35 protein-coding genes are annotated in these 44,076 nt (G+C 59.4%); 25 read left to right on the forward strand and 10 right to left on the reverse strand.

Going from position 1 to position 44,076, the window contains the following annotated elements; all coding sequences use genetic code 11:
- The first annotated feature begins 263 nt into the window (after positions 1-263).
- On the forward strand, positions 264-2,156 hold the full coding sequence (gene mrdA / locus ACIOZM_RS23960) for a penicillin-binding protein 2 (RefSeq protein ID WP_401218107.1): 1,893 nt from the start codon (positions 264-266) through the stop codon (positions 2,154-2,156).
- Between the two features lie 12 nt (positions 2,157-2,168).
- Here mrdA and ACIOZM_RS23965 read toward each other — a convergent pair whose 3' ends face one another.
- Positions 2,169-3,128 carry a LysR family transcriptional regulator gene (locus tag ACIOZM_RS23965; protein WP_401218109.1) on the reverse strand — a complete coding sequence of 320 codons (960 nt, stop codon included), beginning with the start codon at positions 3,126-3,128 and terminating at the stop codon, positions 2,169-2,171.
- A 155-nt stretch (positions 3,129-3,283) separates the two neighbouring features.
- Here ACIOZM_RS23965 and ACIOZM_RS23970 point away from each other — a divergent pair, with 155 nt between their 5' ends.
- From ACIOZM_RS23970 to ACIOZM_RS23980, 3 genes are read left to right on the forward strand one after another with little or no spacing between them, the layout of a single operon-like run.
- Complete coding sequence (locus ACIOZM_RS23970; RefSeq protein ID WP_401218111.1) at positions 3,284-4,585, forward strand: MFS transporter; 1,302 nt, start codon at positions 3,284-3,286, stop codon at positions 4,583-4,585.
- Positions 4,582-5,337, forward strand: coding sequence for a class II aldolase/adducin family protein (locus tag ACIOZM_RS23975; protein WP_401218114.1), 756 nt, complete (start codon positions 4,582-4,584; stop codon positions 5,335-5,337). Before ACIOZM_RS23970 ends, ACIOZM_RS23975 begins: the two co-directional genes overlap by 4 nt.
- Complete coding sequence (locus ACIOZM_RS23980; RefSeq protein WP_401218116.1) at positions 5,334-6,263, forward strand: 2-hydroxyacid dehydrogenase; 930 nt, start codon at positions 5,334-5,336, stop codon at positions 6,261-6,263. The genes ACIOZM_RS23975 and ACIOZM_RS23980 overlap by 4 nt, the downstream gene beginning before the upstream one ends.
- Here ACIOZM_RS23980 and ACIOZM_RS23985 read toward each other — a convergent pair.
- Entirely contained in the window at positions 6,257-7,192 is a 936-nt protein-coding gene (locus ACIOZM_RS23985) for a LysR family transcriptional regulator (RefSeq protein WP_401218119.1), read from the reverse strand. The genes ACIOZM_RS23980 and ACIOZM_RS23985 overlap by 7 nt on opposite strands.
- Positions 7,193-7,362: 170 nt before the next feature.
- On the opposite strand from ACIOZM_RS23985, the gene ACIOZM_RS23990 reads away from it, so the two are divergent.
- From ACIOZM_RS23990 to ACIOZM_RS24020, 7 genes are all read left to right on the forward strand, one after another.
- A complete protein-coding gene (locus ACIOZM_RS23990) occupies positions 7,363-8,673 on the forward strand; it encodes an MFS transporter (protein ID WP_401218121.1) in 1,311 nt (436 codons plus the stop codon).
- 23 nt (positions 8,674-8,696) lie between these two features.
- Entirely contained in the window at positions 8,697-9,926 is a 1,230-nt protein-coding gene (locus ACIOZM_RS23995; protein ID WP_401218124.1) for a Zn-dependent hydrolase, read from the forward strand.
- A gap of 139 nt (positions 9,927-10,065) precedes the next feature.
- Positions 10,066-11,091: a histone deacetylase family protein gene (locus tag ACIOZM_RS24000; RefSeq protein ID WP_401218127.1), complete on the forward strand. Its 1,026-nt coding sequence runs from the start codon at positions 10,066-10,068 to the stop codon at positions 11,089-11,091.
- Positions 11,092-11,340: 249 nt separating this feature from the next.
- The gene (locus ACIOZM_RS24005) at positions 11,341-13,245 is read left to right on the forward strand and encodes a sigma-54-dependent Fis family transcriptional regulator (protein ID WP_401218130.1); all 1,905 of its coding nucleotides are present in this window, start codon (positions 11,341-11,343) and stop codon (positions 13,243-13,245) included.
- A complete protein-coding gene (locus ACIOZM_RS24010; protein ID WP_401218132.1) occupies positions 13,245-14,963 on the forward strand; it encodes an ABC transporter ATP-binding protein in 1,719 nt (572 codons plus the stop codon). The genes ACIOZM_RS24005 and ACIOZM_RS24010 overlap by 1 nt, the downstream gene beginning before the upstream one ends.
- Complete coding sequence (locus tag ACIOZM_RS24015; protein WP_401218135.1) at positions 14,953-15,630, forward strand: S8 family serine peptidase; 678 nt, start codon at positions 14,953-14,955, stop codon at positions 15,628-15,630. The genes ACIOZM_RS24010 and ACIOZM_RS24015 overlap by 11 nt, the downstream gene beginning before the upstream one ends.
- A complete protein-coding gene (locus ACIOZM_RS24020; protein WP_401218137.1) occupies positions 15,627-16,922 on the forward strand; it encodes an FAD-dependent monooxygenase in 1,296 nt (431 codons plus the stop codon). Before ACIOZM_RS24015 ends, ACIOZM_RS24020 begins: the two co-directional genes overlap by 4 nt.
- A gap of 136 nt (positions 16,923-17,058) precedes the next feature.
- Here ACIOZM_RS24020 and ACIOZM_RS24025 read toward each other — a convergent pair whose 3' ends face one another.
- The gene (locus ACIOZM_RS24025) at positions 17,059-18,549 is read right to left on the reverse strand and encodes an aldehyde dehydrogenase family protein (RefSeq protein ID WP_401218140.1); all 1,491 of its coding nucleotides are present in this window, start codon (positions 18,547-18,549) and stop codon (positions 17,059-17,061) included.
- Positions 18,550-18,960: 411 nt separating this feature from the next.
- Between ACIOZM_RS24025 and ACIOZM_RS24030 the strand changes: the two genes are divergently transcribed.
- The 5 genes from ACIOZM_RS24030 (at position 18,961) to peaD (ending at position 24,240) form a co-directional block, all read left to right on the forward strand.
- Positions 18,961-19,161, forward strand: coding sequence for a hypothetical protein (locus ACIOZM_RS24030; RefSeq protein ID WP_401218143.1), 201 nt, complete (start codon positions 18,961-18,963; stop codon positions 19,159-19,161).
- 517 nt (positions 19,162-19,678) lie between these two features.
- Entirely contained in the window at positions 19,679-21,259 is a 1,581-nt protein-coding gene (gene peaA, locus ACIOZM_RS24035; RefSeq protein WP_401218146.1) for a quinohemoprotein amine dehydrogenase subunit alpha, read from the forward strand.
- Positions 21,260-21,341: 82 nt separating this feature from the next.
- Complete coding sequence (gene peaB / locus ACIOZM_RS24040) at positions 21,342-22,772, forward strand: quinohemoprotein amine dehydrogenase maturation protein (RefSeq protein ID WP_401218148.1); 1,431 nt, start codon at positions 21,342-21,344, stop codon at positions 22,770-22,772.
- 1 nt (position 22,773) lies between these two features.
- On the forward strand, positions 22,774-23,097 hold the full coding sequence (gene qhpC / locus ACIOZM_RS24045; protein WP_008016081.1) for a quinohemoprotein amine dehydrogenase subunit gamma: 324 nt from the start codon (positions 22,774-22,776) through the stop codon (positions 23,095-23,097).
- A 24-nt stretch (positions 23,098-23,121) separates the two neighbouring features.
- Complete coding sequence (gene peaD / locus ACIOZM_RS24050) at positions 23,122-24,240, forward strand: quinohemoprotein amine dehydrogenase subunit beta (protein WP_401218151.1); 1,119 nt, start codon at positions 23,122-23,124, stop codon at positions 24,238-24,240.
- Between the two features lie 121 nt (positions 24,241-24,361).
- Here the strand turns inward: peaD and ACIOZM_RS24055 are convergent, their stop codons facing one another.
- Together ACIOZM_RS24055 and ACIOZM_RS24060 are read right to left on the reverse strand one after the other, a co-directional pair.
- Positions 24,362-24,766, reverse strand: coding sequence for a lysozyme inhibitor LprI family protein (locus ACIOZM_RS24055; RefSeq protein WP_401218154.1), 405 nt, complete (start codon positions 24,764-24,766; stop codon positions 24,362-24,364).
- Between the two features lie 53 nt (positions 24,767-24,819).
- Positions 24,820-25,740: an ADP-ribosylglycohydrolase family protein gene (locus ACIOZM_RS24060; RefSeq protein ID WP_401218157.1), complete on the reverse strand. Its 921-nt coding sequence runs from the start codon at positions 25,738-25,740 to the stop codon at positions 24,820-24,822.
- Between the two features lie 186 nt (positions 25,741-25,926).
- Between ACIOZM_RS24060 and ACIOZM_RS24065 the strand changes: the two genes are divergently transcribed.
- Positions 25,927-26,415 carry an SRPBCC family protein gene (locus ACIOZM_RS24065; protein ID WP_401218159.1) on the forward strand — a complete coding sequence of 163 codons (489 nt, stop codon included), beginning with the start codon at positions 25,927-25,929 and terminating at the stop codon, positions 26,413-26,415.
- 8 nt (positions 26,416-26,423) lie between these two features.
- Positions 26,424-27,233 (forward strand): aminoglycoside phosphotransferase family protein, encoded by an 810-nt coding sequence (locus ACIOZM_RS24070; RefSeq protein ID WP_401218162.1) that lies wholly within the window; start codon positions 26,424-26,426, stop codon positions 27,231-27,233.
- 295 nt (positions 27,234-27,528) lie between these two features.
- On the opposite strand, the gene acnA is transcribed toward ACIOZM_RS24070, so the two are convergent.
- Positions 27,529-30,270: an aconitate hydratase AcnA gene (gene acnA, locus ACIOZM_RS24075; RefSeq protein ID WP_401218165.1), complete on the reverse strand. Its 2,742-nt coding sequence runs from the start codon at positions 30,268-30,270 to the stop codon at positions 27,529-27,531.
- A 223-nt stretch (positions 30,271-30,493) separates the two neighbouring features.
- Between acnA and rlmM the strand changes: the two genes are divergently transcribed.
- A complete protein-coding gene (rlmM, locus tag ACIOZM_RS24080) occupies positions 30,494-31,567 on the forward strand; it encodes a 23S rRNA (cytidine(2498)-2'-O)-methyltransferase RlmM (RefSeq protein ID WP_401218168.1) in 1,074 nt (357 codons plus the stop codon).
- A gap of 178 nt (positions 31,568-31,745) precedes the next feature.
- Positions 31,746-31,997 (forward strand): sulfurtransferase TusA, encoded by a 252-nt coding sequence (tusA, locus tag ACIOZM_RS24085; RefSeq protein ID WP_025111044.1) that lies wholly within the window; start codon positions 31,746-31,748, stop codon positions 31,995-31,997.
- A gap of 136 nt (positions 31,998-32,133) precedes the next feature.
- Here the strand turns inward: tusA and ACIOZM_RS24090 are convergent, their stop codons facing one another.
- A complete protein-coding gene (locus ACIOZM_RS24090) occupies positions 32,134-33,540 on the reverse strand; it encodes an MATE family efflux transporter (RefSeq protein ID WP_401218171.1) in 1,407 nt (468 codons plus the stop codon).
- A 159-nt stretch (positions 33,541-33,699) separates the two neighbouring features.
- Between ACIOZM_RS24090 and pdxB the strand changes: the two genes are divergently transcribed.
- Positions 33,700-34,842, forward strand: coding sequence for a 4-phosphoerythronate dehydrogenase PdxB (gene pdxB, locus ACIOZM_RS24095; RefSeq protein ID WP_401218173.1), 1,143 nt, complete (start codon positions 33,700-33,702; stop codon positions 34,840-34,842).
- Between the two features lie 161 nt (positions 34,843-35,003).
- Here the strand turns inward: pdxB and ACIOZM_RS24100 are convergent, their stop codons facing one another.
- Positions 35,004-35,183 (reverse strand): PA1571 family protein, encoded by a 180-nt coding sequence (locus ACIOZM_RS24100; RefSeq protein ID WP_064588443.1) that lies wholly within the window; start codon positions 35,181-35,183, stop codon positions 35,004-35,006.
- A gap of 257 nt (positions 35,184-35,440) precedes the next feature.
- Here ACIOZM_RS24100 and ACIOZM_RS24105 point away from each other — a divergent pair, with 257 nt between their 5' ends.
- Together ACIOZM_RS24105 and ACIOZM_RS24110 are read left to right on the forward strand one after the other, a co-directional pair.
- Complete coding sequence (locus ACIOZM_RS24105; protein ID WP_401218176.1) at positions 35,441-37,225, forward strand: ABC transporter transmembrane domain-containing protein; 1,785 nt, start codon at positions 35,441-35,443, stop codon at positions 37,223-37,225.
- Between the two features lie 57 nt (positions 37,226-37,282).
- On the forward strand, positions 37,283-38,308 hold the full coding sequence (locus ACIOZM_RS24110; RefSeq protein ID WP_401218178.1) for a Fic family protein: 1,026 nt from the start codon (positions 37,283-37,285) through the stop codon (positions 38,306-38,308).
- Positions 38,309-38,390: 82 nt separating this feature from the next.
- On the opposite strand, the gene ACIOZM_RS24115 is transcribed toward ACIOZM_RS24110, so the two are convergent.
- The gene (locus tag ACIOZM_RS24115) at positions 38,391-40,319 is read right to left on the reverse strand and encodes a transglycosylase SLT domain-containing protein (protein ID WP_401218180.1); all 1,929 of its coding nucleotides are present in this window, start codon (positions 40,317-40,319) and stop codon (positions 38,391-38,393) included.
- Between the two features lie 214 nt (positions 40,320-40,533).
- Here ACIOZM_RS24115 and ACIOZM_RS24120 point away from each other — a divergent pair, with 214 nt between their 5' ends.
- Entirely contained in the window at positions 40,534-42,450 is a 1,917-nt protein-coding gene (locus tag ACIOZM_RS24120) for an ATP-binding cassette domain-containing protein (RefSeq protein WP_401218183.1), read from the forward strand.
- Positions 42,451-42,584: 134 nt separating this feature from the next.
- On the opposite strand, the gene ACIOZM_RS24125 is transcribed toward ACIOZM_RS24120, so the two are convergent.
- On the reverse strand, positions 42,585-43,022 hold the full coding sequence (locus ACIOZM_RS24125; protein WP_401218186.1) for a universal stress protein: 438 nt from the start codon (positions 43,020-43,022) through the stop codon (positions 42,585-42,587).
- A 103-nt stretch (positions 43,023-43,125) separates the two neighbouring features.
- Here ACIOZM_RS24125 and ACIOZM_RS24130 point away from each other — a divergent pair, with 103 nt between their 5' ends.
- Complete coding sequence (locus ACIOZM_RS24130) at positions 43,126-43,563, forward strand: hypothetical protein (protein WP_401218189.1); 438 nt, start codon at positions 43,126-43,128, stop codon at positions 43,561-43,563.
- Positions 43,564-44,076 lie beyond the last annotated feature (513 nt).

Here is a 44,076-nt window from a genome sequence, read left to right on the forward strand (position 1 = left end):
CCATGTGAGAGTAGGTCATCGTCAAGATTAAATTCCGAAACCCCAATTGCGAAAGCAGTTGGGGTTTTGTTTTGCCTGCGAGAAAGTTCCTGGCAAGCCGATTTCGATCTAAACGTCGACCCCAGCCGTCGCCAGGACTGCCATTCGGGAAAATCGCGCTGAAGTGACCGCTCGGTTTTTGGTATGGTGCAGCTCGTTTTTTAACGGATTGATGACATGCCCACGGATCGGCACACATTCTTTGTTAAAGAGTTGTTGTAGAAATGCCAGAACCAATCCCGATCAAGGATCACGAAAAAGAGACGCGGCTGGTCAACAAGAGGTTGATCGCCTGCGCCTTGTTCGTTTTCGCCGTCAGCTGTGCGCTGGTGGTGCGCATGTACATCCTGCAAGTGGTGGAGTTCGACTACCACTCGACCATCTCCGAGAACAACCGCGTTCACGTCTTGCCGATCCCGCCGACGCGTGGGCTGATCTATGATCGCAACGGAATATTGCTCGCCGATAATCGCCCCAGCTACAACCTGATCATCACCCGCGAGCGCGCCACCGACGTCAATCAGGAACTGGACGAGGTCGTTAACCTCCTGCACCTGCCCGCTGAAGATCGTACGGTGTTCGACAAAGCCATGAAGCAGTCGCGTCACCCCTTTGTGCCGGTGACGCTGTTCTATGAGCTGACTGAAGAACAGATCGCAGTACTGGCGGTCAACGAGTTCCGTCTACCGGGCCTCGATGTTGAGCCACAATTTGTCCGTCACTACCCACTCGGCCCGCACTTTGCCCATTCGATTGGCTATGTCGGCCGTATCAACGAAAAAGAATCCAAGACCCTCGACTCCGTGGAGTACCGCGGCACCCAATCCGTAGGCAAGACCGGTATCGAGCGTTTCTACGAGCCTCAACTGCACGGCCATGTTGGTTATGAGGAAGTCGAAACCAACGCCCAGGGCAGGGTACTGCGGGTTCTGAAACACACCGATCCGGTGCCAGGGAAAAACATCGTCCTGAGCCTCGACGTCAAACTGCAAGAAGCTGCCGAGGCGGCTCTGGGTGATCGTCGCGGTTCAGTAGTGGCCCTCGATCCATCCACCGGTGAAGTGCTGGCCATGGTCAGTAACCCGAGTTTCGACCCGAATCTGTTCGTGACCGGTATCAGCTCCAAGGAATACTCGGCACTGCGCGACTCTATCGACCGGCCACTGTTCAACCGTGTTCTACGCGGTCTGTACGCACCGGGTTCGACGATCAAGCCGGAAGTGGCAATTGCCGGTCTCGACAGCGGCGTGGTCACGCCACAAACCCGGGTCTTCGATCCGGGGTATTACCAATTGCCGGACTTCGATCACAAGTACCGCAACTGGAACCACAGCGGCGATGGCTGGGTAGATATGGACGCAGCGATCATGCGTTCCAACGACACCTACTTCTACGATCTGGCCCACAAACTCGGTATCGACCGCCTGCACGACTACATGGCGATGTTCGGCCTCGGCGAAAAGGTTTCGCTGGATATGTTCGAAGAATCCTCCGGTCTGATGCCGTCTCAAGCCTGGAAGCGCGCCACGCGCCGTCAGGCATGGTTCCCGGGCGAAACGGTAATCCTCGGTATCGGTCAGGGCTACATGCAGGTGACGCCGCTGCAACTGGCTCAAGCGACCGCATTGATCGCCAACAAGGGCGTGTGGAATCGTCCGCACCTGGCGAAGACTGTCGACGGTGTAGCGCCGGTAGACGAGCATCCGATACCGAACATTCTGTTGAAGAATCCGCATGACTGGGAACAGGTCAACCACGGCATGCAGATGGTGATGCACGATGCCCGTGGTATTGCGCGGGCGGCAGCGGTGGGTGCTCAATACCGCATCGCTGGCAAGAGCGGTACCGCACAAGTGGTAGCGATCAAGCAGGGCGAACGCTACAACCGCGCGAAAACCCTTGAACGCCACCGCGACAACGCCTTGTTCGTCGGCTTCGCCCCGGCGGAGCATCCGAAGATCGTGATTTCGGTGATGATTGAGAACGGTGAAGCGGGTGGTCGTGTGGCAGGCCCGGTAGTGCGGCAGATCATGGATGCCTGGTTACTCGATCAGGACGGCCACCTCAAGCCTGAATATGCGACCCCGACCAAGGCGCCGGGCGATCCGCACGTCTGACCGGCAACAGCTTCACAGCACAGGCTCACGCAAGCTGAGCATGTGCTGGAAGCTGTCGAGGAACACCGTTTCAGCCTGAGTCATCTTCTGCTCGCGATTCCACAGCAGTTGAATATCGAAATCCACCACGCCGTCCTCCGGCGGCAAACGCCACAACAGACCCTGCTCGACATCGCGCCGCACCAGATGCGTCGGCAAACAGCCGATACCGAATCCTGCACAGATCAACCGGTAAATTTCTTCGAAACTGGTGGAAGACGCGACGATCTTGCCGGTGAATCCCTGCTGGTCGCGAAACAGCGTCAATGGCGACAGGTTGCCACCCAGTTGATCGCTGGTGAAGCTGACGAAGTTTTCTGCCGCCAGCTCTTGAAGCGTCAGATTCTGTTGTCCGAAAAGTCGATGACGCTGTCCGCAAAAGTACGCATAAGTCTCGCGAAACAATACCCGCTGCTCCAGTCGCGGTTGTGGCAAACGACACAGCCCAACCCCCACCGTGGCGGTTTTTTGCAGCAATGAACTGATGATGTTCGAGCTGCCCATCACCTCGACTTCCAGCTCGATTTTCGGATGAGTTTCATGGAAGTCAGCGAGGAACTCGTCGTAATGCCGCGCCTGCACGCCGCTGACGGTAAGGATACGGATCTTGCCGACCACATCGTCATGGCGGTTCTCGACCACCGTGCCCAACCGTGAGATATCGCCGTAGATGTCCACGGCAATACGCAGCACCTCTTCGCCGGTTTCGGTCAGCTCAAAACGCCGTCCGCTGCGCGCGATCAACACACAATCCAATTGTTCTTCGAGGCGTTTCAACGCCTGGCTGACTGCCGACTGCGTGATGTGCAGGCGTGCGGCGGCGCGGCTCATGCTGCCTTCCTGACCGATCACCAGATAGGTGCGCAGCAGGTTCCAGTCCAGCCGGTCATTGAGAAAACGCCGGCCGACCCACGGGTTGGAAGTGGAAGTCACGAAAACTCCAGGTAGTAGCAGCGCTAATAGTTAGCTTAAGTTTTTGAAAATTGACTAATCCTGTCACGGAAGCGATAAAGCCCACAAGCGCCACAGAGCGTGACCGTCAGCCGCCTCGACACCTGCCCAAAACTATAAATACACAGGGTTCTTGCATGCACACCACCGCTCAGCCGCGTCGCGCCGCGGCCGCTGCCTTCATTGGCACGACCATCGAGTTTTACGACTTCTACATCTACGCCACAGCCGCCGCACTGGTGCTCGGCCAAGTGTTCTTTCCCAGCAGCGATCCGGTGACCAGCACCATGGCCGCATTCGGCAGTTTCGCCGTTGGTTTCATTGCACGGCCAATGGCGGGCATGGTCTTCGGTCATCTGGGTGATCGCCTCGGACGCAAGAAAATGCTTCTGGTGACCATGGCGCTGATGGGACTCGCCACCGCCGGCATCGGTCTGCTGCCGAGTTACGCCAGCGTCGGAATCTGGGCGCCGATTGGTTTGATTGTGCTGCGCTTGATCCAGGGTATTTCCGTTGGTGGCGAATGGGGTGGGGCAGTGCTGATGGCCAGCGAACACGCGCCGGCCAAGCGCAAAACGTTTTACGCATCCTTCGCGCAACTCGGTAGCCCGGCAGGTTTGTTACTGGCGTTGATCGCGTTCCGTCTGGTGACGTCACTGGAGCCGGAAGAGTTTCTCGCCTGGGGTTGGCGTCTGCCGTTTCTCGCCAGCGGTGTGCTGATGATGGTCGGGCTGATGATCCGTTCTGGCGTACACGAATCGCCGGAGTTCGCCAAAGTCCGGGACAACAACGAAACCGCGCAATACCCGGTGAAAGACGTGATTCGTCAATGCTGGCGGCAGATCCTGTTCGCCGCTGCCGCAGTCACTATTGGCTCGGCGGGGTTCTTCTTCACCAACACCTTCATGATCACTTACGTCACCCAATATCAGGGCATTCCCCGGGCGACGATTCTCGATTGCCTGTTTCTGGTAACGATCATTCAACTGCTCTCGCAACCGCTGTCGGCACTGCTCGCCGAGCGTATCGGTGAAGGCCGGTTTCTGATGTTCGTCGCGTTGTTGTGCATCGTCACGCCGTACCCGATGTTCCTGCTGGTCGGCACGCAGAACATCGTGCTGATGACTCTCGGCATCGCCCTCGCCGTGGTCATTCTCTCGGCCTTGTACGCAGTGATTGCCGGTTACATGACCCAGGCGTTCCCGGTGCACCTGCGCTACTCGGGAATCTCTATCGCTTATCAGTTGAGCTGCGCGCTGGCCGGTGGCACTACGCCGCTGATCGGCACGCTGCTCGCCAGTAAATTCTCCGGGCAATGGCTGCCGCTGGCGGTGTTCTTCAGCCTGCTGTCTGCCGTGTCGTTGATCGGGGTGTGCGGCCTCGCTCGCCTGCGCGCCAACCCGGTCGTCCTTCATTCCAGTAAAGAGGTGTATTCGTGAGTAAACCCACCCACATCGATCCGATCGAATGGCAAGCCCGCTGTGAACTCGCAGCGCTGTATCGCTTGATCGCGCACTTTCGCATGACCGACCTGATCGACACCCACATCACTCTGCGCATTCCAGGCCCGGAGCATCACTTTCTGATCAACCGTTACGGGGTGATTTTCGACCGCATGCGCGCCTCGGATCTGGTGCGCATCGATCAGGACGGCAACATCGTCGATCCCGAATACGCCGGGCATCGGGTCAACGCCGCAGGTTTCGTGATTCACTCGGCGATCCACATGGCGCGGGAAGATCTTAACTGCGTGATCCACACCCATACAGCCGCTGGCATGGCGGTCGCAGCGCAGAAACACGGGCTATTGCCGATCAGTCAGCACGCCCTGAAGTTCTACGGGAAACTTGCTTATCACACCTACGAAGGCATCGCCTTGTCGCTGGATGAGCGCGACCGTTTGATCGCCGATCTCGGCCCGCATCGGGCGATGATTTTGCGCAATCACGGCTTGTTGGTCGGCGGTTCTGGCGTCGCTCAGGCATTTCAGGAAATCCATTTTCTCGAGCGCGCCTGTCAGGCTCAGGTCGCGGCATTGGCCGGTGGTTCGGAGCTGCATTTTCCATCACCGGAAATCTGCGCGCACACCGCCGAACAGTTTGACCGCGATGAGCAGGACAACATCATCGACCTGGCCTGGGGGGCCGCTTTGACCTTGATCGAATCCCAGCGCGAGTCCTACCTTTCATGAACACCGTTGCTCTGTTGTCCCGCGACACACTGTTGCTCAAGCAATTGCAGGAAGCGTTCGCTCGCAGCGCGCCGCATCTCACAGCGGTACTGGCCGAAGACCCGCAAGCAAAAAATGCGCAGGTCGCCGCCTGCTGGTTTCCATTGCCGGGCAGCCTTGCCAAGTTGTCCAATCTGCAAGTGATTCACTCGGTGGCGGCGGGGATCGATCATCTGGAGCACGATCCATCGTGCCCGGATCTGCCAGTGTGCCGGGTGGTCGATCCCGGCCACCGGCAGGGCATGACCGAGTACGTGCGCTGGGCGGTGATTCACTATCATCGCGGCTTCGATCAAGTGCTGGCGCAGCAACGACAGCAGCACTGGGAGCGACCGCTGCAACGTCCGGCCAGCCAGTTCAGAATCGGTGTGATGGGTCTCGGTTCGCTGGGGAGTGCGATTGCGCTGGATCTGGCCGCCGCCGGTTACGCGGTACGTGGCTGGGCGCGCAGCAGCAAGGATTTGCCCGGCGTGCAAACTTTCGCAGGTGCCGAAAGCTTCAATGGTTTTCTGGACGGTGTGGAGTTGCTGATCAACCTGTTGCCGCTGACCGATGAAACCCGGGGCATCCTCAATCAGCAGACCTTCGAGCGGTTGGCCAACGGTGCCGCATTGGTCAATGTCGGACGCGGCGCACACCTCAATATCGAGGATCTGCAACAGGCCCTGAAACGAGGAAAACTGCGCGGTGCGATGCTCGATGTGTTCGAGCAGGAACCGCTGCCCGCCGAGCATCCATTATGGAAAACCCCGGGCGTCACCATCACTCCACACATGGCTTCGGCAGCGTCCCACGATTGCATCGCCGAGCAGATTGCCGAGAACTTTCGGCGACTCAATAGCGGCGAACCATTGCTTAACAGCGCAGATAGGCGGCTCGGTTACTGATCCGCCAGACAGGCCTGCAAGCGTTCGATGAACAGCGTTTCGGCGCGGCTCATGCGCTGATCGCGGTTCCACAGCAAATGGATATCGACATCGGCAATCCCTTCGTGCGGCGGCAGGCGCCAGAGCAATCCGGCTTCGACGTCTGCCGCGACCACATGCTCCGGCAGACAGCCGATACCGAACCCGGCAATCACCAGTCGGCGCACTTCTTCGAGGCTCGGCGATGACGCAACAATGCGTCCGCTGAAGCCTTGTTGATCACGAAAAATCGTCAGCGGCGAAAGCATGCCGCCGATCTGGTCGCTGGTGAAACTGACGAAATTCTCGCGTTGCAAATCGCCTTCGCTGACGTCTTCGCGACCAAACAACGCATGATGCTTGCCACAGAAAAACGCATAGCGCTGGCGCAGGAACAGGCGCTGCTCCAGACGCGGTTGCGGCCGTCGATTGAGGCTCAAGCCAAGGGTCGCGGTTTTCTCCTGCAAGGCGCTGACGATGTCCGAACTGCGCATCACATCGACCTCCAGATCCACCCGTGGATACTGGCGGTGAAAGTCAGCGAGGAAGTCGTCGAAGCGCTCGGAAAATATCCGGCTGATGATCAGCAGGCGCACCTTGCCGATCACCTCGTCTGCCGGTTGCTCCAGCAGGCTGCTGACCTGCGACATCTGCCCGTAGATTTCACCGGCCAGTTCGAAGATCTGTTCGCCGACTTCGGTCAGGGCAAAGCGCGGCCCCCGGCGAGCGATCAATTGCCGACCCAACTGTTCCTCCAGACGCTTGAGCGCTTGGCTCACCGCCGGTTGCGTCAGGTGCAGACGCGCAGCGGCGCGGCTGATGCTCAGTTCCTGGCCGATCACTCGGAAGGTGCGTAACAGGTTCCAATCGAGGCGGTCATTCAGCAGTCGTTGTACATCACGTTCGGCCATGGCGGCTCTGGATTCCTTGATTATAAGTCTGCGTAATAGTCGGAATAATAAATAGAAAATTGACTAATCATAGCCCCAAGACGATAAATCACCCCCAGACAGGCACCTTCAGAGTGCCGCGGATTTAGCGTTTTCCTCCTGCCAAAAACAAATCAAAAGGAGCCCGACCCATGAAGCCCCACGCTTCGAATCAGCCGCGCCGTGCGGCCGCCGCTGCCTTCATCGGCACCATGATCGAGTGGTACGATTTTTACATCTACGCCACTGCCGCTGCGCTGGTGTTCGGCGCACTGTTTTTCCCCTCCGATGATCCACTGTTCAGCACCATGGCTGCGTTCGGTACGTTCGCCGTGGGCTTCTTTGCGCGGCCGTTGGGCGGGATCATATTTGGCCACATCGGTGACCGGATCGGCCGCAAGAAATCGCTGATCATCACGCTGTTGATGATGGGCGTGGTCACGGTGTGCATTGGTCTGCTGCCGACTTACGCACAGATCGGCGCTGCCGCCCCGGTGTTGTTGATTGTGTTGCGCGTGGTCCAGGGTATCGCCGTCGGCGGCGAGTGGGGCGGCGCGGTATTGATGGCCGGCGAGCATGCGCCGAAGGGCCGGCGCAATTTCTTTGCATCGTTCGCTCAGCTCGGTAGCCCGGCAGGTTTGATCCTTTCGCTGCTGGCGTTCAGTGCCGTAACACGTCTGCCAGAAGAAGACTTGATGAGCTGGGGCTGGCGTCTGCCGTTCCTCGCCAGTGCGCTGTTGCTGGTGGTTGGTCTGGCGATTCGTCTGGGGGTGAATGAGTCGCCGGAATTCCTCGCCAGCCGTGAGCAAGCGAGTAAAGAGACGCGCAAAGAACAGGCGCCGGTGATGGAAGTTCTGCGTACTGCGTGGCGTCCGCTGCTGCTGTGCATCGGCGCCAACACGCTGGGGATCGCCGGGGTGTATTTCACCAATACCTTCATGATCGCCTACACCACGCAACAACTGGCGCTGCCACGCTCGCTGATTCTGGAATGCCTGTTCTTCGTCGCGATCATCCAGTTCTGCGTTCAGCCGCTGGCGGCGTGGACGGCGGAGAAGATCGGCGCTACGCGGTTTCTGTGTCTGATGTCGCTGCTGGCGATGGCCTCGCCATACCCGATGTTTGTGCTGGTGAGTTCGGCGCAGGCTCCGCTGATCATCCTCGGCATCGCCCTGGCGGTGGTGTGCATGGCTTCGTTCTATGCGGTGATTGCCGGTTACGTCAGCGGCATGTTCGAGACCCGCGTGCGTTACACGGCGATCTCGCTGGCCTATCAGATTTGCGGCGCGGTGGCGGGTGGTCTGACGCCGCTGGTGGGCACCTTGCTCGCGCATAAATTCAGCGGGCAGTGGTGGCCGTTGGCGGTGTTCTACAGCCTGATCGCCGCAGTTTCGCTGATCTGCGTGCTGTCCCTCGCTCGTCGCCATGCCAGCGCCCATCGCGCAGAAATGGCTGAGGCCTGATCCCGAATTCCAGGAGAAATCTCATGTTGAAAATTAATGGCGAACGCCTGTGGGCAAGCCTGATGGCGATGGCCGAAATCGGCGCGACGGCTCGCGGCGGCAGTTGCCGTCTGGCGTTGAGCGATGAAGACATGGCAGGCCGCGAACTGTTTGCCCACTGGTGCCGTGAGGCGGGCATGAGCCTGAGCGTCGATGCCATTGGCAACCTGTTCGCCCGCCGCCCCGGCACTGACCCGGACGCCGCGCCGGTGATGATGGGCAGCCACCTCGACACCCAACCTGAGGGCGGTCGATTCGACGGTGTCTACGGCGTACTCGCCGGGCTCGAAGTGGTGCGTTGCCTCAACGATCAGAAGATCAAAACCCGCAAACCGCTGGAAGTCGCGGTGTGGACCAACGAGGAGGGCGCACGCTTCACCCCGGCGATGTTCGGCTCGGCGGTGTTTACCGGAATCATGGATCTGGAGGCTGCGTTGGCCGTGCGTGATGCCAATGGCATCAGCGTTGCCGAAGAATTGCAGCGCCTCGGTTACGCGGGTGATCGGCCATTGGGCGGCGCGGTGGATGCGTATTTCGAAGCGCACATCGAGCAAGGTCCGATCCTCGAAGACAATGCGAAAAGCATTGGTGTGGTGACGGGTGGCCAAGCGATTCGCTGGCTCGATGTGCGCGTCGAAGGCATGGCAGCGCATGCCGGCACCACGCCGATGCCGCTGCGCAAAGACGCGTTGTATGGCGTGGCAAGGATGATTCAGGCGATTGAAACGCTGGCCACCGATTTTGCGCCGCAAGGTCTGACCACTGTCGGCGAATTGAGCATCAACAAATCGTCGCGCAACACCATTCCAGGGTTGGTGAATTTCACTGTCGATCTACGGCATCACCGTGACAACGCCATCGCCGAGATGGAACAGCAAGTGCGCATGCGCTTGCAGGCGATTGCCGATGAACGCGGTTTGAACCTGACCATAACTCCGCACTGGATCAGCCCGGCGACACCGTTCGACGCCGAGTGCGTGGCGGCGGTGCAAGAGGCGGTGGACGCGCTGGGCTACGCTCAGCAATCGATTGTCAGCGGTGCCGGGCATGACGCGATTCTGCTCGCACGTTATTGCCCTACGGCGATGGTGTTCATCCCGTGTGTCGGTGGCCTGAGCCATAACGAAGCCGAAGACGTGTTGCCCGAGGATGTGCGACAAGGCACCGACGTGCTGCTCAACGCCGTCCTAGCCCGCGCCGAAATATCCGAATAAAGCCCCAACCCCCTGTGGGAGCTAGCCTGCTAGCGATAGCGGTATGTCATCCAATATTTTCGGTGACTGACTGGACGCAATCGCTAGCAGGCTAGCTCCTACAGTTGAACGCATTCGTTGACTGACAGGAATTCATCCCATGCGCAGTTTTTTCCATCCCGAACAATTGCTCCACCATCCACGCAGTTACTACTCCCGTGGCCAGATGCGCACACCGCAAGAAGTCCCTGAACGTGCACAGCGCCTGGTTCAAGCTGCTCACAATCTGGGTTTCAGCGTCGAGCAACCAACCGACGCCGGTCTCGCCCCCTTGCTGGCGGTACACGGCGCGCCATACCTGACCTTCCTCCAGGAAGCTCACGCACACTGGAAGGAAATCCCTGAAGACTGGGGCGACGAAGTCATGTCGAACATCTTCGTTCGCGAACCGAATGCCCTGCGCGGCATCCTCGCGCAAGCCGCGCGTTATCTGGCGGATGGCAGTTGCCCGGTGGGTGAGCAGACCTGGCGCTCGGCCTATTGGTCGGCGCAAAGCGCAGTGGCTGGCGCCCGGGCGTTGATTGATGGTGAGCCGGCGGCGTATGCCCTGTGCCGTCCGCCGGGTCACCATGCCCGCGCCGAAGCGGCTGGTGGATTCTGCTACGTGAACAACGCGGCAGTGGCAGCGCAGGTGCTGCGCGACAAGTTCGACAAAGTCGCAGTGCTCGACACCGATATGCACCACGGTCAAGGCATTCAGGAGATTTTCTACGACCGTGATGACGTGCTGTACGTCTCGGTGCATGGCGATCCAACCAACTTCTACCCGGGCGTGGCCGGGTTTGCCGACGAGCGTGGCGCGGGTGCGGGGGAGGGCTTCAATCTCAATCTGCCGATGGCGCATGGTGCGAGCGAGGCGGATTTTCTTGGTCAACTGGAAGTGGCACTGACAGCGGTGCGCGAGTTCGGCGCCGAGGTGTTGGTGCTGTCGTTGGGCTTCGATATTTATGAGCTGGACCCGCAGAGCAAAGTCGCGGTCACCCGTGAAGGTTTTGCTGCGCTGGGCGAGCGGATTCGCAGCCTTGGCTTGCCGTGCCTGATTGTGCAGGAGGGCGGTTATCACCTGGAAAGTCTTGAAGACAATGCGCGGGCGTTTTTTGTAAATGGCGAGGTTTGGCAGGTCTGAGATTGGTGTGATCTGACAGGACGCCATCGCTGGCAAGCCAGCTCCCACAGGCATCGCAGTTGAATACAAAATTTGTGCTCAACGCTGAACCCTGTGGGAGCTGGCTTGCCAGCGATAAACGATGACGCGATCCACATGAAGGAACACAAGCGCCCTACGGTGCTTGCCATCGCCCTGACGTTAACGTAAAGATTGGCGCCAGGGCGCTGAAATAATAAAAGCGCAAAGCGGACCGCTCCGGAGCGCTTGATGACTTTAATAAAAACAACCGATCCCAAGTCTCACCCTGAAGCCCGGCTCGCCCGGGAGAAGCTGCATCTGGAAGGCCAGGTGCCTGATGGCGTGTTGCGTGCAGAGATCGATGCTTCGTGGCGCCGCAGTCTGAGCCACGGCGTGCACTTCAATGGCAAACATGAGCTGGCGCTGGAATCGAGCGCCAGTCTTGAGGTGTTGCTGGCAAGCAATCGCCTGCTGATTGACGCCGCGATCCCGGCCATCGATTACCTCGCCGAACGCCAGGGCAAGGAAGGCCTGATCATCCTCGCCAACGCCGACGCGACGATTCTCGCAGTCGAAGGCCGCGCTGACCGACTCAAGGGCAGTGGCCTGCAAGACATCACCCTCGGCGCCTGCTGGAGCGAGGCCGCTCGCGGCACCAATGCACTCGGCACTGCGCTGGTCGAAGCCCGGCCAACCCTGATCGACTGCGGCGAACATTACCTCGACCGTCTCACCGATTTCTCCTGCACTTCGGTGCCTATCTATTGCCCGCAGGGCGACATTCTCGGGGTTCTCGACCTGACTCGCGAAGGCCCGCTCGGCCGTGTGCATGACAGCACCGCGTTGCTGAGCATGGCGGTCAGCCAGATCGAGAGTCGGGTGTTCAACAACAGTTTCCCTGATCAGATCGTGCTGGCGTTCCACAGTCGTCGGCAGTACCTCGAATCGCCGTGGCAAGGCTTGATCGCCGTCAGCCTCGGCGGGCAGATTCTCGCGGTCAGCGCGCAGGCCTGTCAGTTGTTGCGGGCCGAACGTTCGGCGCTGGTCGGCAGGCGTTGTGAGGAGTTTCTCGGAGTCGATGGCGTGCAACTGCTGACCCGTCTGCAGCAGGGCGGCATCGGCAGTCTACAAACCGCCAAGGGCGAATTTTTCTACAAAACCCTGCGTGCCCCGGCGCGTTCAGTCAACCTCGGCGGACCACCTCGCAGCGTGGCGAAAGCCGCCAAAGCGCAACCGGATCTCGACGCGCTGGCCGGCAGCAATGCCCGTTACGCCCGAGCGCTGCGCATGGCCCGCCAAGGTCTGGCCAACGAATTGCCGGTGTTGCTGCTCGGCGAAACCGGCACCGGTAAAGAAGTTATCGCCCGTGCCCTGCACATGGCTGGCAGCCGTTGCGACAAACCGTTTGTGGCGGTGAATTGCGCGGCGATTCCTGAAGGCCTGATCGAGTCGGAACTGTTCGGCTACCGCGAAGGGGCGTTCACCGGATCGCGCCGTGGCGGCATGATCGGGCGCCTGCAACAGGCCCACGGCGGCATGCTGTTCCTCGATGAAATCGGCGACATGCCGCTGGCCCTTCAGGCACGTCTGCTGCGGGTGTTGCAGGATCGCAAAGTGGCGCCGCTCGGCGCGGGGGAAGAGCAAGACATCGACGTCGCGCTGATCTGCGCCACTCACCGCGATCTCAAGACACTGGTTGCCGACAAACAATTTCGCGAAGACCTGTTCTACCGGGTCAACGGCATCAGCGTAATGCTCCCCGCCTTGCGCGAGCGTGATGATTTCGCCGCGCTGGTCGCCCGTCTGCTGGAAAAACTCGATGCGCCGAAGGTGAAGTTGCATGACGACCTCAATCGACTGCTCGGCGGCTATCACTGGCCGGGCAACATTCGCCAGTTGGAAATGGTCTTGCGTACCGCGCTGGCTATCCGTGAGCCGGGCGAGACTGTGCTGACCCTCGACCATTTGCCCGACAGCATGCTCGACGAACTGACCGACACCGACAAACCGCAGTCCGGGAGCATTCGCGAGAATGAACTGGAGATGATCCGCCAGTCCCTCGACACTCATCAGGGCAACGTCTCGGCCGCCGCCGACGCCTTGGGTATCAGCCGCGCGACGCTGTATCGCAAACTCAAACAGTTGCGCTGCTGATGCAGCGCCTCATCGTTAAGCTGATCGACAGCCAGAACCCTGCCGCGCTGCAAGCGGCATTGCGCTGGCTCTACGGTTTTGTGCGTCCGCAGCGGCTGGCGATTGCCGGTCTGCTTGGGCTGTCGGTGTGTGCGTCGTTGCTGGTGCTGGTGCAACCGTGGCTGATCAAACTGCTGATCGACGATGGCTTGCTGGCGCGAAATTTTCCGATGCTGGTGCTGATTGCGGTGCTGATGATCATCGCCGGATTGCTCGGTACCGTGTTGTCGGGGATCAACCGTTATCTGCACACGCGACTGTCCGGGCGGATTCTGTTTGCCCTGCGTGATGATCTATATCGGCATCTGCAAACCCTGTCGCCGAGTTTCTACGGACAGCGGCGGATCGGCGATCTGATGTCACGACTCGATGGTGATGTGGCGGAAATCCAGCGCTTTGCCGTCGACTCATTGTTCTCCGCGGTCTCCAGCGTGATCGGGCTGGTGGTGGCGATTGCAATGCTCCTCACTCTGTCGTGGAAACTGTCACTGCTGGCGCTGGTGTTGATCCCGCTCGACGTGTTGTGGCTGCGCTGGATGCGGCGCAAAGTCGAACGCGATGTGCGGCAATTGCGCGAGCGTTCGGCGGACATGTCTTCGTTCATGGTCGAGACTTTGCCGGTGATGAAGTTCATTCAAGCGGCCGGTCAGCAGCAGCGTGAAGCGCGGCGCCTGCAGAGTCTGGGGCAGGGCTACATGAATCAGTTGCTGCGCCTGCAAGTCACCGAGTTTTTCACTCAAGCGGTGCCGGGGACGCTGACTTCGCTGTCCCGTGCCTGTGCGTTTTTGATCGGCGGTTATTGGGTGGTGCAGGGCACCTGGCAACTCGGCGCATTGATCGCGTTTTCCACTTATCTGGGCATGGCGGTCGGGCCGGTGCAGAGCCTGCTCGGGTTGTACGTGGCGATTCAACGGATGACCGTCAGCCTTGGCCGGGTCATGGAGTTGCGCGGCGAGGAACCCACCGTACGTTCGCCCCAAACGCCACGGCCATTGCCGGACTCGGGAGAGTTGCGATTCGATAACGTGCACTTCAGCCATCCGGGGCGTCCGAGTACGTTGAACGGGATCGAGGCGACCATTGCGTATGGTTTGAAAGTGGCGCTCAGCGGTGGCTCCGGCGTCGGCAAATCGACGCTGATCGATCTGCTGCAACGCCATCACGATCCTCAGTCCGGGCGGGTGTTGTTGGGTGAGGTGGATCTGCGTGAACTGGACCTGTTCGAACTGCGCCGACGGATTGCCGTGGTCAGTCAGGACATCGTGCTGTTTCGCGGCAGCCTCGCCGATAACCTCGCTTACGCGGTACCGGAGGCGAGCCGCGAGGCTATCGCCGAAGTGGCGCGGCTGGCGCAACTCGACAGCTTGATCGCATCGTTGCCGGAAGGTCTCGACAGCCCGCTGGGCGAGCGCGGCCAGCAGTTGTCCGGCGGGCAAAAACAGCGGATCGCGATTGCCCGCGCATTGTTGCAGGACCCATTGATTCTGGTGCTCGACGAAGCCACTTCGGCTGTCGACGAAGCCACCGAGCGTGAAGTGATCGAAGCCATTGACCGCTTGTTTGCCGGGCGTACGCGCATCCTGATCAGCCATCGACCGTCGACACTGGCCGATGCCGACCTGCGTTTTGAATTGCTCGACGGCGTGCTGACGTCCAAAGCGGTGTTGCATGAAGCCTGAGCTGCGCATCGGCGTGGTCGACAGCGGACACTCGGCGGCGCAGCGGGTGCAAGTGCTCGTGGGCCAGCGTTTCTCGTTGCTGGAGGATGGTCTGGCCCGAGGCGACCTGCGCGACGATCCGCTGGGGCATGGCAGCGCAGTGATCGAGGCGATCAGTCATCGCGCGCCGGCAGCGCAGATCTGTGTGGCTCAGGTGTTCGATCAGCGAGGCGTCACCAGCGCGTTGCAGATCGCCACGGCGATTGACTGGCTGGTGACGCAGGACGTGCGGCTGATCAATCTGAGCCTCGGCTTGCGTCAGGATCGCAGCCTGTTGCGCGAGGCCTGTGCGGCGGCGGTGGCGCGCGGTGTTTTGCTCTGCGCATCGAGCCCGGCGCAGGGTGCGGCGGTGTATCCGGCGAGTTATCCGCAGGTGTTGCGGGTGACCGGCGATGCCCGTTGCACCGAGTCGCAGTGGTCGTGGCTCGACAGTGCGCAGGCCGATTTTGCCGCGTGCGTGCATGGCACCTATCCGGGTCAATCCGGGGCCAGCCTCGGGTGTGCGGCGCTGAGCGGGCATATCGCTGGATTTCTGCTTGAACATCCTCGCGCCGGCAATGCCGAGGTCATCGAATGGCTGAGGCTCAACGCCCGCTATCGCGGGCCTGAGCGGCGTGTCGGGCCATGAAGCCTATTCTGATTCTTGGTGCTGGCCCGGCGGGCGCTGCGGTGGCGTTGGGGTTGCGACGGCTGGGTTACGCGGTGACGCTGATCAGCGACTGGCGAAGATTTGCCGCACTCGAAGGCGTGTCGCAACGGGTGCTGGAGGCACTACGCGGTGCGGGTCTGCATCAGGCGCTGGCGGACGCAACGTTGCCGTCACAACGCCAGGTGGCGTGGAACGCGCAACAGCACGCGCAGAACATCGAATTTCTTTTGGATCGACCGACCTTTGATCGCGGCCTGCGTGAGGATATGCGCCTGGCCGGTGTCCAATTGATCGAGGGGCGAGTGTTGAGTGTGCAGTCCTCGGCGAGCGGCCATCGGGTCGAACTGGACGGCGGCGATACGTTGCTCGCGGACTTTCTGGTCGAGGCTCGTGGGCGTCAGGCACCGTCACCCGGCAAAGGCCTGCGCGGGCCCGAGACCGTCAGCCTGCTCAATCGCTGGCAAGGTGCGCCGGGCGTGACGGCCAGTGCTGTGGAGAGTCTTGAGGATGGTTGGGCGTGGATGGCGCGTCGAGCTGACGGCCAGTGTTATTGGCAGTGGACGGTTGACGTGGCCAGCGCCGATTTACCGGGCAAGGCGCAGTTGCTGGATTACTGTCTTGAGCGCCGCCAGTCCTCGGATTTTGCCCGGGCATTCTTTGCTGATTCACCCTCCATTGACCCGCAACTGCATGCGCGCAGCAGCACGGCGATTTTGCCGGCGCAGGTGTGTGGCGATAACTGGATTCGTGTCGGTGATGCGGCGATGGCGGTAGACCCGTTGTCAGGCAACGGGATTTTTCAGTCGCTGTCTTCGGCGTTGCAAGCGCCGGTGGTGATCAACACGTTGCTGCGCAAACCAGAGCGTGCGGCGCTGGCGCAGCGCTTTCATCAGCAACGGGTCGAGCAATTGTTTTTGCGTTTTGCGCGGATTGGCCGGGATTTTTATGCCGATGAGCAGCGTTGGGCCGGGCAACCATTCTGGCAGGCGCGCAGGCAGTGGCCGGATACGCAAGTGGCGCATGCGACGGCGGATTTCTCGGCGTTGCGGATCGAGCGAATGCCGGTGTTGCGTGACGGGTTTGTTGATGAGGCAGACGTGGTGATTACGGCGGATCAGCCGCTGGGGATCTGGCATGTGCAGGGGGGTGAGGTGGCGCCGTTGGTGCGGCGGCTGGTTAATGAACCTGCCGACTCAGTGTTGGCCGGGTTAACGGTAGAGCAGGGGCGGATGGTTCGCGGTTGGTTGCTGGGGCAGGGCTTCAAGCCCTGAGTTTTGTTGTGTCAGAGCTGGCCTCATCGCTGGCAAGCCAGCTCCCACAGGATCAGTGGTGTACATGAATTTTGTATACGACACAGACACTGTGGGAGCTGGCTTGCCAGCGATGGGGCCTTGAAGAACGCTGCAATTACAACTTGATCAGCACCGACTTCAACTCGGTGTAATGTTCAATCGCCGCATACCCCATCTCGCGCCCGACCCCGGACATCTTGTATCCGCCAAACGGCAACGCCGGGTCCAGTGCGCTGTGGCAATTGACCCATACCGAGCCTGACTTGATTCGCGGAATCATCCTGTGCACCGCTGCCAGATCATTCGACCAGATGCTGGCGCCCAAGCCGTATGGGCTGTCATTGGCCATGCGCAAGGCATCCGCCTCATCATCGAACTGAATCGCCACCAGCACCGGGCCGAAAATCTCTTCCTGCACCAATGAGTGCTGCTGATCGACATCGACAATCACCGTCGGTTTGACGAAGAACCCCGGCCCGAACTGCTCGCCACCGCAAGCGATGGTCGCGCCGCTTTCCCGGCCCATTTCGATGTAGTTGTAGACTCGCTCCTGCTGGCGCGCAGAAATCAGCGGCCCCATGTCCACGCTCGGGTCGAGACCGTTGCCGAGTTTCATGGCGTTGGCGATGTCGCTGATGTCCGCGACAACATTATCGAAATGCTTGCGCTGCACATACAGCCGCGAACCGGCGCAGCAGACCTGGCCTTGATTGAAGAAAATCGCGCTGGCCGCACCCGCCGCAGCGGTTTTCAGGTCGGCGTCCCCCATGACGATGGTCGGGGATTTGCCGCCCAGTTCCAGGGTGACGCGGGTCATCGAATCCATGGCGATCTTGCCGATTTGTTTGCCGACGGCGGTGGAGCCGGTGAAGGTCAGTTTGTCGACAAGCGGGTTGTGCGTCAGCGCCGAACCTGCGGTGATCCCGGTACCGGTGACCACGTTAAATACGCCCTCTGGGTAACCCGCCTCCAGCACCAGTTCAGCCAGTTTCAGCGCGGTCAGCGGGGTTTCATCGGCAGGTTTCAGCACCACGGTACAGCCAGTGGCCAGCGCCGGGCCGAGTTTCCAGCAGGCCAGCAGCAACGGGAAGTTCCAGGCAACGATGGCGCCGACCACACCGACGGCTTCGCGACGAATGAAACTGTGGAACTGATCGCCAGGCATCAGTGGCAACGACACCTCAACGCTCGAACCTTCGATCTTGGTCGCCCAACCGGCCATATAGCGCAGGAAATCGATCGCCAGTTGCACGTCCATCACCTGCGCCACCGCCGCGCTTTTGCCGTTGTTCAGGCATTCCAGTTGCGCCAGCAGTTCGGCGTCGCGCTGCATCAGATCAGCGAGTTTCCACAACAGATTCTGTCGCTCACGCGGACGGGTGCGGCTCCAGGCCGAATCATCGAACGCCTGACGTGCTGCGAGTACAGCACGGTCGACATCTTCCGGCGTGGCCCGGGGCACGACGCACAACACTTCACCGGTGGCGGGGTTGTGCAGGGGCATGGTCTGGCCATCAGAGGCCTCGACCCAATCGCCACCGATAAGCATGCGCGGCGCACGCTGGATGAATGCCGAAGTGGCGGGAAGCAGATACGGAAGGGACATGGCGAAGCCTCTTGTTGTTCGTTGTCGTTCAGAGGGCTTTCGCAATGGCTGTGCCAAATGCGTCAAGTTAGCTTGCAGCCGTGTTGCACGGGCATGTGGGGGGAGTTCTGCGGAGTGCAGAGCGGGAGATTTGTCGCAAAAAGCGACAGACCATGAGATGCAAGATACGGATCGGAGTAGGCCTGGCAGGCACTGGACGAAATGGTGGCAGAACTGCTGTAGGAAAAGTCGCTGGTCTGCCGGAATACAGCGGCTGGTAGATAAAAGAGGTTCGAGCTAAGTTCCGTTACCAGCAGCGTATCGAGAGCGGGTACGCGGTATATGGAGCCGAGGTCCGATGGACTTGTCGTTGCCGGTTTTCAGCTTTACCTGCCATGGAATAGGCCGGTACGGGTCTTCACAAGGATGTCGATGAACAACTCAACCATTCGCTGGATAACTAACTTGATGATGAGCATTGGTACTGGATTCATGGTGACAGGGGCTGCCGCATTCGTAATCGGCGACACGAGGGATGCCGATACCATCCGGATAAGTGCTGCAATGATTGCCAGCAGCTTTTTCGTTATCGCTGCCTCTTTTACCGTTGCCGTGCACGAGGAAAAATCATGACTTTTCTGATGATTATGGGGCTATGGTCATTTGGCATTGTTTTGCTTATCGCCTTTGCGCTTTACCGGGCGTATCGGATCGAAACCACGTTGCGTATTACCAGAGCATTGGCGGCCAAAGCGAACGTACATGAGGAATGCTCAATAGTTTGCGAATCATGTGGCCGATACCTGGTTCACCCGCAAAACTCCGTTCGCTAGACCCAGGCAATATTCCTGTCACGCAGCCAACGTGGCGAGGGCACCGGTTCCCGCTGTACTGCCCAGCCACTACGCTTGTCTCACACTGCAACAGTTGTCGCGAAATTGGACGCCGGTCGACTTCGCTGTCATCGCTGTAACGCAGTGGTCTTCACGTAAATGCTTGATTGAAAAGCTTATCCGCAAGCTGGCACGCTCCGTGTATTGCTCATGGCAGACGTTTCTCTTGCCTCCGTCTGCGGTGCGCCGCCGACGGCAGAAACCATAAAAACGATAAGCGACAACAATAAGAAAGCACCGTGCGAGGTTCGACGTTGATGAAGAGAAGACTCCGATCAGGCATGAGCGCCAGTCTGCTGGCGGTGGCCGCTTGCATGGCCCTGCATGCACCGCAAAGCCTGGCAGCCCGCGACGCCCAGACCATCCTCAAGGAAACCTGTCAGGGCTGTCACACCCCCGAAGCCGATAACGCCCTGAGCCGCATCAGCCACCAGCGCAAAACGCCGGAAGGCTGGCTGATGAGCATCGCCCGGATGCAAACCATGCACGGTTTGCAGATCAGCGATGACGACCGCCGCACTCTGGTCAAATATCTGGCCGACACTCAAGGCCTGGCGCCGAGTGAAACCGACGGTGTGCGTTATGCGCTTGAACGCCGTTTGAACACGGTCGAGCAGTTCGATGAAAAAACCAGTCAGATGTGCGGACGCTGCCACTCCGGTGCGCGGGTTGCGCTGCAACGGCGTCCGGCGCAGGAATGGGAGCGCTTGGTGAACTTCCACCTCGGCCAGTGGCCGTCGCTGGAGTATCAGGCGCTGGCGCGGGATCGTGACTGGTTCGACATTGCCCGCAAAGACATGGTGCCACTGCTGGCCAAGCGTTATCCGCTGGACAACCCTGCATGGCAGCAGTGGCTGAAAGTCGCGCCCAAAGCCCAGGCACTGGCGGGCGACTGGAGCTTCAGCGGTCACCTGCCGGGCAAGGGCGAACTGGCCGGTGTGATGAGCGTGACGGCGGCTGACGGCGATACCTTCAAGATCAGCGTCAAAGGCCAATATGCCGATGGCAGTCCGTTCAATGGCGACGGCAGCGCGATCCTATACAGCGGTTACGAATGGCGCGGCAATGTGACTGTCGATGGCGTGACCATGCGTCAGGTGTTCGCTGTGCAAGGCGCGGCGATGCAGGGCCGGATGTTCGACGCCGATCACGATGAGCGCGGTCTGGATTTCGTCGCTGCCAAGCAAGGTTCGCAACGTTTGCTGGCGGTGCAGCCGGGTTATGTGAAGGTCGGCAGCGAGACCGAAGTGACCCTGATCGGCAGCGGTCTGAGCGGCAAACCGGACTTCGGCAAAGGCGTGGAAGTACTCGAAATAACCGAGCAGAACGCCGAGCGGATCAAGGTCAAAGTCAAAGCCGCAGCCAATGCACAACCGGGTCTGCGCACGGTCAGCGTCGGTAGCCTCAAAGGTCCGAGCCTGTCGGTGTACAGCAAGATTGCCTCGGTCAAAGTCGTGCCGGAATTCTCGGTGGCGCGGATCGGCGAGGGCGGTGGTTCGACGCCGAAAGTCCAGGGTCGTTTCGACGCCGAAGCCTGGGGCAAGGGCGCCGATGGCAAGCCGTATCGTATCGGTGTGTTCCCGGCGCAATGGAAGGTCGAAGCCTTCGACGAGCGCGCCAAAGAGGATGAGGACGTCAAGTTCGCCGGCACCATGCAGGCCGACGCGGGCGTGTTCACGCCGGGCGATGCCGGGCCGAATCCGGCGCGCAAAATGTCTACCAACAATGCCGGCAATCTCAAGGTGATCGCCGCCGTCGACGACGCAGGAAAATCCCTGACCGGCGAAGGCCACATGATCGTCACCGTGCAACGCTGGAACAATCCACCCATTCCTTGAGTTGTCCTGAGGCTTATCGATTCAGACACTTTTCGGAATGACCGCAAGTCCCGCCAAGCGGGGCCTGCACAGGAGGTTTGCAATGGGCGCTATCTTGAATCTGGTCGAACGCAATCTGCACGAAGTGCTGGTCGATGCCGACCGCATGTTGTTCCACATTCCGAGCAGTTCGCTGTTCGCCAGCGATGAGCTGACCGGCACCATCATTGATACGTTGCGCGGCCCCGGCTGCTCTTCGGAAGACTTGATCCAGCGCCTCGCCGCACGGTTCAACGGTGAGGAAATCACCGAAACCCTGCGCGAATTGATGTCGCTGGAACTGGTCAGCGACGGCTCGCCGCTGACCCCGGACATCGCCGTCAAACGGGTGGAGCGCACGGCGATCAATACCGTGGTACTCAACGTCAATACCGGTTGCAACCTGAGCTGCACGTATTGCTACAAGGAAGACCTCGACAAGCCATCGGCCGGCAAAAAGATGGACGTCGAAACCGCCGTCGCCTCGGTGGAAATGCTCCTGCGTGAATCACCCGATGAAGAGCGCTTCACCGTGGTGTTTTTCGGCGGCGAACCGCTGAGCAATCGCAAACTGATCGAGTACATGGTCGACTATTGCGAGAAGCGATTTCTCGAGGCCGGCAAGTTCGTCGAATTCGTCATGACCACCAACGCCACGCTACTCACCGAAGACACCGTGGACTACCTGAATGCCCACCGCTTCGGGCTGTCGGTAAGTATCGACGGGCCGAAAACCGTGCACGACCGCAACCGCATCACCGTGGGCGGGCAGGGTACTTATGACGTGGTGCGGCGCAAGGCCGAGATGCTGCTGTCGCGCTACAACAGCCGTCCGGTCGGTGCGCGGGTGACCCTGACCACTGGGGTCACCGATGTCGAAACCATCTGGGATCATTTGTTCAACGAGCTGGGTTTTGCCGAAGTCGGATTTGCTCCGGTGACCTCGGGCGATATCAGCAGTTTCAACCTCAGCAGCGAAGAGCTGATCGAAGTGTTCGCCAGCATGAAACGCCTCGGCCGGCGCTATCTGGAGGCCGCGCTGGAACATCGCAACATTGGTTTCTCCAACCTGCACCAGTTGATCACCGACATCCACGAGGGCCACAAGAAGGCGCTGCCGTGCGGCGCCGGATTGAAGATGCTGGCGGTCGATCACAAGGGTGAACTGAACCTGTGCCACCGCTTCACCGGCTCATCGCTGCCGACCTTCGGCAACGTGCACAGCGGCGTCAAGCAAGTGGAGCTGAACGACTTTCTGTCCCAGCGTCTGGATCGCACCAACACTGGTTGCGAGGACTGTCAGATCCGCAACCTGTGCTCCGGCGGCTGCTACCACGAGAGCTACGCCCGCTATGGCGATCCGACCCACCCGACTTACCACTATTGCGAACTGATGCGTGACTGGGTCGACTTCGGCATCGAGGTCTACACCCGGATCATGGCCAACAACCCTGCGTTCATCAGCAGTTACATCACTCCGCGCAAGGCTCACTGATATGAAACATCTCAAGGCAATCAATAACAAAGCGTTGAAGCTCGATCAGGCCGCGGATGAAAACCGCATCGAGGAAGTGGTGGCGATGAGTTCGGTGGCGGGGTGCGCTTCGACCACCGACCCCGGCTGGGAAATCGACGCATTTGGCGGGGTGTCGTCGCTGTGCCAGCCGATGGAGGCGGATCTGTATGGTTGCTCCGACCCGTGCTGGTGGCCGGCGCAGGTGCCGGACATGATGAGCACCTATCCGGACTGGAACAAGGATGCCCAGGCGTCCAACGACAACTGGCGCAACCTCGGCACTGTCTTCCCGAAAGACAAGTGATCGGACTATCAGAAGGATTCCAGCATGCTTCGTATCAAAGCCTGCGGCCTGGCCGCGTTCGCCGCGCTGAGCGTTTGCTCGTTCAGTGTTCTGGCCGATGAAAACACTGCGTTGCAAGACGGTCACGAATACATGGTGACCACCAATTATCCGAACAATCTGCACGTTCTCGATCTGGCCACCGATAGCCTGTACAAGACCTGCAAGATGCCCGACGCCTTTGGCCCCGGCACCGTGCAGCTGTCGCCGGATCGCAAGACCGCCTATGTGCTGAACAATCATTACGCTGACGTTTACGGTGTCGAACTCGACAGCTGTAAACAGGTATTCCACGCCAGCATCACCCAGCAACCGGGCGAGAAGGCGCGTTCGATGTTTGCTTTCACCGTCAGCCATGACGGCAAAGAGCTGTACACCATCGCCAACCCGACGCTGATGCTCAACGACCATTACGAGGTCAAACAGCCGCGCCTCGATGTCTACGCCACTGACGCCGGGATGAACGCCAAACCCGTGCGCAGTTTCCCTGCGCCACGGCAGTTGACGATCATGCAGAGCGGCGACGACGGCACGCTGTATGTGGCGGGGCCCGATGTCTACAAGGTTGACGTGAAGACCGGCAAGTTCGACGTACTGATCGCCAGTCGCCACTGGAAACGCCCGAATTACAGCGCCCCGGACGTGCTCTATGTGTGGAATCAGCAGACCTTCCGCCACGACTTCTCGCTGCTGTATACCACCGCCAAATTCAAGGACAAGAAGCAGGACCCGACCAGTGCGGAGTACCTGTATGGCCTGTTCAGCATCGACCTGAAAACCGGCAAGACCGAAACCACCGACTTCGGCCCACTGACTGAAATCTACTTCAGCGGCATGCGTTCGCCGAAAGACCCGAACCTGATGTTCGGTGTGCTCAATCGGCTGGCGAAGTACGACATCAAACAGAAGAAGTTGATTCAGGCGGCGACGCTGGACCATTCCTATTACTGCATTTCGTTCAACAAGGATGGCAGCAAGATTTACCTGGCCGGGACCTTCAATGACGTGGCGATTTTTGATCCCGAGACGATGAAGCAGACGGGGAGTATCAAATTGCCTGGGGGGGATATGGCGATTACTACGGCGCAGATTTTTGTGCGGTAAGTTGTGGCGTCTGAACTGACCCCATCGCGAGCAGGCTCAATCCTACATTGGTTTTGTGTCGATCACAAATCCCCTGTAGGAGTGAGCCTGCTCGCGATGGGGCCTTTGAATACCCTGAAAATCAGGCCCCAGGCACCGGGCAGCTCATGTCACCTTCTTCACACTTCAAATACTCCTTCAGCGCATCGACCCTCACTTTGGTCACCCCCGTCAGGCAATTACTGTAAATCAGCGGATAAACACTCCCGCCCGATACGCCGGACGCAGAAAACTTGCACTCCGCATCACGAAAACCGATCCATGCCCGCTGCGCGCTCACCAGCAGCTTCTTCGCGTCGGCGTTGTCCTTCAATCGACCGCTGATCTGCTGATACACCTTGTTCAGCTCCTTGTCGGCTGCCTTGAAATCTTGCCCGGCGCACTGATTCATCGTCGCCTGATCGTTGGCATTGGCGCAGTCCACGGCGGCGTGGGCGAGGGAGGTGAACAGCAGCGGCGTCAGGGCCAGAAGCATACGAAGGGACATGAGGTTCTCGCTGTATTAATGGACGTGCCGAACAGTGTAGCGGTCCCCTGCGCCTATTCGGATACTTGTCGCCTGGACGCTTCCAGCAAGCGATCTGCGGTTGCCGCAATTTCCTCGCCGTCATGCAACATTTCCAGCCAGTGGGCAGGAATGGCCCGAACGCCATAGTAGGCCCCTGCCAACTGACCAACGATAGCCGCAGTGGTGTCGGCGTCGTCGCCCAGGTTGGCCGCTTGCAGAATTGCCGATGTGAAATTGTCTGTGTGATGAAAGCACCAAAGCGCGGCTTCCAGCGACTCGACGCAATATCCGCTGCCGCGAATTTCGCCTACCGATTTATCGAGGTATTGCCCTCGCGCAATCGCTTCGACTTTAGCTTGGCTGTAGGTAGAAAGAGGCAAGCTGCGCAGTTCTGTTTTGGTGGCACCCAGCAGGGCGTTAGTGATCAGGCTGGCAAACAATTGGCAGCATTCGATGGCTTCAGGAGCGGCGTGGGTTGTCCGCGAGCTGTCGGCAGCAAATTTCTGGACTTGTCGCGTGTCAGGAAAGTAGAACAACGCCACCGGTGCCAGTCGCATCAGTGAACCATTGCCGGCCGTGAGCGGGTCGGTCGATCCGGCAAAAGGCTCACCGGTTTGTTGGTATTGCGCCAAGGCCTGACTGACCGTCGTGCCAATATCGAAACACTCACCGGTCGAGCTGAGGTATCCCCATTTCCACCAGTTGAGGTAGCGACCCATCTGATCAGCGGCATCGAAGCCGTTTTTGTTCAGCAGACTTTCCGCCAGACACAACGCCATTGAAGTGTCGTCGGTCCACTGCCCGGGCTTGAGATGAAAAGGACCTCCACCGATCATATCGGTCAATGGCTGGAATGATCCCCGTGGCTTGAACTCGAGCGTTGTGCCGACTGCGTCGCCGCAAGCCAGTCCGAGCAAGGCACCGCGGTAACGTTCGGATAAGGATGGCTGCATGATTCGTCCCTGTTTCGTCCAGATTCGCGGAAAAAGGTAACAGTTTCATCGCATGCACGGTGCTTGAAATTGTCGGGTTGCCGGTCAGTAAATGCCGCCGGATGTTTCCTGTCAGATCCGCTTTGATACAACTTCAGGTTGGACATGTGGTCATACAAGCCTACTGTTCAGAACAGGAGGTGACGTATGAAACCAGTACCTAACAGTTTCGAACGAAAAATCATGCTCAAGGCGACACGCTCCCATGTTTGGCGTGCATTGGTCGATGCCGAGGCGTTCGGCCAGTGGTTTGGTGTGGCGCTGGAGGATCGGCGGTTTATCGCTGGCGAGTGGACGCAGGGGCAGGTTACCTATCCCGGTTATGAACATGTGTTGTGGAATGTGCTGGTCGAACGGGTCGAGCCGCAGCAGCTGTTTTCGTTTCGCTGGCACCCGTATGCGGTCAATCCGAAAATCGACTACTCCCAGGAACCGACCACACTGGTCAAGTTCGAGCTGGAGGACTTCAACGGCGAAACCTTGCTCAAGGTCTCCGAATCCGGTTTTGCGCATATTCCCGATGTGCGTCAGAAGGAGGCCTATCACATGGACAGCCGTGGCTGGGAGGAGCAATTGAGCAGACTGGAAAATTATCTCGTTGAAAGCGCCAAGGCGCGTGAGCGGGACAAGGATTGATTGAATTGATGTTTGAACCCTGGTTGCAACGCTGGTCGCTGGAGCCCGACGGTGCGCCGATCCTGACGCCCGGCAGTCGATTGTTACCGGTTCGTTATAACGGCGAACCGGCCATGCTCAAGGTCGCGGTGGATGACGACGAGAAGTTCGGCAATCTGCTGATGACCTGGTGGGACGGTGACGGCGCCGCGCGGGTGTTGGCTCAACATGCGGACGGCTTGCTGCTGGAGCGGGCGATCCGCCAGCGTTCGCTGATGCACATGGCGCTCAACGGTGAAGACGATGAGGCCACGCGGATCATGTGTACGGCGCTGGCGCGATTACATGCACCGCGCTCGACACCGCCACCGCCATTGGTGGAGCTGGCACCATGGTTCGCCTCGTTGCGACGGGCTGCCGCGCAACATGGCGGGCCTTATGCCCGCAGCTTGCTGACCGCTGAAGCATTACTTGCTGCCCCGCAAGACCTGGTGGTGTTGCATGGCGACATGCACCATGACAACGTCCTCGATTTCGGTCCGCGTGGCTGGCTGGCCATCGACCCGAAGCGGGTGCGCGGCGAGCGTGGTCACGACTACGCAAACCTGATCTGCAATCCCGAACTGCCTACGGGAACCGATCCGGAGCGTTTTCGCCGGCAGGTCGAGGTGATCATCGAAGCGTCCGGGCTTGAGCGCCGGAGATTACTGCAATGGGTGTTGGCGTTTGCCGGATTGTCGGCGGCGTGGTTTCTGGAGGCTGACCAGCGGCCACAGGCGCTCAGACAGCTGAAAGTCGCGGATCTCGCAGCCTCGGAGCTCGACTCCCTACACAACTAAGGGTTTTCGGAAGGCGCGCTATGGCGAATGTCTTACACGCCATGGTAGCTATGTCGACTATTGCCGATGCGGTTCCATCGGTAATCTAGCCACATCAACTGAAGCACAGGGAGTGTTTCAGGATCACGGATGATCGACCATTTGCAAGGATCGCTGCCGACAGGGAGTCGATATTGGTCTTGGGAAAAACCCGCTTCGGCGGGTTTTTTTTCGCCTATGGAAAAGTACGAGAGGCTTCGTCGCCGGTCTACTGTGGTGAGGGAGCAAGCTCCCTCACCACAGACTATTCAACAGATCACGAGGCGATCAACTGGCGCAGGACGTAATGCAGAATCCCGCCAGACTTGAAGTACTCGACCTCGTTCAAGGTATCGATGCGGCACAGCACTTCGATTTTCTCCTGACGCCCGTCTTCACGGGTGATCACCAGCGTCAGGTTCATCCGTGGCGTCAGTTCGGCGCCGGTCAGGCCCTGAATATCGAAGGTTTCCTTGCCGGTCAGGTTGAGTGTCTTGCGGTTCTGATCCAGCTTGAACTGCAACGGCAATACGCCCATGCCCACCAGATTCGAACGGTGAATCCGCTCGAAACTCTCGGCAATCACTGCTTTGACGCCAAGCAGATTGGTGCCCTTGGCCGCCCAGTCGCGGCTGGAGCCGGTGCCGTATTCCTGACCTGCAATCACCACCAACGGTGTACCCGACGCTTGATACTTCATCGCCGCATCGTAGATCGCCAGTTTTTCGCCGGTCGGAATGTAGATGGTGTTGCCACCTTCCTCACCGCCGAGCATTTCGTTACGAATACGGATGTTGGCGAAGGTGCCGCGCATCATCACTTCATGGTTGCCGCGACGTGAACCGTAGGAGTTGAAATCCCTTGGCTCCACGCCTTTTTCGCGCAAGTAATGTCCGGCCGGGCTGTCAGCCTTGATGTTGCCGGCGGGGGAGATGTGGTCGGTGGTCACCGAATCGCCCAGCAGCGCCAAAACCCGCGCGCCTTCGACATCCGTAATCACAGGCAGTGGGCCGGAAATATCGTCGAAAAACGGTGGATGCTGGATATAGGTCGAATCGTCCTGCCACACATAAGTTGCAGCCTGCGGCACTTCGATGGCTTGCCACTGTTCATCACCGGCAAACACTTCGGCGTATTCCTTGTGGAACATCGCGGTGTTGACTTGGGCTACCGCGTCGGCGATTTCCTTGCTGCTCGGCCAGATGTCGCGCAGATACACCGGATTGCCTTGTTGGTCGTTGCCCAGTGGTTCACTGCTGATGTCACTGCGCACGCTACCGGCCAATGCATACGCGACCACCAGTGGTGGCGAGGCCAGCCAGTTGGTTTTGACCAGCGGGTGCACGCGTCCCTCGAAGTTGCGGTTGCCGGACAGCACCGACGCTACGGTCAGATCGGCTTTGGTGATGGCTTTTTCAATCGGCTCCGGCAATGGCCCGGAGTTGCCGATGCAAGTGGTGCAGCCGTAGCCGACCAGCGAGAAACCGAGTTGATCGAGGTATTGCGTCAGCCCCGCAGCCTTGTAGTAGTCGGTGACCACTTTCGAACCCGGTGCCAGCGAACTTTTCACCCACGGTTTGCGGGTCAGGCCTTTCTCGACAGCTTTTTTCGCCAGCAGTCCGGCAGCCATCATCACGCTCGGGTTGGACGTGTTGGTGCAAGAGGTGATCGCGGCAATCACCACGGCGCCGTTTTTCAGGCGATAGGTATGGCCTTCGGACTCATAGTCGGCTTCACCGACCAGATCGGCATTGCCCACTGCGACACCGCCGCCACCCTCGCTTTCCAGCCTGCCTTCTTCCTTGCTGGTGGGTTTGAATGACAAATCGAGGAAGTCGCTGAAGGCTTGCGCGACATTCGGCAGCGAAACCCGGTCTTGCGGGCGTTTAGGCCCGGCGAGACTGGCTTCGACGCTGCCCATGTCCAGCGCCAGGCTATCGGTGAACACCGGTTCCTGACCGGGCAGACGCCACAGGCCTTGAGCCTTGGTGTAGGCCTCAACCAGTTTCACCACTTCGGGTGGACGGCCAGACAGGCGCAGGTATTCCAGCGTCACGTCGTCGACCGGGAAGAACCCGCAAGTGGCGCCGTATTCCGGAGCCATGTTGGCAATGGTTGCGCGGTCGGCCAGCGGCAGGTCGGCGAGACCGTCGCCGTAGAACTCGACGAATTTACCGACCACGCCTTTTTTGCGCAGCATCTGCGTGACGGTCAGCACCAAGTCAGTGGCGGTGATGCCTTCCTTGAGTTTGCCGGTCAGTTTGAAACCGATTACTTCCGGGATCAGCATCGACACCGGTTGCCCGAGCATTGCGGCCTCTGCTTCGATGCCGCCAACGCCCCAGCCAAGTACGCCGAGGCCGTTGATCATGGTGGTGTGGGAATCGGTGCCGACAAGTGTGTCAGGGAAGGCGTAGGTACAGCCGTCTTCATCCTTGGTCCACACGGTGCGGCCGAGGTATTCGAGGTTGACCTGATGGCAGATGCCGGTGCCTGGCGGTACGACGCTGAAGTTGTCGAAGGCACTCTGACCCCAACGCAGGAACGCGTAACGCTCGCCGTTGCGCTGCATTTCGATGTCGACGTTTTGTTCAAAGGCGCTGGCGGTGGCGAATTTGTCGACCATTACCGAGTGGTCGATTACCAGATCCACCGGCGACAGCGGATTGATTCGCTGCGGATCACCACCGGCCTTGGCCATCGCGGCGCGCATCGCGGCGAGGTCGACCACGGCGGGAACGCCGGTAAAGTCCTGCATCAGGACGCGGGCCGGACGGTACTGGATTTCCCGGTCGGAGCGGCGTTCCTTGAGCCACGCGGCAATTGCCTTGAGGTCGGCGCCGGTGACGGTTTTTTCATCTTCCCAGCGCAGCAGGTTTTCCAGCAGGACTTTCAGCGACATGGGCAGTTTGTCGAGGTCGCCTAGGCTCTTGGCGGCATCCGGCAGGCTGAAATAGTGGTAGGTCTTGTCGTCGATCTGTAAGGTTTTAAGGGTTTTCAGGCTATCAAGGGACGGCATTGAAATGACTCCTTTCGAGTCCGCACGGCTACGGACTGAGGGGACGGACAGAGCTTACAAACTAGCCCTGTTTTAGGTAGCTGGCTAATAACTGGACTCTATCGACAAGTCCAAGGTTCCGAACTCGGCTATCATGCGCCGGTTTTCGTGACAGGCATTGCTTCAACGCAACGCTTGGGCATCGTGCAGGGGCCGAATCACCGCCCTCTGCCCAGGAGTAAGAATGAACACCCTTTTTATGCATTGCCGGCCAGGCTTCGAAGGCGAAGTCTGTTCCGAGATTTCCGACCTCGCCGCACAACTGAACGTGGCGGGCTACGCCAAAGCCAAAACGGCCACCGCGTGTGCCGAATTTGTCTGCACCGAAGAAGATGGCGCCAAACGCCTGATGCGTGGCCAGCGCTTCGCCGAGCTGATCTTCCCTCGCCAATGGGCACGCGGTGTATTCATCGATCTGCCGGAAACCGATCGCATCAGCGTGATCCTCGCCAACATGGCTGAGTTCCCGGTGTGCGGCAGCCTGTGGCTGGAAGTGGTCGACACCAACGACGGCAAGGAACTGTCGAACTTCTGCAAGAAGTTCGAAGGCCCGCTGCGCAAGGCGTTGACCGGCGCTGGCAAACTGGTGGATGACGCCAGCAAGCCGCGTCTGCTGTTGACCTTCAAGAGCGGCCGCGAAGTGTTCCTCGGCATGGCCGATGCCGGTAACTCGGCGATGTGGCCGATGGGCATTCCGCGCCTGAAGTTTCCGCGTGAGGCACCAAGCCGTTCGACGCTGAAACTGGAAGAGGCGTGGCACCACTTCATCCCGCGTGATCAGTGGGAAGATCGTCTGCACAGCGACATGACCGGCGTCGACCTCGGCGCGGCTCCGGGTGGCTGGACCTGGCAACTGGTCAATCGCGGCATGCTGGTGACCGCTATCGATAACGGCCCGATGGCTGAAAGCCTGATGGACACCGGTCTGGTGCAGCACTTGATGGCTGACGGCTTTACCTTCAAGCCCAAGCAGCCGGTGGACTGGATGGTCTGCGACATCGTCGAGAAGCCGGCGCGTAACGCGGCGATGCTCGAAGAGTGGATCGGCGAGGGCCATTGCCGCGAAGCGGTGGTCAACCTCAAGTTGCCGATGAAGCAGCGTTATGCCGAAGTGAAGCGTTTGCTGGAGCGCATCGCCGACGGTTTCAAGGCACGCGGGATCAAGGTCGATATCGGCTGCAAACAGCTGTATCACGACCGCGAAGAAGTGACTTGCCATTTGCGTCGGCATGACATGAAGAAGCCGAAGTCCCGCTGAAACACTACGAAACCCTGTGGGAGCGGGCTTGCCCGCGATGAGGTCATGACATTCAGCATACGATTGACTGAACGGACGCCATCGCTGGCAAGCCCGCTCCCACAGGTTATGTGTGTACCGCGGGGTGACGATATACCCGGCAATGCGCGACAATGCCGGTCAGTTTCAGGAGTGAATCATGAGTGAAATGATCGATACCCCGGTCGACGGCACCCTCGATGCCACCGGTCTAAATTGCCCGGAACCGGTGATGATGCTGCACCAGCACATCCGTGATCTGGTGCCCGGCGGTCTGCTCAAGGTGATCGCCACCGATCCGTCGACCCGCCGCGACATCCCCAAGTTCTGTGTGTTTCTCGACCACGAACTGGTGGGGCAGCATGAAGAAGCCGGTACGTATCTGTACTGGATTCGCAAGAAACACGCCTGATATCAAGGCAAACGAAAAAACAATTGTGGGAGCCAGCCTGCTGGCGATTACGGTGAATCAGTAACAGAAATGTTGACTGACACTGCGCAATCGCCAGCAGGCTGGCTCCCACATTTTTTTGTCTTGCGTAAGGGGCTCAGCCCGCCGAACGGCTGATCCGAATCCGCTTGCGCGCGCTGCGGGTCAGGCGGATCGACAACATCAGCGCCGCGCAGCTCAGACCGACGATCAATCCTTGCCACAAGCCGCTCGGGCCGCGTGGCTCGCCGAGCCAATCGGTCAGGCCGAGGGCGTAACCCACCGGCAGACCAATACCCCAATAGGCGAACAGGGTCAGAATCATTGTCACCCGAGTGTCCTGATAACCACGCAGGGCGCCAGCGGCAGTAACCTGAATCGCGTCGGAAAACTGGAACAGCGCCGAGTACACAATCAGCATCGCCGCAATGTGAATCACCGTCGGGTCGGCGGTGTAGATCGAGGCAATCGGCTCGCGCAGCAACAGCATCATGCTGGCGGAAATACACGCGTAAGCCAGTGCGGTGCCCATGCCCACGCCCGCAGCGAAACGCGCTTCACGCGGTTCTTCGCGGCCCAGCGCCTGGCCGACGCGTACCGTCACGGCCATGCCCAGCGAGTAAGGAATCATGAACACCAGCGAGCTGACGTTCAGCGCGATCTGATGCCCGGCCACCACGGTGGCGCCGAGGCTGCCGATCAGCAGGGCGATGACCGCGAAGATGCTCGACTCGGCAAATACCGCGATGCCGATCGGCAGACCGATCGCCAGCAGCCGCTTGATCACCGCCCATTGTGGCCAGTCGAAACGGCTGAACAATTCACTCGAACGGTAGGCCGGTGCCCAGCGCTCGTAGCCGGCCAGACCGAGGGTCATCACCCACATCACAATCGCTGTGGCCCAACCGCAACCGACGCCACCCATGGCCGGCACACCGAAGTGGCCATAAATGAAGATGTAGTTCAGCGGAATGTTCAGTGCCAGACCACACAGGCCCAAGACCATTGCCGGGCGGGTACGGCCCAGGCCGTCACTGAAGCAGCGCAGCACGTGATAGAACGCCACGGCCGGCAAGCCGCTGGCGATACCGTGCAGGTATTGCATGCACGGGCCGATCAGTTCGGGATCGACTTTCATCAGATGCAGGATCGGCTCAGCAGCGAGCAACATCGCGGTGGCGATCAGTCCCACCACCAATGCCAGCCACAACGCCTGACGGACAATCGGGCCAATCTCGCTGTGCGTGCCGGCGCCGAAACGCTGGGCGACTTTCGGTGTGGTCGCCAGCAGGGTGCCGGTCATCAGCAGAAATACCGGCACCCAGATCGAGTTGCCCAGTGCCACGGCGGCCAGATCCCGTGGCCCCACACGGCCAGCCATCACGGCATCGACGAAGCCCATGGCAGTGGTCGCCAGTTGCGCAATGATGATCGGCAACGCCAACGCGAGCAGATTCTTCAGCTCCAGGCGAACCCGGGCAGGGCGGTTGAGGGAAACGGCGGGTTGATCGGTTACGGAATTCACAGGCAAAGCGTCCACAGGTGTTGATGCGCAAGGCGGGGCATTCTACGCCGCTGACGTAACGGTCAGGAAAAATCCTGTGTTGCGGATTTGTAATCACAAAGCTTGCTGGCTCATCCCCCTGTCTGCGCCTAAACTGCCGGTCCGCCAAAGGAGCCCGCCATGCTGATTGTTGCCGACGAAAATATTCCGTTGCTCGATGCCTTTTTTGCCGGTTTCGGCGAGATTCGCCGGGTGCCGGGCCGTTCCATCGACCGTGCCACGGTCGAGCAGGCCGATGTGCTCTTGGTGCGATCGGTGACGAATGTCAGCCGCGCTTTGCTGGAAGGCAGCAAGGTACGTTTTGTCGGCACCTGCACCATCGGCACCGATCATCTGGATCTCGATTATTTCGCCGAGGCCGGCATTGCCTGGTCCAGCGCGCCCGGTTGCAATGCTCGGGGCGTGGTCGATTACGTACTCGGCAGCCTGATGACCCTGGCCGAAATCGAAGGCGCCGATCTGCCACAACGCACCTACGGTGTGGTGGGCGCCGGTGAAGTCGGCGGCCGACTGATCAAAGTCCTCAAGGGATTGGGCTGGAATGTGAAAGTCTGCGATCCGCCGCGTCAGGCAGTGGAGGGCGGCGATTACGTCAGCCTGGAGCAGATCATTGAGCAATGCGACGTCATCAGTTTGCACACGCCTCTTACCCGCAACGCTGACGGCGCGACCTGGCACCTGTTTGATCAGCAGCGCTTGCAGCAACTCAAGCCCGGAACCTGGCTGATCAACGCCGCTCGTGGCCCGGTAGTGGATAACGCCGCACTGCGTCGCGTGTTGCTGGAGCGGGAAGACCTGCAAGCGGTGCTCGACGTTTGGGAAGCTGAGCCTGAAGTGGATGTGGCGCTGGCCGAACTTTGCGTGCTGGCCACGCCGCACATTGCCGGCTACAGCCTCGACGGCAAGCAACGCGGCACGGCGCAGATTTATCAAGCCTACTGCGACTTTATCGGACAACCCGCGAGCATCCAGCTCAGTGACTTGCTGCCAGCACCGTGGCTGCCGCAAGTGACGCTGCATGCTGACACCGATCCAGCCTGGGCCTTGGCGATGTTGTGCCGTGGCGTGTACGACCCGCGCCGGGACGATGCGGATTTCCGCCGCAGTCTTGTAGGCAATGTCGCTGAACAGCGTGCGGCGTTTGATGTGTTGCGCAAGCAGTATCCGGTGCGGCGGGAGATTGAGGGATTGCAGGTGCGAATCGAAGGGGATTCGCCACAGTTGCAGCAAATCGTGGCGGCACTGGGTGCGGTGGCGATCTAGGCACCGCGTTGGCTTCATCGCTGGCAAGCCAGCTCCCACAGTTTTTCTCACCGAAGAACCTGTGGGAGCTGGCTTGCCAGCGATAGATTCACAACCAATACCGGATCTGCAGACAGAAAAAACCCGGCCATCAGGGCCGGGTCTGGAAGACGGTGGCTATATCACTTTTGTTCGGCAGGCTTGACCAATCGCTTCTCCAGTTCGCGGCACGCGTCCTGGATCATGTCTTCAGTGATCGGTACTTCACGCCCATCCTTATCGATAATCGAGCAACCCAGAGGTTGGCCGGGCTTGGTGCGGATCACTTCAATCTTGTCTTCGCTGCTGTGTTGCAAGGACATGGCCTGTCTCCTCATCAGGTTGTTTATCTAGAATAAAACCGCCAGGTGACCGGGCTGTTACAACGCCCTTGGTCTGTCCGGGTCGGCATCTCCACTCAAACAGAAATGACCGTTTGTCTCAACAGTGACATTAGACCAATAGCATCTAGGGTCTAGTCGTGGCGGTCATATTTAACCTGACTCATTGTGATTTACAGAGTTCCACCCCATTTGGTTCTGTAGGCTGGCCCTATTCCTCCACTCCGATGTGAGTCCGAATGATCCCGATGCTTTCCTCCCGACACCGTCGCGCCCTGCGCCTGACCAGTCACTTCCTTGCGCCATACCGCTGGCCGGCCCTCGGTGCGTTGCTCGCGTTGATTGTCACGGCAGGCATCACCTTGTCGATGGGGCAGGGCATCAAGATGCTGGTCGATCAGGGTTTCATGACCCAGTCGCCGCACCTGCTCAACCAGTCGATTGGCCTGTTCATGCTGCTGGTGCTTGGGCTGGCGATTGGTACGTTCGCCCGGTTTTATCTGGTGTCGTGGATTGGCGAGCGGGTTGTCGCGGACATTCGGCGGCAGGTGTTCAACCATTTGGTGTATTTGCATCCGGGGTTTTATGAAGACAACCGCAGTTCGGAAATCCAGTCACGGCTGACTGCCGACACCACGCTGTTGCAGTCGGTGATCGGCTCATCGCTGTCGCTGTTCCTGCGCAACTTGCTGATGGTCATCGGCGGCATTGTTCTGCTGTTCATCACCAACCCGAAACTCACCAGCATCGTGGTGATTGCCTTGCCGTTGGTGGTCGCGCCGATCCTGATTTTCGGACGCCGAGTGCGCAATCTGTCGCGGCAAAGTCAGGACCGGATTGCCGACATCGGCAGTTATGTGTCCGAAACCCTCGGCCAGATCAAAACCGTGCAGGCCTACAACCATCAGGTGCAGGACGAGCAGCGTTTCGCCTCGACGGTCGAGCAGGCTTTCGAGACCGCGCGAAAACGCATCTACCAACGTTCGTGGCTGATCACCCTGGTCATCGTGCTGGTGTTGGGTGCGGTGGCGGTGATGTTGTGGGTCGGCGGCATGGACGTGATTGCCGGACGAATTTCCGGCGGTGAACTGGCGGCGTTCGTGTTCTACAGCCTGATCGTCGGCAGTGCGTTCGGCACGTTGAGCGAGGTGATCGGTGAGTTGCAGCGCGCTGCCGGCGCCGCTGAGCGGATCGCCGAACTGTTGCGCTCGGAAAACATCATCAAGCCGCCGACCAGCGGACTGGTGACCTTGCCGGAGCGCGTCAACGGCGAGTTGCAACTGCAAGGCGTGCGTTTTTCCTACCCTTCGCGTCCAGAAAGCTATGCGGTCAACGGCCTCGATCTGACAATCAACGCCGGTGAGACGTTGGCGCTGGTCGGACCGTCTGGCGCCGGCAAGTCCACGGTGTACGACTTGCTATTGCGCTTCTACGATCCGCTTGAAGGGCAGATTCTGCTCGATGGTGTGCCGCTGACCAGTCTTGATCCGCTGGACTTGCGCCGTTGTTTTGCGCTGGTGTCACAGACGCCGGCGCTATTCTTCGGCAGCGTCGAAGAGAACATTCGCTATGGCAACCCGGGCGCGACGCTGGAGCAGGTCAAGGACGCGGCGAGAATTGCCCACGCCCACGATTTCATCGAGCAGATGCCGGACGGCTACCAGACTCATCTGGGTGACGGCGGGCTCGGACTTTCCGGCGGCCAGCGCCAACGTCTGGCCATCGCCCGGGCGTTGCTGGTGGATGCACCGATCCTGCTTCTGGACGAAGCCACCAGCGCCCTCGACGCGCAGAGCGAACACCTGATTCAAGAAGCTCTGCCGAAGCTGATGCAAAACCGCACGACGCTGGTGATCGCCCATCGTCTGGCGACGGTGAAGAACGCTGACCGGATTGCGGTGATGGATCAGGGCAAGCTGGTGGCGATTGGCACGCATCAGGAGTTGATTGCCAGTAATCCGCTGTATGCGCGGTTGGCGGCATTGCAGTTCAGTGATGGAAAGGAAGTTTTTAAACAGGACTGATGAATGCTGCCTGCATCGGGCATTATGACGAGCTGTATGGAATACCAGGATGAGGACATGAGTCGTTACCAACCACCGTTGACCCTGACCACTCGAATGCTTGCTCTGATCGCCGAAATCAGCGAGCAGATCGGTAAACTTTCGGCCGTGGACGACAGTCGGCAGACGCCTCAACTGCGTAGAGGTAATCGAATTCGTACGATTCAGGCTTCTCTGGCAATCGAGAACAACACGCTGAGTGTTGAGCAGGTGACTGCAGTACTCGCTGGTATGCGGGTTCTGGGTTTGCCGAAGGAGATACAGGAAGTACGTAATGCGTTTACGGCTTATGAGTCAATGCCAGACTGGAAGCCGGGGAGCAGGACCCATCTTCTAAGTGCACACGAATTGCTGATGCATGGACTCATTGATGATTGCGGTCAGTTACGCCGGACAGGCGTCGGCATCTATCGTGGCGAGCAGTTGGTGCATATGGCGCCACCACCCAACCGAATTGCGCACCTGATTGATGACTTGCTGGCGTGGCTTGACGCGTCAGACTGGCATCCGTTGATCGTTAGCTGTGTGTTCCATTATGAGTTCGAGTTTATACATCCTTTTGCCGATGGTAACGGGCGGATGGGACGCCTTTGGCAAACCTTGATTCTCAGTCAGTGGCGACCAGTGTTGGCCTATCTGCCGGTTGAAGCCGTAATTCGGGACCAACAGGACGCCTATTACGCCGCATTGTCAGCGGCTGATCGAATGGCAGAGTCAACGCCCTTTGTCGAGTTTATGCTTCAGGCATTGAGTCTTGCATTGCAGGAAGCAATCAGTGCCGAACCGGCGACCGACCAAGTAACCGACCAAGTAACCGACCAAGTAGCAAAGCTGCTGGGAGCACTCGACGGAGCCGCTCCACTCAGTATCAACGACCTTATGAGCAAGCTTGGTCTGGCGCACAAAGCAACCTTTCGTGCGAACTACCTCAAGCCGGCTCTGACAGCCATGTGGATTGAAATGACTGACCCAGATTCCCCGACGAGCCCAGCACAAAGGTATCGGTTGACTGAGAAGGGCAAGCGAGTGGCGGTGGTGCAGTAACAGCGGCGCATTTTGACAGGCACAAAAAATGCCCGTATCTCGCGATACGGGCATTTTTCGTTATTCGGCGTCAGATGCGTAGTTACTGGTCGTCGAAGTAACGCTCATGCCAATCCACCAACGGCTGCGGCGAGTTGAGCTTCTGGCCGTAGATCACCGAGTAGGACAACACGTTCTGCACATACTGGCGGGTCTCGTCGAACGGAATGCTTTCCACCCACACGTCGAAACTCAGGTGGTCAGCACCGCGCAGCCACTGACGTACTCGGCCGGGGCCGGCGTTGTAAGCGGCGGAGGCGAGGACGCGGTTGCCGTTGAACTGGCTGTGAACCTGGCTCAGGTAAGCGGCGCCGAGCTGAATGTTCTTGTCCGGATCGAGCACTTGCTGCGGAGAAGCCAGCGGAATGCTGAACTTGCGTGCAGTTTCCTTGGCGGTGCCAGGCATCAATTGCATCAGGCCGCTGGCGCCGACACCGGAGCGGGCGTCGTCCATGAAGGCGCTTTCCTGACGGGTGATGGCGAACACCCAACTCGAATGTAAGCCACGAACCTTGGCTTCACGCACGAGGGTTTCGCGGTGGGCCATCGGGAAGCGGATATCCAGATCGTCCCAGTATTGCGCCTGACTGATAGTGCGGATCGCCGGGAAATACCATTTCAGGTCGTAGGCGAGTTTCGCCTGGGCGACCATTTCATCGCGGCTGAAGTGACGGCTGACGTGATACCACTCGCGACGTCCGTCGACGATCTGCCCACGGGCATGGAACTCCAGCGCGCGACGCACGCCCGGCGTGTTGCGCACTTTGTTGATCAGCGCCTGGCTGAGCACCAGCGGTTTGTTGTTCAGCGAGTACGGGAGTTGCGAGCGGTCGGCGGCGAGGAAGCCGTAGAAATCACGTTCCTTCGCCAGACCTTTGTACAGCGTTTGTGCTTCCGGGTTCTGCGGCTGCGCCAGTTCCAGACTGCGTGCCTGCCAATAGCGCCAGCGGTTGGTGGTGGCCAGATCTTGCGGCAGACGGCGGGTCAGTTGATAAGCATCGTCCCAACGCGCCAGACGCAGCAGAAGGCGCAGGCGCCATTCGGAAACGGTGTTGTCACGCAGTTCCGGGTCGTACTTGGTCATCACGTCGAGCGCGCGGCTGTCGAAACGCCGGGCCAGTGTCAGACCGATTTCCCGGGCGATCGCGACTTTCTCGTCGCGGGAAAAATGCATGCTGCTGGCGTAGCCGTCGAGCAGGGCCATGGCCTTGTCCGGGTCCTGACGGGCGAGGCGGCGCAGACCGAGGCTGACTACGTCGGACATCGGTTCATCGGCCGGGACGAAGCGCGAAGGCTGATTCAACAGTTCGGGCTTCTGCGCGACATCAACCAGCAGGCGACCGCGTGGGGCAAGCGTGGTCAGGCCGTTGGTCAAACTGTTCGCCAATGGATAGTTGCGCGCCTGGGCGGCGAGTTTGGTGCGCTCCCAACGTTTTTGTTCGGTAAGTTGGCCGTCGGCCGCCCAGATCCCGAACAGCGCATCACATGCAGCAGGTTGCGATTTGCCGGTCAGCCACAGTTTGTCGGCGTTGGCATAGCCTTCGGCTTTGTGACCGCTGCTGATCTGGTACTGCGCATTCAGGCAGTCCAGTTCGGTGAAGTTGAGTTTCGGGTCGTAATACTTGACGAAGGTTGCCCAGTCGCCACGGTCGGCCAGCCAGCGCAACCAGCGCAACTTCATCCAGTTGGCTTGCGGCAGGTCGCCGTGCTCGGCGAGGAATTTCTCGATTTCCGCGTTGCTCGCGCTTTTCAGGCGGGCGGTCAGCTCGTCGTAAGCCAGATACGGTTCCAGCGGATAATCGGCCAGCGCCTGGCTGTAACGGAAATACGGGCCGGTATCGCCCTTGGCGAGGGCGCGTTTGGCTTCATCGTAATACTGGCGCTGGGTGGACAGGTCCACCGCCTGAGCGGATTGAGCAGCAGCGGCGGTAAGTAGCAAACAGGACAAAACACTGAAAAGGCGACTGCGCATGAGACATCCGGGCAGAGAAAATCAGGACAAGTGCGGGCGTGGCCGGCACTGAATTGTCTGTAGCTTAGCCTTTTGCCAGCAAGCGGCGAAAGCTTTGCGGACCGCGCAGCACAAGTTCGCAACAATTGTTGTGCAGAGTGCGTCCACAGACAAATTGCCGGCCTGTTGATGCCTCAAGTCAGGTAGAATGCGCGCCCGGTTTTTGGAGAAGCTCATGACCCTGCTCAAATTCAGCGATGTGTCCCTTGCGTTCGGCTCTATGCCGTTGTTGGACAAGGTGTCCTGGCAGATCGCCCGTGGTGAGCGGGTGTGCATCATCGGCCGCAACGGCACTGGCAAGTCCAGCATGATGAAACTGGTCAAGGGCGACCAGAAGCCCGATGACGGCTCGGTGTGGCGTGCCCCCGGTCTGAAAATCGGTGAATTGCCGCAAGAATTGCCGGTGGCCGACGAGCGGACCGTGTTCGACGTGGTGGCTGAAGGTCTCGACGGCGTTGGCGCACTGCTTGCCGAATACCATCACCTGAGCCAGAACATCGTCACCGACGCTGATCTGGACAAACTGATGCACGTCCAGCACGACCTCGAAGCCCGTGACGGCTGGCGCCTGCAAACGCTGGTCGACAGCACCTTGAGCCGCCTGCAACTGCCGGCCGACAAGACCCTCGCCGAATTGTCCGGCGGCTGGCGTCGTCGCGTGCTGCTGGCGCAGGCGCTGGTGTCCGAGCCGGATCTGCTGCTGCTCGACGAGCCAACCAACCACCTGGATATCGGTGCGATTGCCTGGCTCGAAGAAGCGCTGAAAGATTTCCAGGGCGCCGTGCTGTTCATCACGCACGACCGTTCTTTCCTGCAAAACCTCGCTACGCGCATCCTCGAACTGGATCGCGGTGGCCTGATCGACTGGAACGGCGACTACGCCAGTTTCCTCGTGCACAAAGAAGCTGAACTGGCCGCCGAGGCGACTGCCAACGCGCTGTTCGACAAGCGTCTGGCCCAGGAAGAAGTGTGGATTCGTCAAGGCATCAAGGCACGTCGCACCCGTAACGAAGGTCGCGTCCGCGCCTTGAAGGCCCTGCGTGTTGAGCGCAGCGAGCGTCGCGAGCGTACCGGCAAGGCCAACATCCTGCTGGATACCGCCGACAAGTCCGGCAAGCAGGTCATGGTCCTCGAGAATGTGAGCTTCGCACATCCGGGCGGCCCGTTCCTGATCAAGGATTTCTCGATGGTGCTGCAGCGCGGCGACCGTATCGGCCTGCTCGGCGCCAACGGTACCGGCAAGACCACGCTGCTGAAACTGATGCTCAACGGTCTGCAACCGACCAGCGGCAAGGTGGAAGAGGGCACGCGAATCGACGTGGCTTACTTCGACCAGTTGCGCCATCAACTGGATCTGGAAAAAACCGTGATCGACAACGTCGCCGAAGGTCGCGACTTCATCGATATCGATGGCCAGAGCCGCCATGTCCTGAGCTACCTCGGCGACTTCCTGTTCAGCCCGCAGCGTGCCCGCACGCCGGTCAAGGCGCTGTCGGGTGGTGAGCGTGCGCGTCTGTTGCTGGCCAAACTGTTCAGCAAGCCGGCGAACCTGCTGGTACTCGACGAACCAACCAACGACCTCGACGTGGAAACTCTCGAGCTGTTGGAAGAAGTGCTGTTGACCTTCAACGGTACCGTGCTGATGGTCAGCCACGACCGGGCATTCCTCGACAACGTAGTTACCAGCACCCTGGTCTTCGAAGGTGAAGGCAAGGTCCGTGAATACGTCGGTGGTTATCAGGACTGGCTGCGTCAGGGTGGTTCGCCGCGCCTGCTGGGCGTGACCGAGAGCAAGTCCGGCAAAGCCGACTTGAATTCGGCAGTGGTCAAAGCTGAGCCGGCACCGGTCGCAGCAGCAGACGCACCAGTCGCCAAGAAAAAGCTCAGCTACAAGCTGCAGCGTGAACTGGAGGCCTTGCCGGGCGATATCGACGCCAAGGAACAACAGATCGCTGCGGTTGAAGCTGAAATGGCTGACGGCGGTTTCTACCAGCGCCCAGCGGCGGAAACGGCCAAGGTAATTGCTTCGCTGGAGCAGTTGCAGGCTGAGCTGGATGTGCTGGTTGAACGTTGGGCCGAGCTGGATGCCTGATTGATCCAGTCGTAAAAAAGCCCGACCTCATTCGCGTGAGGTCGGGCTTTTTGTAGGAGCTGCCGCAGGCTGCGATCTTTTGATCTTGAGAATCAAAGTCAAAGGATCGCAGCCTTCGGCAGCTCCTACAGGGGTTAGCGTTTGACCAGGTGGACTGCCAGCACATCACAAGGTGCGCCATGCAGTACGTCGTTGGCGGTGGAGCCGAGCAGCAGGGCCAGACCATGTCGGCCGTGGCTGCCGACCACGATCAGGTCGCAGGCCTTTTCCTTGGCGAAATGATGGATTTCCTGGCGAGGCTGGCCGTAGGTCAGGTGGCAGTTGGCGCCTTCTAGTTCGGTGTACTTGAGCTTCAGGCGTTCAAGGCGTTCCTTGGCTTGATCGAACTGCTGCTGTTGCAGTTGTGACAGATCCATTGGCACGTCGCCGCCGAAGGCCATCGCCATCGGTTCGACAATATGCACCAGCGACAGCTTGGCGCCGTTGCTCACCGACAGCTCTCGGGCGCGGTGGATGACAGGGTCGCACTCTTCGGTCAGATCTACAGCGACCAGGATGTGGTGGTAGGGCATGAGGTGCTCCTCCTGAGGTATCGATATTGTTAAGTATGGCTGGTTTCAAGCGCATTGGTTCCAAAGTGACGCAATGGGCTCATGACAAAACGGGAGTACAGATATGACGGTCTGGATAGTGGTGTCAATCCTGCTGGTGGTATTGAGTCCACTGGCATGGTTGCGTCCCTCGCGTGCGCAGAGCGGTCGCATAGGCTTGCGGATGGAAGCGCGACGTATCGGGCTGGCCATGCAACTTGCGCCCCAGGATTGGCCGCATTGGCTGTCTCAGGAGCCGCCGAGCCCGTGTGCGCAATACCATCGGCCACGTCGCGGCAGTCAGCCGGCGTGCTGGACTTATTGGCAGAAATCGCCGGGTATGTGGGTCAATCAGTGGCAGGAAGTTTGCGAAGATCGAGCCCTGCTCAATCATTTCGAAAAATTGCCGGATAACGTCTTCAAGGTCGAAGCGGACAAGCAGATGATCGCCTTGTATTGGGGCGAGAAGGGCGAGGCGGAAGTTTTGCAGCACATCGATGCCACTCTGAAAGCGCTGGCATGAATCGCGGATATTTCGTACTGCAATGGTGCGAAACGTCCGGCAGACGAGCAATAAAAAGCCCGACATGATTCATCGGGCGGGGTTGGCCAGGCAGGCCGGAAACTCTTTTTGCGTTGATCGGGTCTCACGCAGTCTGTGAATCTCTCTGCAGTCCTGCCAGCGTAGCCTGTTAAACAGGGCTCGCCGCGAATTAGGGCGACTTTTCTAACTATTGATTCTATGAATGACTTCACATGCAGTCGCGTGTTGCGGGTCTGTGTGGTACGGAAGTGACCGCAAAGTCGCATTTCAACCCGTATTTTGGGCGATTGACAATTGCCGGAAATTCCGTGAAGGTGACATACCCAAATCAAACGGGCGTATGAATTGAGCGTTTGTCTTACAGACTGCTCCTACAGAATCCCGACTATCGCGTTGGCGGGTGTGCCGGGTGGATTGGCGTCAGCATCGACGAAAAAACGTCCTGCCGAGTCATTCGCCTGCGTCCGACGTGTACTGTTCAGCTTCCATATC

Origin of the sequence: Pseudomonas sp. NPDC087346, from assembly GCF_044744235.1 — a bacterium.
Taxonomy (GTDB): Bacteria; Pseudomonadota; Gammaproteobacteria; order Pseudomonadales; family Pseudomonadaceae; genus Aquipseudomonas.

Bases quoted from the DNA above. Each gene is read 5' to 3' on its own strand.
- mrdA (WP_401218107.1), top strand. From the start codon at position 264: ATGCCAGAACCAATCCCGATCAAGGATCACGAAAAAGAGACGCGGCTG.
- ACIOZM_RS23970 (WP_401218111.1), top strand. From the start codon at position 3,284: ATGCACACCACCGCTCAGCCGCGTCGCGCCGCGGCCGCTGCCTTCATT.
- ACIOZM_RS23980 (WP_401218116.1), top strand. From the start codon at position 5,334: ATGAACACCGTTGCTCTGTTGTCCCGCGACACACTGTTGCTCAAGCAA.
- ACIOZM_RS23985 (WP_401218119.1), bottom strand. From the start codon at position 7,192: ATGGCCGAACGTGATGTACAACGACTGCTGAATGACCGCCTCGATTGG.
- ACIOZM_RS23990 (WP_401218121.1), top strand. From the start codon at position 7,363: ATGAAGCCCCACGCTTCGAATCAGCCGCGCCGTGCGGCCGCCGCTGCC.
- ACIOZM_RS23995 (WP_401218124.1), top strand. From the start codon at position 8,697: ATGTTGAAAATTAATGGCGAACGCCTGTGGGCAAGCCTGATGGCGATG.
- ACIOZM_RS24000 (WP_401218127.1), top strand. From the start codon at position 10,066: ATGCGCAGTTTTTTCCATCCCGAACAATTGCTCCACCATCCACGCAGT.
- ACIOZM_RS24005 (WP_401218130.1), top strand. From the start codon at position 11,341: ATGACTTTAATAAAAACAACCGATCCCAAGTCTCACCCTGAAGCCCGG.
- ACIOZM_RS24010 (WP_401218132.1), top strand. From the start codon at position 13,245: ATGCAGCGCCTCATCGTTAAGCTGATCGACAGCCAGAACCCTGCCGCG.
- ACIOZM_RS24015 (WP_401218135.1), top strand. From the start codon at position 14,953: ATGAAGCCTGAGCTGCGCATCGGCGTGGTCGACAGCGGACACTCGGCG.
- ACIOZM_RS24020 (WP_401218137.1), top strand. From the start codon at position 15,627: ATGAAGCCTATTCTGATTCTTGGTGCTGGCCCGGCGGGCGCTGCGGTG.
- ACIOZM_RS24025 (WP_401218140.1), bottom strand. From the start codon at position 18,549: ATGTCCCTTCCGTATCTGCTTCCCGCCACTTCGGCATTCATCCAGCGT.
- ACIOZM_RS24030 (WP_401218143.1), top strand. From the start codon at position 18,961: ATGAACAACTCAACCATTCGCTGGATAACTAACTTGATGATGAGCATT.
- peaA (WP_401218146.1), top strand. From the start codon at position 19,679: ATGAAGAGAAGACTCCGATCAGGCATGAGCGCCAGTCTGCTGGCGGTG.
- peaB (WP_401218148.1), top strand. From the start codon at position 21,342: ATGGGCGCTATCTTGAATCTGGTCGAACGCAATCTGCACGAAGTGCTG.
- qhpC (WP_008016081.1), top strand. From the start codon at position 22,774: ATGAAACATCTCAAGGCAATCAATAACAAAGCGTTGAAGCTCGATCAG.
- peaD (WP_401218151.1), top strand. From the start codon at position 23,122: ATGCTTCGTATCAAAGCCTGCGGCCTGGCCGCGTTCGCCGCGCTGAGC.
- ACIOZM_RS24055 (WP_401218154.1), bottom strand. From the start codon at position 24,766: ATGTCCCTTCGTATGCTTCTGGCCCTGACGCCGCTGCTGTTCACCTCC.
- ACIOZM_RS24060 (WP_401218157.1), bottom strand. From the start codon at position 25,740: ATGCAGCCATCCTTATCCGAACGTTACCGCGGTGCCTTGCTCGGACTG.
- ACIOZM_RS24065 (WP_401218159.1), top strand. From the start codon at position 25,927: ATGAAACCAGTACCTAACAGTTTCGAACGAAAAATCATGCTCAAGGCG.
- ACIOZM_RS24070 (WP_401218162.1), top strand. From the start codon at position 26,424: ATGTTTGAACCCTGGTTGCAACGCTGGTCGCTGGAGCCCGACGGTGCG.
- acnA (WP_401218165.1), bottom strand. From the start codon at position 30,270: ATGCCGTCCCTTGATAGCCTGAAAACCCTTAAAACCTTACAGATCGAC.
- rlmM (WP_401218168.1), top strand. From the start codon at position 30,494: ATGAACACCCTTTTTATGCATTGCCGGCCAGGCTTCGAAGGCGAAGTC.
- tusA (WP_025111044.1), top strand. From the start codon at position 31,746: ATGAGTGAAATGATCGATACCCCGGTCGACGGCACCCTCGATGCCACC.
- pdxB (WP_401218173.1), top strand. From the start codon at position 33,700: ATGCTGATTGTTGCCGACGAAAATATTCCGTTGCTCGATGCCTTTTTT.
- ACIOZM_RS24100 (WP_064588443.1), bottom strand. From the start codon at position 35,183: ATGTCCTTGCAACACAGCAGCGAAGACAAGATTGAAGTGATCCGCACC.
- ACIOZM_RS24105 (WP_401218176.1), top strand. From the start codon at position 35,441: ATGATCCCGATGCTTTCCTCCCGACACCGTCGCGCCCTGCGCCTGACC.
- ACIOZM_RS24110 (WP_401218178.1), top strand. From the start codon at position 37,283: ATGAGTCGTTACCAACCACCGTTGACCCTGACCACTCGAATGCTTGCT.
- ACIOZM_RS24115 (WP_401218180.1), bottom strand. From the start codon at position 40,319: ATGCGCAGTCGCCTTTTCAGTGTTTTGTCCTGTTTGCTACTTACCGCC.
- ACIOZM_RS24120 (WP_401218183.1), top strand. From the start codon at position 40,534: ATGACCCTGCTCAAATTCAGCGATGTGTCCCTTGCGTTCGGCTCTATG.
- ACIOZM_RS24125 (WP_401218186.1), bottom strand. From the start codon at position 43,022: ATGCCCTACCACCACATCCTGGTCGCTGTAGATCTGACCGAAGAGTGC.
- ACIOZM_RS24130 (WP_401218189.1), top strand. From the start codon at position 43,126: ATGACGGTCTGGATAGTGGTGTCAATCCTGCTGGTGGTATTGAGTCCA.